The organism is Massilia phyllosphaerae (assembly GCF_034659755.1).
In the GTDB taxonomy this organism is placed as follows: Bacteria; Pseudomonadota; Gammaproteobacteria; order Burkholderiales; family Burkholderiaceae_D; genus Telluria; species Telluria phyllosphaerae.
In genome coordinates this window covers 172,292-229,962 of record NZ_JAXSQX010000005.1, presented here as the reverse complement: position 1 = coordinate 229,962, position 57,671 = coordinate 172,292, and the positions used below count along the sequence as shown (strand labels likewise).

The window sequence follows — 57,671 nt, the reverse complement described above, 5'->3', positions numbered from 1 at the left end:
GCCGCCTGCGACATCCGCGCCCTGGCCCAGCGCGCCGCGCTGGCCGCGCACGAGGCGCGCGAACTGGCCCAGCAATCGGTGGCGACCATCGAAAGCGGCCACGCCTGGGCGCTCGATGCCGGCACCAGCATGGCCGACCTGGCCAGCTCGGTGCAGGAAGTGGGGGATATCGTGAACCGCATCGGCTGCGCCAGTGCCGAACGGGTGCAGGAACTGGCCGGCGTCAACCAGGCCATCGTGCGCATGGACGAGATGACCCAGCAGGGATCGCGCATGGTGGAAGAAGCGGCGCTGGCGGCACGCAGCCTGCAGCAGCAGGCGCTGACGCTGTCGCGCGCGGTGGCGTCGTTCCGGCTGGACGAGGCGGTGCATGGGCCGGACACGCCGGTAAATACGCATGACCTCAGGAACCGGGCCGAGCAGAATGACGCCGGGCCGGCCGGATCGCCGGACCGGCGACCGGGCGGGGCAGGGCATCCTTACCTGCGGCTGGCGGCTAGCCGGGGGCAGAGCCGGTTGATCAGCTAGCCGTACGCCGCGAGCCCTCCGCCATAAAACCGTCGCCCCTGCGAAGGCAGGGGTCCAAGTTGCAAACGCAGTCGAAATGCGTCGAACTTGGACCCCTGCCCACGCAGGGGCGACGTGCTGTTGCTTCGGGCTATATTGAAGCGCGCCTGTCTTGCGCGCGCTTCACTCGCCTTCCTATTCGATTATGCGATTACTCGTAATCGCTGATCGGCGCGCAACCGCAGAACAGGTTACGGTCGCCGTACGCATTGTCGGCGCGGCCGACCGGCGGCCAGTACTTCTTCTTGCGCAGCGACGGCACCGGGAAGGCGGCCACCTCACGGGTGTAGGTGTGCTGCCAGTCGTCGGCGGTGACCACTTCCGCGGTGTGCGGGGCGCCCTTCAGCGGGTTGTCCATGCGGTCGTACTCGCCGCGCTCGACCTTCACGATCTCGGCGTGGATGGTGATCATCGCCTCGATGAAGCGGTCCAGTTCGACCTTGGCTTCGGATTCGGTCGGCTCGATCATCAGCGTGCCCGGCACCGGGAAGCTCATGGTCGGGGCGTGGAAGCCGAAGTCCATCAGGCGCTTGGCCACGTCTTCGTTGCTGATGCCGGTGGCATCCTGCAGCGGACGCAGGTCGATGATGCACTCGTGCGCCACCAGGCCGTCGTGGCCGGTGTACAGCACCGGATAGTGCGGCGCCAGGCGGCGCGCGATGTAGTTGGCGTTCAGGATCGCCGTCTCGGTGGCGGCGGTCAGGCCGTCGGCGCCCATCATCGCGATGTACATCCACGAGATCGGCAGGATCGAGGCCGAGCCGTATGGCGCCGCGCTGACCGCGCCGATGCCCTGTTCGTCACGTTGGTAGCCGGTCGAGGCCTGGTTCGGCAGGAAGGGCACCAGGTGCGCCGCGACCGCGACAGGGCCGACGCCCGGTCCGCCGCCGCCGTGCGGGATGCAGAAGGTCTTGTGCAGGTTCAGGTGGCTGACGTCGCCGCCGAACAGGCCCGGACCGGCGACCCCGACCAGCGCGTTCATGTTGGCGCCATCCACGTACACCTGGCCGCCGTGCGCATGCACGATCTCGCACAGTTCCTTGATGCCTTCCTCGAACACGCCGTGGGTCGACGGGTAGGTGACCATCACGCAGGCCAGGTTGGCGCTGTGCTGCTCGGCCTTCTTCTTCAGGTCCGCGAGATCGACGTTGCCGTTCTCGTCGCAGGCGGTGACCACCACCTGCATGCCGACCATGTTGGCCGATGCCGGGTTGGTGCCGTGCGCCGAGGACGGGATCAGGCAGATGTTGCGGTGGCCTTCGCCGCGCGACTCGTGGTACTTCTTGATGATCAGGAGGCCTGCGTACTCGCCCTGCGAGCCGGCGTTCGGCTGCAGCGACACGCCGGCGTAGCCGGTGACGGCGCACAGCATCGTTTCCAGCTGCGTGATCATCTCGCGGTAGCCGACGGTCTGGTCGTCAGGCGCGAACGGGTGAATATTCGAGAACTCGGGCCAGGTGACCGGAATCATTTCCGAGGTCGAGTTCAGCTTCATCGTGCACGAACCCAGTGGGATCATGGTGCGGTCCAGCGCCAGGTCCTTGTCGGCCAGCGCGCGCAGGTAGCGCAGCATCTCGTGCTCGGCGTGGTAGCGGTGGAAGGTCGGGTGGGTCAGGTAGGCGCTTGTACGCGACAGGGCTGCCGGGTAGGCGTCCTGGACGTCGCTGTCCAGCGAGTCGACATCGATGGCGACTTCTTTGCCGGCGGCGGCGCCGAAGATCTGCGCCAGCAGCACGATGTCCTCACGCGTGGTCGTCTCGTCGAGCGACAAGCCGACCTGGCGCGCGTCGATGCGGCGCAGGTTGACGCCGTTTTCGGTGGCGGCGCGGTGCACGGCATCCGCATTATCGGTGACGATCGTCAGCGTGTCGAAGTAGGTCTCGTTGGCCAGCTGGAAGCCTGCGCCCTGCAGGGCGGTAGCCAGGATGCCGGTGTAGCGGTGCACGCGGCGGGCGATCTGCTCCAGGCCTTTCGGACCGTGGTAGATCGCGTACATCGACGCCATCACGGCCAGCAGCACCTGGGCGGTGCAGATGTTCGAGGTCGCCTTTTCGCGGCGGATGTGCTGTTCGCGCGTCTGCAGCGCCAGGCGGAAGGCCTTGTTGCCCTGGGCGTCGATGGTGACGCCGGCCAGGCGGCCCGCCATGCTGCGCTTGTATTCGTCGCGGGTGGCCAGGTAGCCGGCGTGCGGGCCGCCGAAACCGAGCGGTACGCCGAAGCGCTGGCTGTTGCCGACGACCACGTCGGCGCCCCATTCGCCTGGTGGAGTCAGTACGGTCAGGGCCAGCAGGTCGGCCGCCACGATGACCATGGCGCCGGCCGCATGCAGCTTTTCGACCGCGTGGCGGTAGTCGCGCACGTCGCCGTTCACGCCCGGGTACTGCAGCAGCACGCCGAAGCAGGTCTCGGTCAGGTTCTCGATGTCGGCGGCGGCGATGGTACGCACTTCGACGCCGATCGGCTTGGCGCGCGTCTGCACCACTTCCAGGGTCTGCGGCAGCACGTCGTCGGCGACGTAGAACACTTTGGAAGCCGACTTGCCGACGCGCTGGATCAGCGTCATGGCTTCGGCGGCGGCGGTGCCTTCGTCCAGCATCGAGGCGTTGGCGATGCCCATGCCGGTCAGGTCGATGATGACCTGCTGGAAGTTCAGGATCGCTTCCAGGCGGCCCTGCGAGATCTCCGGCTGGTACGGGGTGTAGGCGGTGTACCAGGCCGGGTTTTCGAAGATGTTGCGCAGGATGACGGGCGGGGTGGTGGTGCCGTAGTAGCCCTGGCCGATCATCGACTTCATGACCTTGTTCTGCGAAGAGATGGCCTTCAGCTTGGCCAGCGCGGCCATTTCCGGCAGCGGCTCGAAGAACTCGCCCAGGTCCAGCTTGTCCTTGCGGCGGATGTTGGCGGGAACGACGGCATCGATCAGCGCGGCGCGCGATGCGTAGCCGAGGACGGACAGCATGGCTGCCTGTTCGGCGTCGGACGGACCGATGTGGCGCGGGATGAAGCCGTCGCGGGCTTCCAGTTGGGTCAGGCTGGTGCGGGTCATGGTGGCGTAGATGAGAAGGCGGTTTGCGTAAGTGTTGACCTAGGCACGTCGCCCCTGCGAAGGCAGGGGCCCAAGTTGCGTGCAGATCGTAAAACTTGGGTCCCTGCCTTCGCAGGGACGACGGTTTTGCGGCACCGGCTTGCGGTGCAGTCGTGCTGATATGAAGGCTAAAGCTGAAACAACAAGCGCACCCTCGGGCGCGCTCGTCGAAACATCACTCCTCGGTCGCCTTGCCGTAGGCAGCCGCGTCCAGCAGGCCATTGATGGCCGCCGGATCCGCCGGCTGCAGCTTGAACAGCCAGGCGCTGTAGGCGTCGGCGTTGATCGAGTCCGGCGCGTCGGCGGTCGGCTGGTTGACGGCGACCACGGTGCCCGAGACCGGAGAGTAGATGTCGCTGGCGGCTTTCACGGATTCGACCACGGCGGCGTCGTCGCCGGCGGTGAAGGTCTTGCCGACTTGCGGCAGCTCGACGAACACGATGTCGCCCAGCGCGTCCTGCGCGTATTCGGTGATGCCGACGGTCAGGGTGCCGTCGGCTTCCTGACGGACCCACTCATGGGATTCGGTGTACTTCAGGTCGGCTGGGATGTTCATGCGTAGCTCCTAATGGGGGATGGTTCAGTCAGTATAGTTTGTTCAGGTGCGGGCGGCGCGCTTACGCGGCCAGCACTTTGCCGTTACGCACGAACGGCAGCTTGACCACCGAGGCGGCCAGCTTCTTGTCGCGGATTTCGACGTGCACCGTGTCGCCCACGGCCACGTCCATCGGCACGCGTGCCAGCGCGATCGCCTGCTGCATCGACGGGCTGAAGGTGCCGCTGGTGATCTCGCCGGCGTTGCCGGACGCGGCGACCACTTTCTGGTGGGCACGCAGGATGCCGCCTTTTTCGCGCAGGATCAGGCCGACGAACTGCTGGTGCTGGCCGCGCTGCAGCGCGTTCTTGCCGACGAAGTCGCGCTCCGACACCAGGTCGACGGTCCAGGCCAGGCCGGCGTCCAGCGGCGACACGGTATCGTCCATGTCCTGGCCGTACAGGTTCATGCCGGCTTCCAGGCGCAGCGTGTCGCGCGCGCCGAGGCCGGCCGGCTTGACGCCCTGTGCCGCCAGCGCGTTCCATAGCGCGTCGACCTGGCCGGCGGCGACGCCGATCTCGAAGCCGTCTTCGCCGGTGTAGCCGGTGCGCGCGACCATCAGTTCGCCGAATGGGGTGTCCTTCACGATGACGGCATTGAACGGTTTCAGGCCTTCCGAGGCTTCGCGCGCGGCCGGCACGGTCTCCCAGAACTTGGCGCGCGCGTTCGGGCCCTGCACGGCGACCAGCGCGATACCGTCGTCGGTGACGTGTTCGTTGATGTCGCTGCGGCGCGGGGTGATCGAGAGGCCCGCGCCCGAGGTCTCGTTGCGCTCGCGGATCCAGGCGATGTCCTTTTCGGCGGTGCCGGCATTGACCACCAGGCGGAACCAGGTCTCGTCGAAGAAGTAGACGATCAGGTCGTCGATGACGCCGCCCTGCGGATTGAGCATGCAGGAGTACAGGGCCTTGCCCGGCGCCTGCAGCTTGTCGACGTTGTTGGCCAGCAGGCCGCGCAGGAAAGCGCGCACATTGTGGCCCTGCAGGTCGACCACGCACATGTGCGAGACGTCGAACATGCCGGCGTCGCTGCGCACGGCATGGTGTTCTTCGATCTGCGAGCCGTAGTTGACGGGCATGTCCCAGCCGCCAAAGTCGACCATCTTGGCACCAGCGGCGCGGTGTACGGAGTTGAGCGGGGTCGCTTTGAGCGTCATGGAGTCCTCGGGCACGTGAAATGGGGTTCGGGCACACGGACGTCGTCCGCATGCCTTGCGCACCCCTCTGTCCTCGGTACCTGAGAGATAGCGGCATTGCCGCCTGCCCCTTCGGTGGGCCGCTCGGGCCGCTCTCCAGAGTTGATCCGCCGCGCATTGCACAGCGTTCCTCGACCGGTCCGGTTGCCTGAGAGTTTTCGGGTGATGCCCCTTCGGCGGCAGCCTGCGCTGCGCTCTCCCGGTCAAGACTGCGAAGGATATGTCAGCGGCCGGGGGAAGTCAATCCGGAGAGCTGGCAGCTTGCTTTCCATGGCAGGGGCGCACACTCTTGCTGGCAGGCCACATGGCGCTAAACCGTGATTTGTTACACTTGTCCCACGAACCTTGTGACAGAAGAGAGGGACTATGAGCGAAGATCAAGCAAATCAGCAAAAGGAGGCGTGGTTCACGCTGTCCGGCGACGTGAACAGCGACATGGTGCATCGCGTCTTCGAAGCCACCTCCCACATGACCGAAGACGGCATCGAGACGGCGCACGTGCTGGTCCAGTCGAACGGCGGCTACGTCAGCGACGGCCTGTGCCTGTACAACTTCATGGCCAATTCACCGGTCAACTTCATCACCTACAACGGCGGCGCGGTGGCGTCGATCGCAGTGATCCTGTTCCTGGCGGGCCGCCAGCGCTATGCCAGCGAGACCGCGCGCTTCATGATCCACAAGTCGCATGCGACGGCTTCGCCGGGTTCGCGCCCGGATGCGCTGAACATCATCGTCGAAGGCTTGCGCGCCGACGACGCGCGCACCGAGTCGATCCTGCGCAAGCACATCGAACTGTCGCCGGAACAGTGGGGCATCCACCAGTACGGCGATCTCCACCTCACCGCACGCGAAGCCAAGGCGGCGGGACTGGTCAGCGAGGTCACCGATTTCGCGCCGCCGCGTGGCGCGCCGCTGCGCAATATCTGATGAGCTAACTGGATCACGAAACCTGGCGCGTCACTGATTCGGAGACGCGCCAGGCGCATGCGACGGTCCATGCTACCGGCACATAAAATAGCAGGGGCCTGATGCGCTTTCGACGCATCAGGCCCTGCTGTCGTATCGGCCGCTAGCGGATCAGCGGATCGGCCGATCAGCGATTGCCGGCATTCTTGTGGCTTTGGCGGCCGGCTTCGGCATGCTGTTCCGGCGAACCGCCGCGGGCGCCGCTGGAACGCGAGCCCGAACCCGAACCCGACGAGGCCGACTGCTTGTTGCCGTCGTTCTTGTGGCTCTGGCGGCCTGCAGCAGCATGCTGCTCCGGCGTGCCGCCCTGGACGCCGCCCGAACGCGAACCCGAATTCGAGCTCGAGCCTGCGGAACCGGATTGCTTGCTGGCGTCGTTCTTGTGGCTTTGCTGGCCGGCCTTCACGTGTTGTTCGTGGGAGCCACCTTGATTGCCGGGACGGGAGTTTTTATTCGTAGTCATGATCATTCCTTTCGATAAAATGGGAAATGTCCTGCTCGCCAAAACGTTGTCTAAACTTTGTTTGTTCAGCAGCGTTTTCGGTAGTGCAATGATGCGAGCCCGGCCGTAGAACGGGTATCGGAGCTTTACTTGAGCTCGTGTAGGACTAGGACTGAGTATCAAAGAATGTTTTTGCTTGAAAGTCGCGTAAATCAAATATGCTTATTTTATCTTTGCCGAGTTTATTGCAGATAATCGAAAGAATCATGGATGAGTTAGCTCATCATTAGAATGGTCATTCTTTTTCATGGCGGCGCATGACGATGCCGGACTGCGGACCGAGTCCACGGCAGCCCAACTATTCTGATTGCTAGCCGGAAATTATGTGCCACAATAAGCAGAGCATTCCACGCCATTCTCCAAACCCATGACCGCAAGCCAAGTCCAGACCCCGGCTGCCCGCAAGGCCGCGTCCTTGCAGGCGACGCTGGACGCGCTCGTCGGCGCCGTCTCGACGCATGTCAAGGATGCGCTCGGCGACATGGCTGCGCGCATGTCGGCGGCGCTGGCCGAGGTCGATGCGCCGGGTCTGGACACGCGCGCGGTCTACCAGCGCATCAAATCGGCGCGCCTGCTCAAGGACAACGGCTACGCCTTCGTGCACCTGGCCGAGGCCGCGATCGGGCAGGTCGTGCGCGCCGAGCTGGAGGCCCTCGACCCGGCGTCGCATGCGCGCCAGCCTGCCGCGGCCGCGGCGTTGAGCCTGGTGCCGCTCGAGGAAATCGACGACAAGCTGGCATTTACGGCGCTGGCGCGCCCGTTCGACATCCAGCATGCCGACGTGCTGGCGACGCTGTCGGTTCGCCTTGGCCTGCTGCTCGAGCGCGGCCTGCTGCGCGCCGACGCCAATCCCTTCCGTCCGGCCATATTCCTGAAGGCGCTCGACCAGGCCTGGCGCGAATTCGAGCCCGACGCCGAAGCCCACGCCTTGATCCAGCCGCTGCTGCGCCCGGAGATCGTGTTCGACCTGGGACCGCTGCTGGAGCGCCTGGTCGAGGTCCTGAAACGCAAGGAAGGCCAGCCCGGCTCGGTCGACGCGCTGCGCATCCAGAAAACCGACGACAGCGCCGCCGCCCGGGCAGCGCGCGCCGGCAGCCGGGCGGCGCTGGCGAAGCAGTTACGTGCGCTGTTCGGCGACGACGGCGGCGAGGATGGGGTGCCGCTGATTCCCGACTTGCCGGCGATGCCGTCCGGCGACGGCGGCTGGCGGCCGAGTGCCGCGGCCGGGTTCCAGGGCGGGACGGGCGCCGATCCCGCTGCCGGCACCGCGCCTGCCGCCGCCACGGCGTCCGCGCCGGCGGCATCTACGCCGCCGGTGCAGCCCGCGGCGGGCTTCGCGGCACCTGCCGGCAGCCCGGCCTTCCAGCCTCTGCAAGGTGTGGTTGCCGGCGTGGTCCCAGGAATGCCGCCGGTCCAGGCGGCCCAGCCCGCCGCGGGTTTCGTTCCTGCGCAGGGCGTGGCCGCGGGCCATGCCGCCTTCCACGTGCCATTACAGCCCGCTGCCGGCGGTGCCGTCGCTGCCGGCGGTGCCGTCGCTGCCGCGGGCGCGGCCGGCACGGGCGAGGGGGCGGCAGCGGGCTTCGCCGTGCAATGGGCCGGCATCCCGGTGCAGGGCCTGGTCGCCGCCGCCAGCGGCGCCGCGCCGCTGCCGCAGCCGGCGCCGGGCGCCGCCATGGTCTCCAGCGCGCCGCTGCTGGAGCTGGTGGCCGGCATCGAGCCGGTGCTGGCCGCCGCCCGTGCCAACGGCGGCGGGCAGGGCGCGGCGGCCGCCCCGCACCAGGTGTTCTACCTGCCGCGCCTGAAGCAGAGCCTGCCCCAGGGCAGCCTGTCGCGCGGCGACGCCAATACGCTCGACCTGCTGTCGCGCGTGTTCGAGACCGTGCTGCTGGACGACAGCATCCCACCGCGGGCGCGCGAACTGCTGCAGTTGCTGCAGGTGCCGGTGCTGAAGGCGGCGCTGCTGGATAAAAGCTTCTTTTTCGAGGAAGCGCATCCGGCGCGGCGCATGGTCGACCTGCTGTCGCGCATGGGTTGGGAGCAGCACAAGGATGGCGACGACCCGGTGTTCCAGGCCATGCAGCGCAGCGTCGACCGGGTGGCGCAGCCGGGCGGCGGCGCGGGCGCCGGCTTCGAGGAAGCGGTGGCCGGCCTCGAGGCCAGCATCGCCCAGGAAGAGCGCGCCGAGGCACAGTCGCTGGCGGCCCCGGTGGCCACCGCGCTCAAGCAGGAAAAGCTGGCGGCGGCCACGCGCGCCGCACGCGACGCGGTGGCGCTGCGCATCGGCGCCGGCAAGGATCAGGATGTCGAAGACGCCGAAGCCGGCCAGATCCTGGATGCGGTCAGCGGCTTCCTCGAGCAGCGCTGGACCACCGTGCTGACCTTCGCCTACACCATCGAGGACGACAAGCCGGGCGCGGTCGGCAACGCCACCCGCGCGATGGATGACCTGATCTGGAGCATCAAGCCGAAGGCGACCCAGGAGCAGCGCAAGACCCTGATCGCGCGCCTGCCGCGGCTGCTGGCCACGCTCAACAAATGGCTGGACGCGATCCGCTGGCAGGATGCCGAGCGCCTGCAGTTCTTTGCCCGCCTGGCCGAATACCACGCCGCCATCGTGCGCGCCCCGATCGAGCTGTCGCCCGAGCGCCAGCTGGAACTGGCGGTGGAAGCGGCCCAGCGCGACGCCCTGCGCCGGGTCGAGCTGGAAAACGCCGCAGCCGTCCAGGAAGCGGCGCGCCAGGATGCGATCTCGCCGCTGGACGGCCTGGAGCGCGGCATGTGGTGCGAATTCCGCAGCGACGACGGCGCCCGTACCAACGCCCGCAAGGTCAGGCTGGCCTGGGTCAGCCCGCTGCGTACCTTGTTCATCTTTTCCGGCAGCGGCCGGCGCGAGGCGTTTTCGATGACGGCCGAGAAGCTGGTCGACGCGCTGCACGCCGGCGCTGCGCGCGTGCTGGCGATGGAAGGCGTGGTCGGCCAGGTGCTGATGGCGGCGCTGGCGGATGAGGCCGGGAACGGCGTGCCCGATCGCCCCATCCCCAAGTTTCACTGACAGCCGGCAACAAATAGTAGGTTATACTCTTTTCAGACAGCCATGCCATGCGTGTGGCCGTGCCTACTTTCTTCGGCCTTTTCCCCTGTCATGCCCTTCGATGTTGCCTCGATCCTTGTTGCGATGACCTTCAGCATGCTGACGATGGCCCTGGCACTGGTGTTCGTGATGGGGAACGTCAACCGGGCCGCCCGGTTTGCCCAGGCCGGCGCCGTGCTGCAGGCGCTCGGCTGGGTATTGCTGCTGCTGTCGAGCCGTGCAGCACCGGGTTCGAGCTTGGATTTTGCGATGTCGACGCTGTCGATGGGCTGCATTTCCGGCGGATTGGCCTGCAACGCCGCCGCCTTCGAACTGTGGTGCGGCCGCGGCGCGCCGAATCGGGTCCCGGCGCTGCTGGCCATTGCGATGACGGCCGGCTATGGCGCGGGCTTCTCCCATTATGCGTTCCGGGTCGGCTGGGCCAACGGCCTGCTGGCGCTGCAGATGGCGCTGATGGTGGTGGGCCTGGCGCGCCGCGCCGTGGTGCCGGTGGGACGCTGGCGCTGGCTGCTGGCCGGCGGTCTTGCGGTGCAGGCCTTGTTCACGGCATGGCGCGGCGTGCTCGGCGCGTTTTTTACCGAACAGTTCCCGACATTCATGACGCCGCACCCGGTCAACCTGGCGTTTGCCATGGTGGCCAACGTGACCACCGTCGCCGGCCTGGTCGGCATCCTGCTGGCGCATCGCGACGAGGCCGCGCGCTCGCTCGAGCGCCTGGCCACCATCGACGGCCTGACCGGCGTGCTGAACCGGCGCGCCTGGCTGCTCCAGGCCGACACCGAACTGGCGAACAGCATTCGCCATGGCAGCCCGCTTGCGGTGCTGATGATCGATATCGACTACTTCAAGCAGATCAACGACAGCCGTGGGCATGAAGCCGGTGACCGCGCCCTGCAATGTTTCGCGGCCGTGCTGAAAAACGCATGCCGCAGCGGCGACATCGTGTGCCGCTACGGCGGCGAGGAGTTTTGCGTGCTGCTGCTGCGGGCCGACGAGGAGGCGGTGCAGGCGTTCGACCGGCGCATCCGCATCCATTTGCAGGATGCCGCGATGCCCGAACTGGGGCATGCGCTCGGCTACAGCGGCGGGATGGCGCTGCGCGCGCCGGATGAGGTGCGCATGGCCGGCCTCCTGCGCCGCGCCGATGCTGCCTTGTACCGGGCCAAGGCGATGGGCCGCGCGCGTACCATCGATGCCGGCCGCGCGCCGGTCGAATTGTCCTGACAGCAAGCAACAGATGGTATGATGCGGGTTTCGTCGACCCCCTTCCTGCGTAGCGAACGTGCGTCTCTCCTCCATTAAATTGTCGGGATTTAAGTCTTTCGTCGATCCCACCAATTTCCAGGTGCCGGGACAGCTCGTGGGCGTCGTCGGCCCCAACGGTTGCGGCAAGTCGAACATCATCGATGCCGTGCGCTGGGTGCTGGGCGAATCCAAGGCATCCGAGCTGCGCGGCGAATCGATGCAGGACGTGATCTTCAACGGCTCGACCCACCGCAAGCCGGCCGGGCGCGCCTCGGTCGAGCTGGTGTTCGATAACAGTGCCGGCAAGGCGGCCGGGCAGTGGGGACAATACGCCGAAATCGCGGTCAAGCGCACCCTCACGCGCGACGGCACCTCGACCTACTACATCAACGGCCAGCCGGTGCGGCGGCGCGACATCCAGGACATCTTCCTCGGCACCGGCCTCGGCCCGCGCGCCTATGCCATCATCGGCCAGGGCATGATCGCGCGCATCATCGAATCGCGCCCGGAAGAGCTGCGCGTGTTCCTGGAAGAAGCCGCCGGCGTCTCCAAGTACAAGGAACGGCGCCGCGAAACCGAAAACCGGCTGGCCGATACCCGCGAAAACCTGATCCGGGTGGAAGACATCCTGCGCGAGCTGAACGCCAACCTGGAAAAGCTGGAAGCGCAGGCGGCGGTGGCCAACCGCTTCAAGCAGTTGCAGTCGGACCAGGAAGAAAAGCAGAAGCTGCTCTGGCTGCTGCGCAAGAACGAAGCCAAGGCCGAGCAGGCGCGCTGGTTCCTCGAGATGGAGCAGGCCCAGACCGGGCTGGAGGCGCAGACCGCGCAGCTGCGCAACCACGAACTGGCGCTGGAACGCCTGCGCCAGGCCCATTTCGCCACCGGCGACAGGCTGCACACGGCCCAGGGTGAGCTGTACCAGACCAATTCCGAGATCGGCAGCCTGGAGGCGCAGATCAAGTTCGTGGTCGAGTCGCGCACGCGGCTGCAGAACCAGATCGGGACGCTCACCGCACAGCGCGAGCAGTGGCAGAACCAGGCCGCCGAGCTGCAGGAACAGATCGAGGAAGGCGAGTTCCGCCTGGAAGAGCTGGCGGCGCGCGTGGAAGGCGCGCAGATCGCGGTGGAAGCCCAGAACGAGCGCCTGCCCGAGCTCGACGCCGCCTGGCGCGCGGCCCAGAACCAGTCGACTGAATCGCGCGCCCGCATCATGCAGGTCCAGCAGCGCATCGAATTGTCCGCGGCGCACGGGCGCAATGCGGCGAGCATCCTGGCCACCCTCGCCACGCGGCGCGAGCGCCTGCAGCAGGAGCGCGCCGGCATCGACCTGCCGGACGCCGGCCACCTCGACAACCTGCGCATGCAGCTGGAAGAAAAGCAGCTGCAGCTGGAAGAGCAGACCCTGATGCTGGAAGAAGCCACCGCGCGCCAGCAGGCGGTCGAGGAAGAGCGGCGCCAGGCCCATGCCGCCGCCCAGGCGGAAGCGGCCGCCAACGCCAAGCTGGAAGCGCGCCTGGCGGCGCTGCGCCAGCTGCAGGAACGGGTGCAGACCCAGGGCAAGGTCCAGCCCTGGCTGCAGAAGCACGAACTCGATAAACTGCCGCGCCTGTGGGAAAAGCTCGACATCGACACCGGCTGGGAGACCGCGCTGGAATCGGTGCTGCGCGAGCGTACCGGGGCGCTGGAAATCTCGAACCTGGACTGGGCGCGCGGCTTCTTCGGCGACGCCCCGCCGGCGCGGATGGCGGTCTACACCCCGGCACCCGGCACGCCGGCGCAGCCGGACCACCACGGCCTGAAGCCGTTCGCGGCGCTGCTCAAGCTGAACGACCCCGGCCTGCGCGGCCTGCTCGACGACTGGCTGTGGGGCGTGTACGCCGCCGACGATCCGGGCACCGCGCTGGCCCAGCGCGCGCGCCTGCCCGAGGGCGGCCTGTTCGTCACCCCGAACGGCCACATCGTCAGCCGTTCCAGCGTGCGCTTCTACGCCGCCGACGCCGAGCAGGACGGGGTGCTGGCGCGCCAGCACGAGATCGACAACATCGGCAAACAGCTGCGTGCGCAGGCGCTGCTGCTGGACGAGGCGCGTACCCGCAGCACGCGTGCCGATGCCGCCGTCGGCGAACTGCAGCGCCGCCTGCAGGACGGGCGCCAGCGCGTGGCCACGCTGCAGCGCGAAACCCATGCGCTGCAGATCGAGGTGGTGAAGCAGGGCGAGGCCGAGGCGCGCCTGAACCAGAGGAGCGGCCAGATCGCGGCCGACCTCGACGAAATCGCCTTTCAAGAAGCCGAGCAGCGCCAGGCGCGCGCGGAAGCCGAATCCGAATTCGAAATGCTCGACATGGAACTGGCCGAGCTGCAGGGTGCGCACGAGGATGGCCAGACGGCCTTCCAGGACAAGGAGCGCGCCTTGACCGAGGCGCGCGAACGCCTGCGCGAGCTGGAACGCGCGGCGCAGGAAGCCGGCTTCGCCGAAAAGACCGGGCGCGCCCGCATCGACGAGCTGCGCCGCACCATCGCCACCGCATCGCAGCAGGCCGCCACCGTCGGCGAGACCATCGCCGCGGCCAGGCTGGAGCTGGAATCGCTCGAATCCGGCGCCGCCGCCGAAGGCCTGCAGGCGCTGCTGGCGCGCCGCACCGAGCAGGAAGCCGCGCTGTCCGACGCCCGCCACGAACTGGACCAGCTGACCCAGCAACTGAGGCAACTGGAAGAAGGGCGCATGAACGCCGAGCGCAGCCTGCAGCCGCAGCGCGAGCGCATCACCGAGATGCAGCTCAAGGAGCAGGCCGCGCGCCTGAACCAGGAGCAGTTCGACGAAGCGCTGCGCGCCACCGGCGCCGATGCCGCCCAACTCGCCGAGCTGGCGCAAAAGCTCGATCCGGAAGTGAAGCCGTCCATCCTGCAGGGCGAGGTGACGCGCCTGACGACTGCCATCAATGCCCTTGGCGCGGTGAACCTGGCGGCGGTGGAAGAACTGGCCCAGGCCACCGAGCGCAAGCGCTTCCTCGATGCGCAGAACAACGACCTGCAGGAAGCCATCGGCACGCTGGAAGGCGCGATCGGGCGCATCGACCGCGAATCGCGCGACCTGCTGCAGGACACCTTCGATCGCGTCAACGGCCATTTCTCGGAACTGTTCCCGATCCTGTTCGGCGGCGGCACGGCAAAGCTGGTGATGACCGGCGACGAGATCCTCGACGCCGGCGTGCAGGTGATGGCCCAGCCGCCCGGCAAGAAGAACGCCACCATCCACCTGCTGTCCGGCGGCGAGAAGGCGCTCACCGCCACGGCCCTGGTGTTTTCGATGTTCCGCCTGAATCCGGCGCCGTTCTGCCTGCTGGACGAGGTCGACGCACCGCTCGACGACGCCAATACCGAGCGTTTCTGCCGCATGGTCAAGCGCATGTCCGACCACACCCAGTTCCTTTTCATCTCGCACAACAAGATCGCGATGGAGATGGCCAACCAGCTGATCGGCGTGACCATGCAGGAGCAGGGCGTGTCGCGCATCGTTGCCGTCGACATGGAAGCGGCGGCCGACCTGGCCGCGGCCTGAGCTCATCCTGTCTCCTGCGGACGGCGCGCGCGGTCACGCTTTACTGAATGCAATTTCAGCTTGCGCCATCCCGGTGCAAGACGTCCTCAATTTAACAAAAAATGAAACACATTTGCACAAATAAAGTGCAAAACTATTGGAGCTATTGAGATTATTAATTTTCCAAATGTAAAGATTGAGATTAGGATAACTATTCCTTTTACAGTTTCAATAGGTAACACATATGGGAAGCTTCAATATTTCTTTCGGCCGCGCCAGCGCGTGCGCATTGACCGTGACCGCCGGCGTACTGGCGCTCGCACAGGGCGTGCAAGCACAGCAGGTGCTGACCAAGGATAACGGTGCGCCGGTCGGCGACAACCAGAATAGCCAGACGGCCGGCCCCAACGGTCCGACCCTGCTGCAGGACGTGCACCTGGTGCAGAAACTGCAGCGCTTCGACCGCGAGCGCATTCCCGAGCGCGTCGTGCACGCCACCGGCACCGGCGCCCACGGCAGCTTCACCACCACCGACGACCTGTCCGACCTGTCCAAGGCCAGGCTGTTCGTCAAGGGCACCGTGACTCCGGTGTTCGTGCGCTTCTCGACCGTGATCCCGAGCCGTTCTGGCGCCGAGACCACGCGCGACCCGCGCGGCTTCGCCACCAAGTTCTATACCCAGGAAGGCAACTGGGACCTGGTCGGCAACAACCTGCCGATCTTCTTCATCCGCGATGCCATCAAGTTCCCGGACATGATCCACGCGCTCAAGCCGGACCCGGTCACCAACGTGCAGGAGCCGGAACGCGTGTTCGACTTCTTCTCGCACATCCCGGAATCGACCCAGATGCTGACCCGCGTCTACTCGAACTACGGTACCCCGGCGAGCTACCGCGAAATGAACGGCAGCAGCGTGCATGCGCTGAAGCTGGTCAATGCCAAGGGCGAGTACGTGTACGCCAAGTTCGCCTGGAAGTCGCAGCAGGGCGAGCGCAACCTGCGCCCGATGGAAGTCGCCGCGGTCCAGGCCAAGAGCACCAGCCATGCCACCACCGACCTGTATGAATCGATCACCAAGGGCGCCTACCCGAAATGGGACCTGGTGGTGCAGATCCTGCGCCCGAAGGAGATGAACAAGTTCGACTTCGACCCGCTGGACGCGACCAAGATCTGGCCGGGCGTCCCGGAGCGCAAGATCGGCACGATGGTGCTGAACAAGGTGCCGGACAACTTCTTCGAAGCCACCGAGCAGGTCGCGATGGCCCCGGGTAACCTGGTGCCGGGCATCGAAGCGTCGGAAGACCGCATGCTGCAGGGCCGCCTGTTCTCGTACATCGACACCCAGCACCACCGCCTGGGCGCGAACTTCCAGTCGCTGCCGATCAATCGTCCGCTGGTGCCGGTGAATAACAACCACCAGGACGGCGCCGCCAACACCTCGGGCCGCACCGGTCACGTGAACTATCAGCCGAGCCGCCTGGAAGGCGCGCTGGTCGAGGATCCGAATGCGCGCAGCAGCCAGCTGCCGCTGACCGGCACCACCCAGCAGCAGCGCATCGCCAAGACGCTGAACTTCAAGCAGGCCGGCGACTTCTACCGCTCGCTGAGCAGCCAGGACCGCGATGACCTGATCGCCAACCTGTCCGGCGACCTGAAGCGCGTGAAGAACCAGGACACCCTGTTCACCATGCTGTCCTTCTTCTGGAAAGCCGATGCGGACTACGGCAAGCGCCTGGCGCAGGCCGTCGGCGTCAGCGGCGACAAGATCGCCCCGCTGGCAGCCGCGTTGAAGGAATAAGGCACCGCCGCGGCACCCGGTTGCCGTGCCGACGGGCGGGTCCCGACCCGCTTGCCGAGCCACCCCGCGGGGTGGCTTTTGTTTTTTTCGACCCGGCTGGTATCATCTTGACTTTATGGACATTTTGGCATGCGGGCCGGGCGCCGGGCATGCAAGGCACATGGCAGCGGCGGTAACGGCCGTTCCTGTACGGCGCTGCTGCGTATATTCTTGCCTTCATGCTACCCTGAGGTCCTTTTCGCGCAGGCAGGCGGCCGGCGCGCCGAACATATTGCATCCGAGGCACAAGCAGCATGACAGATTTACAAATGAGCCTGATCGCAGCCAGCGGCGTCTTCGTCGCCGGCGTCATCGGTTACAACAAGTGGCAGGAGTACAAGGCCCGCAAGAGCGTGGAGCGCGCTTTTTCGTCGGATCATGATGATGTCCTGATGCGCAGCGGCGCGGCGCCGAGCCGCACGCCGGCCGAACCCGACCCGGTGGCCCCGGTCGGTCGCGACCCGATCGAGCGCCACGAGCCGGTGCTCGACGCCGGTCTGGACGCCGCGGTGACGGCGCCGGAACCGCAATTGCATGGCCTGGCGCCGGGCGCCGATGCGCTGGCCGAGCCGGTGGTCCACGTGCCCGATACCGCAGCCGCTGCTGCACCGGCAGCACCGGTGCCTACCCAGGCAGCCACGGCCCCGGGCGCCGGGTCGCCTGCCGCTTCGCCGGAGACCGCCGACACGCTGGCCCCGCTGGCCGGCGCCCCGCTTGCACCGCCATCGCCGCTGCCGCCGCAGCCTGCCGAGACCCTGGTCGATCCGCTGATCGATTGCCTGATTCCCATGACCCCCGAAGGCGCGCTGCGCGGCGAGCGCATCCTGCCGGCGCTGCTCAAGCTGCGCCGCGTCGGCAACAAGCCGGTCCACTACGTCGGCCTGGCTGTCAGCGGCGACTGGGAGCCGATCGTTCATGGCGGCGTGTACACCAAGCTGCAGGCCGGCGTCCAGCTGGCCACCCGCACCACCGCGCTGAACGAACTCGAATACTCGGAAATGGTCACGCGTCTGCGCGCGGTGGCCGACGAGATCGGTGCCGAGCCGGAAGTGCCGGACATGATCGAGGTGATGAGCGAAGCCAGGAACCTGCACCGCTTCGTCGCCGGCCACGATGCCCAGCTGGGCGTGAACCTGGCTTCGAAGGGCGCGCCATGGGCGATGTCGACCCTGATCGGCGCCCTCGAGAACGCCGGCTTCGACGTGCGTCCGGACGGCCGCTTCGTCATGCCCGACGAGGGCAAGAACGTGCTGTTCACGCTGTCGACCAACGTCACCCTGGGCGCCGACACCACCTCGCGCCTGACCCTGTTGCTCGACGTGCCCTGCGTCGCGCCGGCCAAGGACGGCTTCGGCCGCATGGTGGCCTGCGCCAAGACGCTCGAGCTGCGCCTGGATGGCGCCATCGTCGACGATTTCGACCAGCCGCTGCCCGACGCCACCCTGGAAGAAATCGCCGGCCAGGTGCGCGAGTTCTACGAGGAGATGGACGCCGCCGACATCCCGGCCGGTTCCACGCGCGCGCTGCGCCTGTTCAGCTGAGGCCGGTGCATGAGCGAGACCCAAGCTGACGACCTGTCGCGTATGAAGTGGCTGGTCGAGGAACTGAACCGCCATATCTATAATTACCACGTGCTCGACGCGCCGACGATCCCGGACGCCGAGTACGACAAGCTGTTCCGCGAACTGCAGGCGCTGGAAGCGGCGCATCCGGAAGCGGCGTCCGTCGATTCGCCGACCACCCGCGTCGGCGCCGCGCCGATTCCCGAATTCCGCCAGGTGACGCACGCGCTGCCGATGCTGTCGCTGAACAACGGCTTCGCCGACGAGGACATCGACAACTTCGACCGCCGCGTGCGCGAAGGCCTCGACCTGAATCCGGGCGCCCAGGTCGCGTATGCGGCCGAACTGAAATTCGACGGCCTGGCCATCAGCCTGCGCTACGAGAACGGCGTGTTCGTGCAGGCCGCGACCCGCGGCGACGGCTTTACCGGCGAGGACGTCACGGCCAACATCCGCACCGTGCGCGTGATCCCGCTGCGCCTGCATGGCGACCAGATCCCTGCGGTGCTGGAAGTGCGCGGCGAAGTGCTGATGTTCAAGGACGACTTCGAACGCCTGAACGGGCGCCAGCGCGAGGCCGGCCAGAAGGAATTCGCCAACCCGCGCAACGCCGCCGCCGGCAGCCTGCGCCAGCTCGACGCCCGCATCACCTCGCAGCGCAAGCTGCGCTTCTTCGCCTACGGCATCGGCGTGCTGGAAGGCGCCGCCATGCCCGAATCGCATTCGAAGGTGCTGGACTGGTTCGATCGGCTCGGCCTGCCGGTGTCGAAGGAGCGGGCGGTGGTGAGCGGCTGCGAAGGCCTGCTCGGCTACTACCGCGCCGTCGGCAGCAAGCGCAGGGAGCTGCCCTACGAGATCGACGGCGTGGTCTACAAGGTCGACCGCATCGACGACCAGCGCCAGCTCGGCTTCGTGTCGCGCGCGCCGCGCTTCGCGCTGGCCCACAAGTTCCCGGCCGAGGAAGCGCTGACCACGGTACAGGCGATCGACGTCCAGGTCGGCCGCACCGGCGCCATCACGCCGGTGGCGCGCCTGACGCCGGTCTCGGTGGGTGGCGTGACCGTCACCAACGCGACCCTGCACAACGAGGACGAAGTACGGCGCAAGGACGTGCGCGTGGGCGACACGGTCACCGTGCGCCGTGCCGGCGACGTGATCCCGGAAGTGCTGTCGGTGTTGCTGGAACGGCGCCCGACCCCGGCACCGCCGGTGTACACGCTGCCGGCGACCTGCCCGGTCTGTGGGTCGCATGTGGTGCGCGAAGAGGGCGAGGCGGTGGCGCGCTGCTCCGGCGGCCTGACCTGCGCCGCCCAGCGCAAGGAAGCGATCCGCCACTTCGCCGGCCGGCGCATGATGGACATCGAAGGCCTGGGCGACCGCTACATCGACAGCCTGGTCGAATCGAACCTGATCCATGGCGTGGCCGACCTGTACAAGTTGACGCTGGACGACCTGCTCAAGATGAAGCGCCTCGCCGACGAGCGCGACGGCACGACGCCCGAGACGGTCAAGGCCGGCAAGGTGGCGACAAAGTGGGCCGATAACCTGCTGGCCGCGATCGAGGCCAGCAAGCGTCCGCCGCTGGAGCGCCTGCTGTTCGCGCTCGGCATCCGCCACGTCGGCGAAAGCACCGGCAAGACGCTGGCCGACTGGCTCGGCAGCCTGGCGCTGGTGCGCCGCGCGCCGGCCGCGCTGCTGCGCGTGCTGCCCGATATCGGCGGTACCGTGGCCGAAGCGATCGCCGAGTTCTTCGCCGAGCCGAAGAACCAGCAGGCGCTCGATGCGCTGCTGGCGGCCGGCGTGACGCCGCAGGGCGAGCACCCGCCGCGGGCCCAGCTGCGCGACAAACTCGACGAGGTGCAGCTGCTGGCCGCGCTCGGCATTCCCAAGCTGACCGAACCGCGCGCGCGCCAGCTGCTGGAGGGGCGCACGCTGGACGAGCTGGCGCACCTGCGCATCTTCAGCGTGTTCGGCCTGCCGGCGCCGCTGGTGGCTTCGCTCGAGGGATGGATGGGCGAGGCGGCCAACCGCGACACCATCACCGCGCTGGCCGCGCTGCGGCGCGAGCTGCTGGACCTGCTGCCGCAGGACACCGCACAGGAAGCCGCCGGTCCGCTGGCCGGCAAGACTTTTGTCCTGACCGGGACGCTGCCGACGATGTCGCGCGACGCCGCCGGCGCGCTGATCGAACAGGCCGGCGGCAAGGTGTCCGGCTCGGTGTCGAAGAAGACCTCGTACGTGGTCGCCGGCGCGGAAGCGGGCAGCAAACTGGAAAAGGCGGAAAGCCTGGGCGTCACCGTGCTCGACGAAGCCGGGCTGCTCAAACTGCTCGCTGAAGTAAACAATTCATAAACTAGGGATAGAGAATGACCGCAATCAAGAAAGCCGTATTTCCAGTCGCCGGTCTCGGCAGCCGTTTCCTGCCTGCCACCAAGGCACAGCCGAAGGAAATGCTGCCGATCGTCGACAAGCCGTTGATCCAGTACGCGGTCGAGGAAGCGGTCGCCGCCGGCATCACCGAACTGGTGTTCATCACCGGGCGCAACAAGCGCGCCATCGAAGACCATTTCGACACCGCCTATGAACTCGAATCCGAGCTGGAAGCGGCCGGCAAGGCGGCGCTGCTGGAACTGGTGCGCGGCGTGATCCCGAAGCATGTGAACTGCATCTACATCCGCCAGTCGGCGCCGCTGGGCCTGGGCCATGCGGTGCTGTGCGCGCGTCCGGTCGTCGGCAACGACCCGTTCGCCGTGCTGCTGGCCGACGACTTCATGGACAGCGCGCCCGGCCACAAGCCGGTGCTGGCCCAGATGACCGACCTGTACGCCTACGAGAAATGCAGCGTGCTGGCGGTGCAGGACGTGCCGCGCGCGCATACGCGCCAGTACGGCATCGTCAGCGCCAGCGCCTACCGTCCGGACCTGGAGCTGGTGTCGGGCATCGTCGAAAAGCCGCAGCCCGAGGACGCGCCGTCGACGCTGGCCGTGGTCGGCCGCTACGTGCTGTCGGGTTCGATCTTCGACCACCTGGCCACCATCGGCAAGGGCGCCGGCGGCGAAATCCAGCTGACCGACGGCATCGCCGCCCTGATGGCGCGCGAACGCGTGCTGGCCTACCGCTACGCCGGACAGCGCTATGATTGCGGTTCCAAGCTCGGTTACCTGAAAGCCACCGCCGCGATCGGCATGAAGCACCCCGAGACCGCCGAAGGCTATTCCGAGTTCCTGAAGCAGTTGTGCGCCGATACCAACTAAGTGAGGGATTGAGATGGCCATCCGCGACATCCTGAAGATGGGCGACCCGCGCCTGCTGCGCGTCGCCGAACCCGTTACCGAGTTCGACACCCCGGCGCTGCACGCACTGGTCGCCGACATGTTCGAGACCATGCACGCGGTCGACGGCGCCGGCCTGGCCGCGCCGCAGATCGGCGTCAACCTGCAGCTGGTGATCTTCGGCTTCGGCAGGAACCAGCGCTATCCGGACGCGCCGGCGGTGCCGGAAACGGTATTGATCAATCCCGTCCTGACGCCTTTGTCGGACGAGATGGAAGAGAGCTTCGAAGGCTGCCTGTCTGTGCCCGGCCTGCGCGGCAGCGTGCCCCGTCATACGCGTCTGCATTACGAAGGCTTTGATCAGTATGGAAAAGCGATCAGCCGCGACGTCGACGGTTTCCATGCGCGCGTGGTGCAGCACGAGGTCGACCACCTGCTGGGCATCCTGTACCCGATGCGCATCAAGGACTTCTCGCGCTTCGGCTTTACCGAAGTGATGTTCCCGAATCTTGACCCGAAGGCCGACGATTGAAACGTTTATCCCTGACCGCGGCGCTCGTGCTGGCCGCGCTGGCGCCGCTGGCGCATGCCGATAACCTTTTTACCTGGATCGAGGCCGAGCCGAAAAGCGAGCTGTGGATCGACAGCGGCTTCGCCACCTGGCACTTCGACCGTGACAAGGACCTGAACGGCAACAACTACGGCCTGGGTGCGGAATACCGTTTCTCGGGCACGATGGCGGCCACGGCAGGCCGCTTCTACAACAGCGACCGCCAATGGTCCAACTACGCCGGCGTGATCTGGCAGCCCTGGGCCATCGGCCCGGTGCGCGTGGGCGCGGCGCTGGCCGCCTTCGACGGCTACCCGCACATGCGCGACGGCGGCTGGTTCCCGGCGGCGATCCCGACGCTGACCTACGACTACAAGCGGGTCGGGGTCAACGTCGGCATCATTCCGAGCTACAAGGACCGCTTGTATGGCGGGATTTCGGTGCAGCTCAAGATCAAATTGTTCTAGCCAGCCCGGCCTTACCGCTTCACCTTGCCGTACGCCTCGCCCGCCTTCCAGGTGGGCATGGCCGGCGCATTCGCCACCGCATACCCCAGGTTCAGCGTGAACTGCGCCTGCTGCACCATCCCCGACAGGTCCCATGACGGATCGTACTGGTCGCTCACCTGGTGATAATCCTTCGTGAACGCCCGCATCTTCTCGACCGCCCCTTGCGGGTGCTCGAACGCGAAGCTGCCGTCGCCGGAAAACACCGCCGAACCCACGTTGAAGGCCGGTACGCCCGCCTTGGCGAAGCTGAAGTGGTCGGCGCGGAAGTAGGCGCCGCCCAGGTCCGGCGTCGGCGCCGCCAGTCCCAGGCCCATCGACTTGGCCACCTGTGCCGAGGTCGCGGCCAGCGAGCTGCGCTCGGCGCCGGCGACGCCGATATCGCGGGTGCGGCCGACGAAGTTCATGCTGTCCAGGTTGAGGTCGGCCGCCGTCTTCGCCAGCGGCCACAAGGGCGCACGCACCCAGGCCAGGCTGCCCAGCAGACCCTGTTCCTCGGCGCAGGGCCACAGGAAGACCTGGCTACGTTTGGCCGGATGGGCCACCGCGGCCTGGGCCATGGCGAGCAGGGCGGCGGTGCCGGAACCGTTGTCGATGGCGCCGTTCCAGATGTGGTCGGGTTTGCCGTTTTGTTCGTCGATGCCCAGGTGGTCCCAGTGCGCCGAATAGATCACGGCTTCAGCGGCCAGCTTCGGATCGCTGCCCGGCACCATGCCCACCACGTTGTACTCGGTGAGCCGGCGCACCGCGCTTTTCACCGCGGCGCGTGCCTGTACGTCCAGGGCCACCGGCTTGAAGCCGCGCACCTCGGCCGCCGCGCGCAGGCGATCCAGGTCCTGGCCGGCGGCGGCGAACAGGGTGCGCGCGAAGTCTTCGCTGATCCAGCCCTGCAGCGCGTTGCCGGGGCCGTCCAGGTGGAACTGCTCGTGGCCGAAGCTGTTGGCCGGCACGCTCCACGGGTAGGAACTCGACGCCGCCGTGTGGATCAGCAGGATGCCGGCCGCGCCCTGGCGCAGCGCTTCCTCGAACTTGTAGGTCCAGCGTCCGTACCAGGTGAGCGACTGGCCGCCAAAGCGCGCCGGCTCGGCGGCGGTCGGCTGTGGGTCGTTGACCATCGCCACCAGCAGCTTGCCCTTCACGTCGGCGCCGGCGAAATCGTTCCAGTTCTGGTCGGGGGCGTCGATGCCGTAGCCGACGAACAGCACCGGTGCGGCGATGGTGCTGTCGGTGCGGCCATTGGCGTTGGCGTACACGGCGTCCTGGCCGAAGGCGGCGGCCAGCTGTTTGCCGCCGGCGTCGAAGCGCAGGGTACTGCCGGGCAGGGTTTTCTGGCCGACCAGCTCGACCTTCTGGCGGTAGCCCTGGGCCAGCGGTTTCAGGCCCAGCGCCGCGGCCTGGGTTTCGAGATAGCGGACGGTGAGCTGGCCGCCGCGCTGGCCGGTGCCGCGGCCTTCGAGCAGGTCGTCGGCCAGGAAGGAGAGGTGGGCGCGCAGCGGCGCTTCGGCGACGGTCTGGGCGGCTGCGGCGCCGGACAGCAGGGCCGCGCCCAGCAGCGCACGGCAGGCGCGGGAAGAAGGAAGGGGCATGGAGCAGCGTGGACGAGTGATGAACGGTGTGATGTTAGCATCGGGCGCTGCGGTGTGGCGCTACCTGGCGGTAGCGTGGATTTATTAACACTTTTTAAAAAAAATCCACATTTCGGACTCAAGCTATAATGACGCCACGGAAGCCGCCTGCCCGGCGGCATTGCATGGCATAAGAACCCGATCCCGAAATTCCTGAATGGACAAACACGACTACCGCGCGCCGCCGCCTGACGCCGGCATGGCTTCGGACGCGCCGCGCGCCGCGCACGCGTTGCCGCCCGTGCAGACCTGGTCGCGCTTGAGCCGGCAACTCGTTCCGCTAATTGGCGACAACGGTTTCGGCGCCTTGCTCGGCCGCACGCTGCGCCTGGTGGCGCCGGCCTGGCCATGGCTGAGCGTGGACGCGTCGCGCCAGACCGGCGCCGCGCTGCTGGCGGCGCTGGAAAGCGACCTGGCGCGTGCCGATGCGACCGCGGCAAGCGCCGCGCACGAGGTACTGATGGTCACCTTTACCCGTCAGCTCGGTGCCCTGATCGGGCCCGCGCTGACCGTGCGGCTGCTGGCGGAACACACGGTGGGCGACGACCGGCAACAGAATCAACAGGAGCACAAGTAATGAGCGAGAAAGTAACCTTGGGAAAACTCAGCACCGGCGTGCCGGGGCTGGACGTTCTCCTCGGGGGTGGACTGACCGAATTTTCGTTCACGCTGATCGCCGGCGCGCCCGGCAGCGGCAAGACCACGCTGGCCCACCAGATCATGTTCGCGCTCGCCCATCCCGACCGCCGCGCCCTGTTCTTCACGGTGCTGGGCGAACCGCCGCTCAAGATGCTGCGCTACCAGCAGCAGTTCTCGTTCTTCGACATGGACAAGGTCGGCACCAGTATCCGCTACGTCAACCTGGCCGACGATTTGCGCGCCGGCGATTTCAGCGGGGTGCTGGAGCGCATCATGCGCGAAGTCGAGGATTTCTCGCCGGGCCTGGTGTTCGTCGACTCCTTCCGCTCGGTGGTGCAGACCGCGCGCAGCGGCAACAAGGGCTTGTGGGACCTGCAGCACTTCATCCAGGAACTCGGCTCGCGCATGGCGATGTGGCAGGCCACCACCTTCCTGATCGGCGAATACACGCAGAGCGACGTCGAGGCCAATCCGATCATCACGGTAGCCGACGGCATGGTCTCGCTGTCGCACAACCTGCACGAGGACGTGGTGGTGCGCAAGATCCGGGTGATCAAGATGCGTGGCCAGGCCCACATGGCCGGCTCGCACACGATGCGCATCAGCGATGACGGCATCCGCATCTATCCGCGCCTTCTGGGAGCGGTGCAGGGCGCCTACAGCGCGATCGAGCGCGACCCGCACCGCATCCCGACGGGCGTGGCCGGCCTCGACGACCTGCTGCACGGCGGGCTGCCGCAGGGGCATACGCTGATGGCCACCGGCCCCACCGGCATCGGCAAGACCATCCTCGGCACCCACTTCCTGAGCGCCGGCGCCGCGCGCGGCGAGCACGGCATCGCGCTGTACTTCGAAAAGCACACGACGCGCCTGCACAATGCCGCGCTGATCGAGATGACGCGCGCCGGCAAGGTGACCGTGATCGAACCGCGTTCGCTGGCACTCAGCGTGGAAGAGCTGCTCGACGAGCTGACCGAGGCCATCGAGCGTACCGGCGCCACCCGGGTCGTGATCGATTCGCTGTCCGAGATCGGCCTCTACCTGGCGCCGGAATTCCGCCATGACCTGCGCCTGACCGTGTTCCGCACGCTGGCGCTGCTGGCCGGGCGCGGCGTGAGCGTGCTGGTCACGGCCGGCTTCGAGGACAACCAGCCCGACATGCGCTTCAGCTTCGACAACCTGTGCTTCCTGGCCGATGCGGTGCTGACCATGCGCTTTGCCGAAGTCGAAGGCCGGCTGTGCAAGTTCATGACCGTGGTGAAGGTACGCGGCAGCGCCCATAGCAGCGAACTGCGCGCCTACCGCATCACCGACGCCGGGATCGAGGTCGAGGACCGCGCCGTGGCCTACGACCGCATGCTGACCGGCTGGCCGACCCCGCGCCCGCCACGCAAATAAGGACGACGATGGGAACCTACCGGGAACAACAGGGCGCCTCCGAGCAGCGTTCCATCGACGAGACGGGACGCCAGTCCGCGGGCGCCCAGGATGCCTACTTGCTGCATCGCATCCGCGTCCTCGAGGACGAGCTGGCCGCAGCGCGCGAGCAGGCCCGGGTGCAGGCGCGCGAGCGTCAGGCGATGGAAGCAGGCGTCGCGCTGCTGCGCGAAGCCAACGAGCACCTGGTGCTGGCCACCTTCAACGCCGAACACCTGCGCGAGGATGCCGAAGCGGCCAACCGCCGCCAGAACGAATTCCTGGCGATGCTGGCGCATGAGCTGCGCAATCCGCTGTCGCCGATCAGCATGGCGGCCTCGCTGCTGGGCACCGTGCCGAACGCGACGCCCCAGCTGGCCAACCTGGCGCGCGTGATCGGGCGCCAGGTCGACCACATGGCGCGCCTGCTCGACGACCTCCTCGACGCGGCGCGCATCAGCAGCGGCAAGATCACGCTGTCGGTCCAGCCGCTGCCGCTGGCGGAACTGCTGCAGCACGCGGTCGAGACCATCCAGCCGCGCATCCAGGAACGGCGCCAGCAGCTGCAGCTGACCCTGGCGCCGGGCGCCGACGCCGCCGTGGTCGACGGCGACCGGGTGCGCCTGACCCAGGTGTTCACCAACCTGATCGGCAACGCCTCCAAGTACACCGGCGACGGCGGCACGCTGCGGGTGACGGCGTCGCTGGACGCCGGGCAGGCGCTGGTGGTGGTCGAGGACGACGGCATCGGCATGGCGCCCGAGGTGATCCCGCACATCTTCGATTTGTTCACCCAGGGTCCGCGTTCGCTGGCGCGCTCCGAGGGTGGCCTCGGCGTCGGCCTGAACGTGGTGCGCAACCTGCTCGCCATGCACGGCGCGACGGTGCGCGCCGATAGCGCCGGCCTGGGGCAGGGCAGCCGCTTCACGGTGCGCCTGCCGCGTTCCAGCGGCACGGTCGGCGCCCAGCCCCCGGCAAAGGCCGCGGCGCGCCCTACTGCGCTGAATATCCTGCTGATCGAGGACAACGTCGACGCCTGCGACATGCTGGCCGGTTTCCTGGCGTCCGAAGGCCACCAGGTGCGCTGCGCCTACGACGGCCATGCCGGCCTGGCGGCGGCACTGGATGGCGCCTGGGACGTGATCATCTGCGACGTCGGACTGCCCGGCATGGACGGGCTGGACCTGATGCGTGCGGTGCGGGCGGCGGAGGGCGGGACGCATCCGTTCGCGGTGGCCCTGTCGGGGTATGGGCAGGACGACGACCGCACGCGCGGGCTGGCGGCCGGGTTCGACCGTTACCTGGTGAAGCCGGTGGCGGCGGCGAATTTGCGGGATGTGATCGCCGAGCTGGAGGGGTCAGAGCCCGGTGTTGCTTTTTAGGGGCTCTGACCCCGGTGTTCAGCCGCGCAGTCTGCAGCCGGCGCCGGCTTCGAACCGGGGTCAGAGCCCAACCATCAAAACCGGGCTCTGACCCCTAGAGCAGCTTTGCCAAGCGCTCCACCGCCTGCTCGATCCGCTCATACTTGGCGGCATACGAAAACCGCACATGCCGCTTCGGTGCCGCGAAGCCGAAATCGTCGCCCGGCACGATCGCCACTTCGGCATCCTTGAGCACCGTCATCCCGAACGCCGTGCTGTCGCCGGCATCCGGGTGCGCCAGTCCACTGATATCCGCGTAGACATAAAAGGCACCATCCGGCAGCACCGGCACCTGGAAGCCGAGGCCGCGCAGTGCCGGCACCAGGAAGTCGCGGCGGCGCTGGAATTCCAGGCGGCGGCCCTCGAAGATCTCGATCGCTTCCGGCGTGAAGCAGGCCAGCGCCGCGTGCTGGGCGATGGTCGGGGCGCAGATGAACAGGTTCTGGGCCAGTTTCTCGACGGTCGGCACCAGCGCTTCCGGCACCACCAGCCAGCCGAGGCGCCAGCCGGTCATGCTGAAATACTTGGAGAAGCTGTTGACGGTGATGATGTCGTCGCCGAAGGCGAGGGCGCTGGTCGGGCGCTCGCCGTAGGAGAGGCCCTGGTAGATCTCGTCGACGATGGCGAAGCCGCCACGGGCGCGCACGCCGGCCAGCAGCGCTTCGGATTGCGCCGCCGTCATCGCGGTACCGGTCGGGTTCGAGGGCGAGGCGACGATCACGCCGCGCGTGCGCTCGTTCCAGTGGCGCTCGAGGTGGTCCGCGGTGAGCTGGTAGCGCGACTCCGGACCGGAGGGCACCAGCACCGGCTTGCCGCCGAAGCTGGTGACGAAATGGCGGTTGCAGGGGTAGCACGGGTCCGGCATCAGGACTTCGTCGCCGTTGTCGACCAGCGCGGCGCAGGCCAGCAGCAGGCCGGCCGAGGCGCCGGCGGTGATCACGATGCGGCGCGGATCGACGTCCTGGCCCCAATGGCCGGCGTACCAGCCGGAGATCGCTTCGCGCAGCGCCGGCAGGCCGAGCGATTCGGTGTACTGGGTGCTGCCGGCCTGGATCGCCGCCATCGCCGCGCGGGCCACCACGTCGGGGGCGGTGAAATCGGGCTCGCCGACGCTCATGCTGATGACGTCGCGGCCGGCGCGCGTCATCGCAGCCGCGGCCTTGACCATTTCCATCACGCGGAAGGGTTCGATGGCGTCGACGCGGCCGGCGACCTGCAGGGCGCGCGCAAGTTTGTTACCTGGATCGTTGGAAGACATGCTGTTCGGATGGCGCTGGGGCAAATGGCGCCATCTTAGCTCATACCGTCGCCAGCTGCTTGTCCACCAGCATGGCGGCGGCCCCCTGCGCCGGCAGCGGACGGCTGACGTAATAGCCCTGGATCTCGTCGCAATCGTATTTCTCCAGCTCGCGGATCTGTTCGACGTTTTCCACTCCCTCGGCCACCACCTTCAGGTTCAGGCTGTGCGCCAGCCGGATCACGGCCTTGGTGATGAGGGCGTCGTCGCTGTCGTGCGGCAGGTCGCGCACGAAGGTGCGGTCGATCTTCAGCGCGTCCAGCGGGAAGCGCTTCAGGTAGGCCAGGCTCGAATAGCCGGTGCCGAAATCGTCGACCGACAGGCGCATGCCGAGCGCCTTGATGCGCGACAGGGTCTCGACCGCCGCCTCAGGATTCGTCATCAGCATCGACTCGGTCAGCTCGAATTCGAGCAGCGTCGGTTCGACCCCGGCGCCGACCACGATGCGTTCGATCGCGCCGGCCAGGTCGTCCTGCTGCAGCTGGCGCGCCGACAGGTTGATCGCCACCGGCGCCAGCGGCAGGCCGTCGGCTTGCCAGGCCTTGAGCTGGCGGCAGACTTCGCCGATCACCCATTCGCCGACCGGCAGGATCAGGCCCGTGTCTTCCAGGATCGACACGAATTCGAGCGGCGGCACCAGCCCGCGCTGCGGGTGGTTCCAGCGCAGCAGCGCTTCGAAGCCGCTGACGGTCGCGCCGGCCAGGTCCAGCTTGGGCTGGTAATGCAGCATGAATTCGCCGCGCTCGAGTGCCCGCCGCAGCTGGGCCTCGGTCTGCAGGCGTAGTGCCGCGTTCTCGTGCATCGCCCGGGCGAAGAACTGGTAGGTGTTGCGGCCGTCGTTCTTGGCGCCGTACATCGCCGTGTCCGCGCTTTTCAGCAGGATCTCGGCGTTGTCGCCATGTTCCGGATAGCTGGCGATGCCGACGCTGGCCGAAACGAACAGCTGCTGGCCCTGCAGGTAGAAGGGCTGGCCCAGCGACTGGATGATCTCCGCGGCGAGCGCGGCCGTGTCGTCGTCACCGCTGACGTTCGGCAGCACCACCGCGAACTCGTCGCCGCCGAGGCGCGCCACCAGCTCGCCTGCGCGCGCGCAGGCCTGCAGGCGGGCGGCGGCCTGCACCAGCAGCTGGTCGCCGACGCCGTGGCCGAGCATGTCGTTGACGTTCTTGAAGCGGTCGAGGTCGATGAACATCACCGCCGCACGGCGCCCGTGCGCGGCGGCGCGCGCCAGCGCCTGTTCCAGGCCGAGCGCCAGGTGGCGCCGGTTCGGCAGGCTGGTGAGCGAATCGTACTGGGCCAGATAGGTCAGGCGGTTGCGCGCATCGCGGCGTTCGATGGCGGTGGCCAGGATGTTGCCGATCCCGCGCAGGAAGTTGGCGTCGTCGGGGCCGAAATTGCGCAGGCCGTCGTCGTACACGCCGATCAGGCCGAACGGGCTGTCGGCACTGCCGATGCAGGCGTCCAGGCCACGTTCCAGGCCATGCTGCTCGGCCAGCGGCGCCATCCAGGGGCGCAGGGACATGCTGGAAGGCTGCGGCAGCAGCGGACCGGCGGCGTCCACGCGCTGGCCGTGGGCGCCGGCCAGGCGGCCGGCGGCGGCGCGCAGCAGCACGCTGCCGTCGCTGCCGGCCTCGAACAGCGCGGCGCCGGGCGTGCCGAGGCCGCGCGCGGCGGCTTCGGCGGCTTCGGCAAACAGCTCGTCGAGGTCGTTGTCGGCCAGCGCCTTGCGCCCGAGTTCCGCGATCAGGGTCTGGCGCTTGGCGTTTTCCACGATCGCGCGCTCGAATTCCTTGCGCTCGGTGATGTCGATGTCGATACAGATATAGCGCTCGATGCGCTCGCCCTCGAACATCGGCACGATGGTGCGGCGCCACTGGCGCACGCCGTTGCGGCCGGCCAGCGCGACCTCACCGTTCCACACCTGCGGGCCCGGTTGCCAGGCATGGTCGGGATCGGCCGGCCGGCCGACCGCGCCCAGCGGCATCCCGACCAGCTCGGCGCGGGTGAAGCCGCTGTTGGCGACGAACAGCTCGTTGACTTCGGCGATGCGCCCGCCGATATCGACCTCGCACACGATCGCCGCCTGGTCCATCGCGCTCTTGTGCTGCATGAGGGAATTCATCAGCGCGTCGATGCGCTGGCCGAACTGGGCGCGCAGGCTGTCGGCGCTGCGGTTGACGGCCTGGATCGCTTCCTGGATCTCGCTCGGGGCGTCGGCATGCAGCGCGGCCGCGGCCGTGATGCGGCCGGCGGCGACGTCGTTTTCGAAGGAGCGCAGGCGCCCGAGGTTGTCGAGCCAGCGCCGCAGCAGTGTCCGCATCAGCGCCAGGCTGATCACGAACACGATCAGCGCCAGGGCCGAGGTTTCCGCCACCATGGTCCACATCTGGGCCGCCAGCTTGCGCTCGTCGAAGGACAGGCGCACCACGCCGTAATCCTTGCCGCCGACGTTGGCGACGCGGTTGACGTCGTACAGCTTTTCGGCGACCAGGTCGCGCATCCAGTCGGGGGCCGCGTGCGACGGCGGCAGCGGCGGCGCTTCGAGGCGGATGCTGCCGCCGGCGACGTCGAGGAAGGCGGCGCTCTTGAACGGCGACTGCACCAGCATCTTGCTGAGCGTGCGCCTGACGGTGTCGTAGTCGCCGATCACCGCGCTGTCCTCGATGGTCTGGGCCGCCACTTCGACCAGGGTCATGGCGCTGTCCTGGGTTTCCTCGATGTGCTGCAGGAACTGGTAGCGGTAGAACAGGGCCAGGCCGCCGGCCAGGAAGACCAGCATGGTCAGGCTGAAGACGGCGAAGATCCTCCCCATCAGGGAGCGTGGCAGCAGGTGCGGCAAGCGCGTCATCGGTCTCGGCTCAGCGCAGGTTGGCCGGGGCGTCCGCGTAGAACGCGCGGTAGCTGGCGTAGTCGGCGTCGCTGGCGGCGACGAAGGAAATCGGTTCCGGCGCATGCACCAGCTCGGAGCTGGCGGCCAGGATCTGGCGGCCTTCCGGGTCCAGGTGCATGGTCAGGAAGGCACGGGCGACGGCGCGCACCTCGTCGGCCGGCACGCGCGGGGACGCCATCAGCGCCAGCTCGTTGAACGGGGCCGAACTCCACAGCACGCGGAAGGCATTGCCTTCGCGCGCGCTCCAGTTGGCCACCAGCTGCGAGTTGGCGCCGACCGCCTTGACCTTGCCGGCCAGGAGCTGGGTGAAGGCGGCGTCGTGGTTGCCGGTGAATACGGGCGTCACCGGGATGTGCTTGCGCAGCAGCTGCGCGTAGGTGGTCTTGTAGGCGACCAGCGCTTCGGGGCCGGGGAAGGCGACGGCACTGCCGGCCAGGTCGCGGATGTCGCGGATCGGCGAATCGGCCGGCACCACCAGCTGGCCCTGCACCGGCGGCGCGTTGCGGCGGCCGAACACGGTCCAGCCCATCTTCTGGCGATCTGGGCTGAACAGGTGGTTGGTGAAGGCGAAGTCGACTTCGCGCGCCAGCACGTAGCTGGTGGTATCGGCCGAGGTGCGGCCCAGTTTCAGGTTCAGGTGCACGCCGCTGCGCGCGGACACGTAGCGGATGATCGGATTCCAGTAACTGGCCGAGACCTGCAGGTTCCACTGGTTGACGGGCGAAAAATTATAGGTGTGCGAACCGGCCGCCTGGGGCGGGGCGGCGCTGGCCGGGATGGCGGCGACCGTGCAGGCGATGCAGAGCAGGGCGCGGACCCGGCTGGCGTAATGGAAGATGGTCATGATCTGGTTGCGTAAGGCCGGGCCGGCACAGGCGTGGGCCGGATAAGAGGAACCAATATAGCATATTTCTACAATGCAATAAGTTTCGCCCTGGAGAAATTGACGAATTTATCGAAACCCCGGGCCTTGGCGACATCCATACAACACTTCCTGGCCCCGGAAACATATGAATAGGGCATGACCGGAAAGAACGGACGTGCTAAAGTCGCAGGCGATCCAGGACAACGACAAGACAGGGAGCAGGGATGGGGATCGATGACGGTGCCGGCGAGGCGGATAGCGACGGGTCAGGCACGGCCCTGCATTTCCTGGCGGCCCCGGGTGCGCTCGGAGGGCTGATCCTTCGTTTCGACTGGTCGGCCACGCCGCTCGGTCCGCTCGCATCCTGGCCGCAAAGCCTGCGCACCGCTGTCAGCCTGATCCTGAATGCGCGCCACCCGATGTGGATCGGCTGGGGACCGGAAGCCACCTTCCTGTACAACGACGCCTATATCGAGGTGCTCGGCGCCGCCAAGCACCCGTGGGCGCTGGGGCGCCCGGCGGCCGAGGTCTGGAGCGAGATCTGGGACGTGTGCGGCCCGCTGGCCGACAAGGTGTTTCAGCGCGCCGAATCGACCTTCGTCGACGCGGTGCAGTTGTTCATGCTGCGCGGCGATTTCCTCGAAGAGACCTGGTACTCGTTCTCGTACAGCCCGATCGTCGACGAGGCCGGCCGCGTCGGCGGCCTGTTCTGCCCCTCGTCCGAACTCAGCGCCAGCACCCTGAATGCGCGCCGCCTGTCCACGCTGTCGCGCCTGTCCGCGGATGCGCTGCGCCAGCAGACCGTGTTGGCGGCCGCCGCCACCGCGATTGCCACGCTGGCCGACAACCCGGCCGACCTGCCGTTCGCCCTGCTGTACCTGACCGATGCCGCCGACAACGAGGGAGCGGGGCCGGTGCGCCTGGCGCGGCTGGCGCAGGCGGCCGGCCTGGAGGCCGGGCTGGCCCCGGCGGCGGTCGCTTTCGAAGCCGGCGACGACCGTTTCGGCGTAGCGCAGGCGCTTGCGCTGGGGCGGCCGGTGCCGGTGGCGCTGGACGGGATCGAAGGCATCCCGCCGGGCCTGGCCGGGAAACCGGTGCGGCAGGCGCTGGCACTGCCGCTGGCGGCCCAGGGTGGAGCGGGCCCGCTCGGGGTGCTGGTGCTGGCGGTGAGCCCGGTGCGCCGGCTCGACGCCGACTACCGCAGCTTCTTCGACATGGTCGCGGCCCAGGTGACGGCGGCGCTGCAGAACGCCGGCGCCAGCGAGGCGCAGCGCCGGCGCGCCGACATGCTGGCCGAACTGGACCGCGCCAAGACCGATTTCTTCAGCAACGTCAGCCACGAGTTCCGCACCCCGCTCACGCTGATGCTGGGGCCGATCGAGGACGGCCTGGTGGACGCCGCCCAGCCGTTGCCGGCGCCCCAGCGCGCCCGCTTCGAACTGGTGCAGCGCAATGCGCTGCGCCTGGAAAAGCTGGTCAATACGCTGCTCGACTTCTCGCGCGTGCAGGCCGGGCGGATGGAAGCCGACGTGGTCGCCGTCGACCTGGCGGCCCTCACCGCCGACCTGGCGAGCGGTTTCCGCTCGGTGGTCGAAAGCGCCGGCCTGGCCTTCGAGGTGCGTTGCGCGCCCCTGGCGCCGCCGGCCCGCGTCGACGTCGCGATGTGGGAAAAGATCGTGCTCAACCTGGTCTCGAACGCCTTCAAGTTCACCTTCGAGGGCGGCATCCGGGTGACGCTGGAACAGCACGGCATGCAGGCGCGCCTGGTGGTGGCGGACAGCGGCATCGGCATCGAGGCGGCCCACCTGGACAAGGTGTTCGAACGCTTCCAGCGCGTCGCCGGCGCGCGTTCGCGGTCCTACGAAGGCTCAGGCATCGGGCTGGCGCTGGTGCGCGACCTGGTCGAGCTGCAGGGCGGCAGCATCGCCGTCGCCAGCACGCCGGGGCAGGGCACGGCATTTACCGTGACGCTGCCGCTGGCGCAGGATGCCCAGCCGGCGCCGCCGGAGGTGGCGCCGGCGGCGCCGAGTGCGCGCATGCTGGCCAGCTTCACGGGCGAGGCCGGGCGCTGGCTGCCGGACGCCCTGCAGGGCGCTGGCGGGCCGGCGGCGCCTGTTGCCGGCGCCGTGCCTTCGCTGCCGGCCGGGGTGGCGCCGGCGCGCGTGCTGGTCGCCGACGACAATGCCGACATGCGCGACTACCTGGCGCGCCTGCTAGGCCAGCACTGGCAGGTCCTGTTCGCGGCCACCGGCATCGAGGCGCTCGAGATCGCGCGCCGCGAACGTCCCGACGTCATCGTCTCGGACGTCATGATGCCGGACCTGGACGGCTTCGGCCTGATCGCGCGCCTGCGCGCCGACCCCGCCCTGGCCGAGACGCCGGTGCTGCTGGTGTCGGCGCGTGCCGGCGAGGAAGCCCGCATCGAAGGGCTGGAAGCGGGCGCCGACGATTACCTGGTCAAGCCCTTCGCCGCGCGCGAGCTGCTCACCCGCATCGATTCGCAGCTGATGCGGGCACGCATGCGTGCCATCGAGCGCGCCTCGGCCAGCCGCATGGCGGCGATCTTCCGCCAGGTGCCGGCCGCGATCGCGATCCTGCGCGGGCCCGAGCACGTGTACGAACTGGCGAACGACAGCTACCAGGCGCTGGTGGGACCGCGTCCGCTGGTTGGCTTGCCGGTGCGCGCTGCGCTGCCCGAGCTGGCCGGACAGGGCGACTTCGAACGGCTGGACCATGTGCACGCCAGCGGGGAACCGTACGTCGGCCGCTCGCAGCGCAGCGACCTGGTGCGTGACGGGGTGCTGCAGGAATGCTATTTCGACTTTGTCCACCAGCCGCTGCTCGACGCCGAAGGCAAGGTCGAGGCCATTGCGGTGGTCGCCTTCGAAGTCACGGAACTGGCGCGCGCACGGCGCGATGCCGAGGTGGCCAACGTCGCCAAGGACGAGTTCCTGGCGATGCTCGGCCACGAGCTGCGCAATCCGCTGTCGCCGATCCTGATCGCGCTCGAGCTGATCCGCATGCGCCGGCTGCCCGGCGCCGAGCGCGAACTGGCGATCATCGAACGCCAGGCCCAGCACCTGGTGCGCCTGGTCGACGACCTGCTGGACGTGGCACGCATCGCACGCGGCAAGCTGGAACTGCGGCTGGAACCGGTGGAACTGGCGCGCCTGGTGGCGCTGGCGGCCGAAGCCAGCGCGCCGCTGGTGGCCGAACGCTGCCACCAGCTGTCGATCGAGGTGCCGGCGCACGGCCTGCCGCTGAACGGCGATCCGGTCCGCCTGACCCAGGTCATCGCCAACCTGATCACCAATGCCGCCAAGTACACCAACAACGGCGGCCACATCCGGGTACAGGCGCGCGCCGAGGATGGCGAGGCGGTGCTGGCGGTGGAAGACGACGGCATCGGCATTGCCGCCGACATGCTGGCGCGCTTGTTCGACCGCTTCGTGCAGGAAAAGCAGGCGCTGGACCGTTCGCGCGGCGGACTCGGTCTGGGGCTGGCGATCGTCAAGGACATCGTGGCGCTGCATGGGGGCAGCGTGAGCGTGACCAGCGCCGGCGTCGGCCACGGCAGCCGGTTCGAGGTGCGCCTGCCGCTGGCCGAGCGGGACGTCGCCGTCGCCGCATCCGGCCTCGCGCCTCGGGCTGCGTCGTCGCCATCCCTCGGCTGCAGCGTGCTGCTGGTGGACGACAACCCCGATGTGCTGGAATCGACCGCTGCGCTGCTGCGCATGGCTGGCCATACGGTCACCACGCTGGCCGACCCGCAGGCGGCGCTGGCGCTGGGCGACCGTCTCGACGCGGCCGCCGCGGCGGGGCCGCAGGTGGCGCTGCTCGACATCGGCCTGCCCGGGCTGAACGGCTACGCGCTGGCGGCCGAACTGCGCCGCCGCGCGGCGTTCCGCGATACCGATTTCGTGGCGATCAGCGGCTACGGCCAGCCGGAAGACCGGGCGCGCTCGCAGGCGGCCGGGTTCGCGGCGCACCTGGTGAAGCCGCCTGCTTCCGGCGAGCTGGCGGTCCTGCTGGAGACGCTGATGCAGCGGCGGCTGGCGATGTCCGGTAACGAGTGACACGGACACGCAATCTGATCGTCATTCCCGCTTTAGCGGGAATGACGGCTTCGGGTCCAGTCTGCGCGATCAAGCTGGTGCACCGCCACGTCCTCGCCGCCCCAGTTCTGCAGCCCGGCATACCGCATCCCCAGCTTGTCCATCACCCGCGCCGAGCCCACATTGTCCGGATGCCGGATCGCGCACAGCAGCGGCACCCGCAGGCCCTCGAAGCCGTGCCGCACCAGTTCGCGCGCCGCCTCCGACGCCAGGCCCATGCCCCAGCGGTCGCGTCGCAGGCGCCAGCCGATTTCATGCGGGTTGGCCGGGTCGTGCCCGAGGTGCTGGATGCAGCCGGCGCCCACCAGTTCGCCGCTGTCGCGCTCGCTGCCGTCATGCTCGATCAGAGCCCACCAGCTGTAGCCCAGCGTGGCCCAGCGCGCCTTGACGCGGCCGATCGAGGCCAGGGTTTCCTCGGGCGTCTCGGGCCGTCCCAGCAGGTAGCGCTGGACCTCTGGATCGCGGTTCATGGCCTGCAGGCCGTCCAGGTGGCGCTCGTCGAAAGGCTCGAAGCGCAGGCGTTCGGTGGTCAGTATCGTCATCGTGGCGCTCCATGCATGAAAAAAGGCGCGTCCGCGGACGCGCCTTCGATCATAGCAAACGTTCAAGCTGTCATTGATGGGCGTGGTGGGCCGCGGTCAGGCGCTTCACCAGCGGCAGCACTGCCAGCGCGAGCACCGTGCAGGCCAGCGCACCGATCCCGAGCTTGTTGAACAGGCTGGTGTAGATCGGCAGGGTCTGCACCGGGTCGGTGACGTCGCTCGGCACGCTGGCCAGGTTGGCGACCACGCCGCCCAGGTATTGCGAGATGCCGACCGCAACATAATATGCACCCATCATGAAGCCGCCCATGCTCGCCGGCACGTAGCGTGCGATCATCGCCAGGCCCAGGCCCGACACCAGCAGTTCGCCCAGCGAGTACAGGCCGTAGCCGATGATCATGATCCAGGACGAGGTCAGGCCGTTCACGGCAAAGGCGCCGGCCACGCCGTAGGCGAAGAAGCCCAGGGCCACCGAGAAGAAGCCGAGCGCGAACTTGGCGGCGATCGACAGGTCCTTGCCCGAGCGGCCGGCGGCGGAATAGGCCCAGGCCAGCACCGGCGACAGCACCATGATCCAGATCGCGTTCAGGGCCTGGAACTGGGCCGGCGACCAGGTCCAGAGGTGGGCGCCGAACACGCTGAAGTCGAGGTCGACGTTACGCAGCGCGAACAGCGACAGCGAGGTCGACATCTGCTGGTAGAAGATGAAGAAGAACACGATCTGCGCGGTCAGCACCAGCGCCGCGGAGAGGCCGGCGCGCTCGCTCGGCGCGCTCTTGCGGATCAGGTGGATGAAGATGCCCAGCAGGACCACGCCGGCGGCGTACACGAAGGCGCGCGCCAGTGACTGGTATTCCAGGATCACGGCGGCCGCCGCGGCCAGCACCACGCCGCCGGCCAGCACCGCCAGCAGCTTGCCGGCGTCGACCGGGCGCTCGTCGGGTATGGACCCGATGTGGGCGATGGTGGCACGCATCAGCATCACGTTCAGCAGGCCGACCACCAGGCCGATCGCGCACACGGCGAAGGCCGCGTGCCAGCCGAGCTGGTTGCCGTAGGCGGCGTTCACGGCATCCTTGATCCAGGGCGTGGCCAGCATCGAGACGGTGGAACCGACGTTGACCGCCATGTAGTACAGGGTGAAGGCGCTGTCGATCTTGGAATCGTCGCCTTCGTAGATCTTGCGCACCAGGTTGCCAGCATTGGGCTTGAACAGGCCGTTGCCGACCACCACCACGCCGAGGGCGCCGAACATGAACCAGGTGTTCTCGGACGGTACCGCCATCAGCGCGTAGCCGAGCGCCAGGATCACGGCGCCGATGTAGGTGCTGCGGCGCGTGCCCAGCACCTTGTCGCCGATCCAGCCGCCGATCGCCGGCGCCACGTAGATCAGGGCGGCGGCGGCGCTCCACACCATGTTGGCGCGGCTGTCTTCGAAGCCGAGGCGCTGCACCATGTAGTAGACGATCAGCGCCTGCATGCCGTAGTAGCCGAAGCGTTCCCACAATTCGATCAGGGCGACGGTCAGGAAGGAGCGGGTCTGGGTGTAGGGGAGGGCGGGGGACAGCGGGGGGATTTCGTTTTTCATGGGACTCCAGGACGGTGGCCGGCGGCCTCGTGAGCGCGGCAATGCCCGGATGCTACGCGAGAGCCGGCGTTCGCGCAATGGCCCCCGCCGGGACGGGGCGCCTGTACTGACAGGCGTTATGTGGTTTCGATTTTTGTCGACGGGCGCGCGTTGTCGACTATAGAATGCGAAGCTAGCCTGTTCAATATGCCGACCCGCCATGAGAGTGCGTACCCACCTGACCTTGCTGGCCGCCGCCGTGTTCCTGCCCTTGATCCTGGGTTCGGCGATCGCCATCTCGCTGGTGCTCGACGCCGAACGCCACGCGGTGCAGCGCAGCATGCAGGAGCTGGCGCGCGCCACGGTGCTGGCGATGGACCAGGAACTCACCGCGGCGATCGCCAGCGGGCGGGCGCTGGCGACCTCGGTGGCGCTGCACCGCGGCGACTTGCCGACCTTTTACGACCAGGCGCGCGCGGCTAACGCCGGCAGTCCGCGCCATACGGCGCTGCTGCGGCCCGACGCCCAGCAGCTGTTCAATACGGTGCTGCCCTACGGCGAATCGATCCGCGCGCCGACCGCCGCCTCGCGCCGGCGCGTGCGCGCCGTGCTGGAGCGCGACCGTCCGGTCATCTCGGACCTGGTGATCGGCAGCGCCACGGGCCGCCACGTGGTGTCGGTGGAGCTGCCGGTGCGCCTGGCCGACGGCAGCCGCATGCTGCTCGACCAGTGGGTCGAGGCGAGCCACCTGAACGCCCTGCTGCCGAAGGAAGTGCAGCCGTCCTGGATGGTGACGGTGTTCGACCGCGACGCCAGCATCATCGCCCGCAACCGCGAGTGGAGCACCCACGTCGCCACCCAGCCGCAGGCCGACCTGCGCCGAGCCATCGTGTCTGGGCAGGACACGGTGACCACCGAAGGCCGCGACGGCGAGCAGCTGGTGCGTGTGCTGGCGCGCTCGGCGCTGTCCGGCTGGACCGCCTCGGTGGCGGTGCCGGCGGCCGAACTGGAGGCCACCGCGGGACACGCGGTCAGCCTGATCGCCGCCACCCTGCTGTGCGCGGTCGGCCTGGCCTGCGTGGGCGCCTTCTTGTTCAGCCGGCGCCTGCTGGCCGCCACCGAATATCTCAGCGCGGCTACCGAGGGCATGGGCGAGGGCTGGCTGCCGCCGTCGGCCAACCTGCGCATCACCGAGTTGAACAAGCTGCAGGCGGTGATGCAGGCGGTCTCCACGCGCCTGATCCGGACCGAGACCTCGCGTCGGCGCCACTTGGCCGAGGTGCAGGCGGCGCGCAGCAGCGCCGAAGCCCAGAACCGCGCCAAGGACGAATTCCTGGCCATGCTCGGTCACGAACTGCGCAATCCGCTGGGCGCGATCAGCGCGGCGATCGCGCTGATCCAGATGGGTGTCAAGGGCGAGCAGGCCGACCGCGCGCACCAGATCATCGGGCGCCAGAGCCGCCACCTGGCGCACCTGGTCGACGACCTGCTGGACGCCAACCGCGTCCTGAGCGGGCGCGTGACGCTGGCGCCGGTGGCGCTCGACCTGGCGGTCGCCGTGCGCGACGCCGCCATGACGCTGCAGGGTGCAACGGCCGAACACTGGGTCGAGCTGGCGTTGGCGCCGGTACGGGTGCTGGCGGACCCGACCCGGCTGGCCCAGATCGTCGGCAACCTGGTCGAGAATGCGGCCAAGTACACGCCGGCCGGCGGCCAGATCCGCGTCACCACGCGTAGTGCCGGCGGCATGGGCGAGCTCGAAGTGCTGGACGACGGCAAGGGCATCGATGCCGACCTGCTGCCGCGTATCTGGGACGTGTTCGTGCAAGGGAAGGTGGTGAGCCGCGCCCAGGGCGGCCTCGGCATCGGGCTGGCGGTGGTCAAGTCGCTGGTCGAACAGCAGGGCGGCAGCGTCGAGGCGCACAGCGCCGGCGCGCAATGCGGCAGCCGCTTCACGGTGCGCCTGCCGCTGGCGCCCGCTGAAGCCTCCGCCCAGCCCGGCACCACGGCGCCGGGATCCGATGCCGGCACGGCGCTGCGCGGCCTGCGGGTGCTGGTGGTCGAGGACAACGGCGACCTGCGCGACATGATGTGCGCGCTGCTGCAGTCGCGCGGCAGCACCGTGCTCGGTGCGGCGGACGGCCGCAGCGCGATCGCGCTGGCCGCGCAGCAGCGGCCGGTACTGGCCTTCGTCGACATCGACCTGCCCGACATGTCCGGCTACGAGGTGGCGCGCGCTGCAGGCCCAGGGCGGCATCCGGCTGGTGGCGGTGACCGGCTACGGCCAGGCCGGCGACGTCCAGCGTGCGCTGGAAGCCGGCTTCGCGCGTCACCTGAAGAAGCCGGTGCGGCTGGAAGAACTGGAGCAGGCCGCTTTCGAGACGGGCGCGGCGGGCCGGATTGATACACTCTGATACAAATAGAGGGCATGACCCTGCTTGCATTTGAGGCTTCCGTGCGCCAGCTAACGTCTAAGGCTCAGCGGGCACGCTAGACTGGAATCAAATCAAGAGAAGATGGGAGGCAATCATGACGTGGCTTACTGACATGGTGAGGTATGTGGACATGCTGGGCGATCCCCAGCTGACACCTAACACGATCGACGGCCTGCCGCCGTTCGCGCTGCGGCAGGCAGTGGACAGCCTTTTACACGATGGCTGGATCAAGACCTTCGAGTACGACAAGGATGACGTCTGGGTCGATTACGCGCGCATCGACTTGCGCAAGGGACGCTCCAAGCTGCGCCTGGAGTGGGACCCGGAAAGCGGCGGCAGCGTCGAGGGTCCGCGCGCGGCGCTCGACGACCTGCACGTGCTGGATCCGTGGACCCGGATCCGTCACCTGCATTGATCCAGGGTGGACGGGAAACCCGTCCACCCTACCGGAAGCACGGTCAGAAACCTTCGTCGGGGCCGAGATAGCGCCATTGCCCCGGCGGCAAATCCCCCAGCTTGACGCGCCCGATGCGGACGCGCTTCAAGCCCACCACCTTCAATCCCACCATGTCGCACATGCGCCGGATCTGGCGCTTGCGGCCTTCCTTCAGCGTAAAACTCAACTGGTCGTCGTTCTGCCAGCGCACCTTGGCCGGCAGCAGCGGCTTGCCGTCCATCCACAGGCCGTGGTTCAGCTTGCGCAAGTCCTCGTCCGGCAGCCGGCCCGGCTTGGTGTACTGCACGCGCACCAGGTATTCCTTTTCGATGGACGTGTCCTGGCCGATCAGCTGCTTGGCGATGCGGCCGTCCTGGGTCAGCACCAGCAGCCCGGTGGAGTCGATGTCGAGGCGGCCGGCCGGCACCAGCGAGCGCAGCTGGGTCGGATGGAACTGCTCGGGCGAGGGGTCATCAAGCCAGCGCGCTTCCGGCTTGACCAGCACCACGGCCGGCTTGTAGCCATCCTCGGCCTGGCCGCTGACGTAGCCGACCGGCTTGTGGATCAGGACCGTGACGCGCTTGGACTGTTCTGCCGCGGCCTGGCGCACCACGGTGATCTTCTGGTGTGGCAGCACCTTGCTGCCCAGCTCGGAGACCACCTTGCCGTCGACGCGGACCCAGCCCTTGGAAATCCAGTCGTCGGCTTCGCGGCGGGAGGAGAGTCCGAGTTCGGACATGCGTTTGGAGAGGCGTACTGGTTCGGTCATGGTCTACTTCGAGAAAAACGGAAAACTCAAACAACATCGTTCCCGCGAAGGCGGGAACCCAAGTTGGTTGCGTTACGGCGGCGCATGCAAACTTGGATCCCCGCCTGCGCGGGGATGACGGTCTCAAGGATAACTACATCGTCAGGTTAGTGTCAGGTGCTGAGTCAGATTTTAAGCGCCTCGAATAACTCGGTCTCCAGCTGCACCTGCACCCGCTGGTTGTGCAAGGCCTGCCCGTCGACCAGGAACACGTCCTCGACCCGCTCGCCCAGGGTCATGATCTTGGCCGTGTGCAGGTTGATGCGGTAGCGCGCCAGCACGCTGGCGATCGAGTACAGCAGGCCGTTGCGGTCGTTGGCGGCGATCGAGAGCAGCCAGAACTGGCCGCGTTCGTCCGGGCGCAGGTCGATTGTCGGCGTGATCGGGAAGGTGCGCGACATGCGCGACAGGCGGCCGCGCAGCGGCGGGCACAAGGGCTCCTGGCGCATCAGCACCTCGCACAGCTCGTGCTCGATCAGGTTGATGATGTCGCGGTAGCTGTTGGCGAAATGCTCGTCGGTGATCAGGAAGGTGTCGAGCGCGTAGCCGTCGCGCGTGGTGTGGATCTTGGCGTCCAGGATCGAGAAGTTCTTGCGGTCGAAGTAGCTGCAGATGCGCGCGAACAGGTCGGGCTGGTCCTTCACGTACACCGTCACCTGCAGGCCTTCGCCGATCGGCGCCAGGCGCGATTTCACCACCGGCTTGTCGAGGCCGAGGCGGCCGTACAGGCTGCGCGTCTGCCAGGCGATGTCGGAGGCGTCGTGGCGCAGGAAGTAGGCGACATCGAGCTGCTTCCACAGCGCCTCGTGGGCATCCGGGGGCAGGCCGAACAGGCGCAGCGTGGCCAGCGCTTCCTGCTGGCGCGCGCGCAGTTCGCGATCGGCCGAGGGCGGCTCGCCGCCCAGCACGCGCAGGGTGACCTTGTACAGGTCTTCCAGCAGCTTGGCCTTCCAGGCGTTCCAGACCTTGGGGCTGGTGCCGCGGATGTCGGCCACCGTCAGCAGGTACAGCGCGGTCAGGTGGCGCTCGTCCTTCACCAGCCGGGCAAAGGCCTGGATCACGTCGGGGTCCGACAGGTCCTGCTTCTGCGCCACCTGAGACATGGTCAGGTGCTGTTCGACCAGGAACACCAGCAGCTCGGTGTCGTCGGCCGCGATCGCATGGTCGCGGCAGAATTCGAGCACGTCCTGCTTGCCGAGTTCCGAGTGGTCGCCGCCGCGGCCCTTGGCGATATCGTGGAACAGCGCAGCCACGTACAGCAGCCAGCGGTCGCGGAAGTTGGCGATCAGCTGGCTGCAGAACGGGTATTCGTGCGCGTGCTCGGTCATGGTGAAGCGCCGCATGTTACGCACCACCATCATGATGTGCTGGTCCACCGTGTAGACGTGGAACAGGTCGTGCTGCATCTGGCCGATGATGCGCCGGAAGTTGGGCAGGTAGCGGCCCAGGATGCCCATGTCGTTCATGCGGCGCAGCGCGTGCACCAGGCCGGACGGCGCCTGCAGCACGCGCAGGAACAGCGCGCGGTTGGCCGGCTCGGCGCGGAAGGCGTCGTCGATCAGCGTGCGCGCATGCCACAGCGCGCGCATGGTGCGCGCCGTCATGCCCTTGATGTCGGGCCGCTCGGTCATCACCACGAAGATCTCGAGCACCGCCGACGGGTAGGACTCGAAGGTGTCGTCGTGGGCGATGTCGATGAAGCCGCCGACCTCGTTGAAGCGCGGGTTGACCGGCACCGGGATCAGAGGCGTCGGGAACAGCTGGGCTTCGATGTTCTGCAGCAGGATCGTGTTCAGCTGGGTGACCGTCTTGGCAGCCCAGTAGTAGCGCTGCATCAGGTATTCGCTGGCGCGGCGCGCCTCCAGGCCTTCGCCGGTCGAGCTCAGGCCGAAGGTCTCGGCGATCGCGGTTTGGACATCGAACACCAGGCGGTCTTCGCGGCGCCGGGTCTGCAGGTGCAGGCGCACGCGGATGTCCTTGAACGCGTATTCCTTTTCCATCAGCTGGCGCGCTTCCTCGCGCGTGATCAGGCCGCGCATCGCCAGCTGGCCCCAGGAGCTGGCCAGGCCGGCCGCCTTGGCTACCCACAGGATCACCTGCAGGTCGCGCAGGGCGCCCGGGCTTTCCTTGACGTTCGGCTCCAGGCTGAAGGGCGTGAATTCGTACTTGGCGTGGCGCAGCCGCATCTCGGCGGTCTTGGCGTGGAAGAAGGCTTGCGGGTCCATCGCGGCGTCGTAGTGGCGCTGCAGTTCCTCGAACAGGGGCTCGCTGCCGCATACCAGGCGCGCTTCCAGCAGGCTGGTCTGCACGGTGATGTCGGCCTTCGATTCCGTCATGCACTCGTCGACGGTGCGGATGCTGTGGCCGATTTCCAGGCCGAGGTCCCACAGCAGCTGCACGAACTGCTCGAGCCGGGCCTGGGTGATGGCGTCGGCCGGCTGGCCGAGCAGGATCAGGAGGTCGACGTCGGAATAGGGAAACAATTCGCCGCGGCCGTAGCCGCCGACGCCGACCAGCGCCGTGTTGGCCGGCAGGCCGGCCGCGTTCCAGGCGTCGGCCAGCACGCCGTCGACGCTCTGGCGCAGCGCGCGCAGCAGCTTTTCGGGCTTGCCGTCTTCCTGGAAGGCGGCGATGACGAGCTGGCGCTCGGATTTCAGGCGCCCCTTCAGCTGGAGCGGGAGTTGCTGGACGCTGGCGTCGGCGGTGGAGGGGCTGGACATGGATGCGTGCCGGGTACTCAGGCCGGAACGGCGTCTTGCGGACGCACGATGGCCGGCGGCGGCGGCGTGCCGGCAGAAGTGGTCAGCACTTCATAGCCGGTCTCGGTGACCAGGATCATGTGCTCCCACTGGGCCGACAGGCTGCGGTCCTTGGTCTTGATGGTCCAGCCGTCCGGCATTTCGCGGATCTCGCGGCGGCCGGCGTTGATCATCGGCTCGATCGTGAAGATCATGCCGGCCTGGATCTCCTCGCCGGTGCCGGGGCGGCCGTAATGCAGGACCTGCGGCTCTTCGTGGAACACCTTGCCGATGCCATGGCCGCAGAACTCGCGCACCACGCTGTAGCCGGCGGCTTCGGCATGCTTCTGGATCGCGTAGCCGATGTCGCCCAGGTGCGCGCCCGGCTTCACCTTGTCGATGCCGATCCACATGCATTCGTAGGTGATCTCGGACAGGCGGCGCGCCAGCTTGGACGGTTCGCCGACGAAGAACATGCGGCTGTTGTCGCCGTGGTAGCCGTCCTTGGTGATGACGGTGACGTCGATGTTCAGCACGTCGCCGTTCTTGAGCACCTTGTCGCCCGGGATGCCGTGGCAGATCACGTCGTTGACCGAGGTGCAGACCGCTTTCGGGAACGGGGTGTAGCCAGGCGGCGCATAGTTCAGCGGGGCCGGGATCGTGCCCTGCACGTTCACCATGTATTCGTGGCACAGGCGGTCGAGTTCGCCCGTGGTGACGCCCGGCTTGACGAACGGCGTGATGTAGTCGAGCACTTCGGCGCCAAGGCGGCCGGCAACGCGCATGCCTTCGATGTCTTCCGGGGTCTTGATGGAGATGGTCATGATGGTCTTTCTTGTCCTGCAATCGTCGATGGGGGCCATTATATATGATGCGACTGGGCCGGTCGCCGGGGCGGCCGGTCGCTTTCGGGAGAGATTGCAGGCGCGGCGCGCTTGATATCGGGCACGAATCCCGCTAGAATCTCGGGTTGCTCGTATCCACATCGGGCAATGTTGTAAAAACAGTCTTTTTACAGCCTTTTATTTATTGAATCGCGAATGCGGCCGACAAGGGTGCCTGTCACAGGTGTACCGGCCGTTATTCAAGACTTAACCCTGGAGAATCATATGTCCGTTACTATGCGCGAAATGCTGGAAGCCGGTGTTCACTTCGGCCACCAGACCCGTTTCTGGAACCCGAAAATGGCACCGTTCATCTTCGGTCATCGCAACAAGATCCACATCATCAACCTGGAAAAAACCATGGCGATGTACCAGGATGCGATGAAGACCATCAAGCAGATCGCTGCGAACCGCGGCACCATCCTGCTGGTCGGTACCAAGCGTCAAGCGCGCGACATCATCGCCGCTGAAGCCGCACGCGCAGGCGTGCCGTACGTCGACCAGCGCTGGCTGGGCGGCATGCTGACCAACTTCAAGACCATCAAGACCTCGATCAAGCGCCTGAAGGACATGGAAGCCCAGATCGAAGACGGTTCGGTCGAGAAGATGTCGAAAAAAGAAGCGCTGATGTTCTCGCGCGAACTGGAAAAGCTGCAGAAGTCGATCGGCGGCATCAAGGACCTGCAAGGCGTGCCGGACGCGATCTTCGTCGTCGACGTCGGCTACCACAAGGGCGCCATCACCGAAGCCGGCAAGCTGGGCATCCCGGTCATCGGCGTGGTCGACACCAACCACTCGCCGGAAGGCGTGACCCACGTGATCCCGGGTAACGACGACTCGTCGAAAGCGATCACCCTGTACGCACGCGGCGTCGCCGATGCGATCCTGGAAGGCCGTGCCAACGCCACCAACGAAGTCGCCGAGATGGTCAAGTCGGCTGACGACTTCGTCGAAGTGTCCGAGCAGGCGTAATAAACATAAGTAAGACCACTGTTGTTCCCATGTGCGGCAAGCCGACCATGGGAGCAACAGACTAAGGGGGCGCCAAGCGCCCCTTTTTTTAAGCAGAATACGCGGTGGTGAAGCAAACGCACCCCGCATCCGTATCTAGAACGTCAATATTAGGAGAAACAACATGGCAGCGATTACTGCAGCGATGGTTGGCGAACTGCGCGCCAAGACCGACGCCCCGATGATGGAATGCAAGAAGGCACTGACCGAAGCCGAAGGCGACATGGCGCGTGCCGAAGAGATCCTGCGCGTCAAGCTGGGCGGCAAGGCATCGAAAGCCGCTGCCCGCGTGACCGCCGAAGGCGTCGTGGCCGCCTACGTGGCCGGCAACGTCGGCGCGCTGGTCGAAGTGAACAGCGAAACCGACTTCGTCGCCAAGAACCACGACTTCCTGGCCCTGTGCAACCTGGCTGCCAAGCTGGTCGCCGAGAACAACCCGGCCGACGTCGCCGCCCTGGCCGCACTGCCGGTCGACGGCAAGACCTTCGACGACGTGCGTACGGCACTGATCGGCAAAATCGGCGAGAATATGACCGTGCGCCGCTTCCAGCGCTTTGAAACCACCGGCAAGCTGGCCTCGTACCTGCACGGCACCCGTATCGGCGTGATCGTCGACTACGAAGGCGCCGACGAGCAAGTCGGTAAAGACGTCGCGATGCACATCGCCGCAATGAAGCCGGTTTCGCTGTCGTCGGAGCAAGTGCCGGCCGAACTGATCGAAAAAGAGCGTTCGGTTGCTCAGCTGAAAGCCCAGGAAGACGCGGATGCCGCGACTGCCGCCGGCAAGCAGCCGCAATCGGCCGAGATCGTCGCCAAGCGTATTGACGGTTCGGTGCAGAAGTACCTGAAGGAAGTGTCGCTGTTGAACCAGGCGTTCGTGAAGAACGACAAGCAAAGCGTCGAAGCCATGCTGAAGGCCGCCAACACCTCGATCAAGTCGTTCACCATGTATGTGGTCGGCGAAGGCATCGAGAAGAAGGTCGACGACTTCGCAGCAGAAGTCGCAGCCCAGATGGCTGCAGTAAAACAGTAATAAAAAGTAAGACACGACGGGCCGAAAGGCCCGTTTTTGTAACATGACGCGTTTGTAATGTAGCCGCACCCTCCGCATGGGTGACCCTCGTGCGCGCAATACCGAATTCGAAATATCTTTCTCTAGGAGCCCCATTCATGACAAAACCAGCCTACCAACGAGTCCTCCTCAAACTGTCTGGCGAAGCGCTGATGGGCGACGACCAGTTCGGTATCAACCGCGCCACCATCGAACGCATGGTCGCCGACGTGGCCGAAGTGCAGAAACTGGGCGTGGAGCTGGCGGTAGTGATTGGCGGCGGTAACATCTTCCGTGGCGTGGCCCCGGGTGCGCAGGGCATGGACCGCGCGACCGCGGACTACATGGGCATGCTGGCCACCGTCATGAATGCGCTGGCCCTGGCCGACGCCATGCGCCAGCAGGGCATTACCGCGCGCGTGATGTCGGCGATCGGCATCGAGCAGGTGGTCGAGCCCTACGTGCGCCCGAAGGCCCTGCAGTACCTCGAGGAAGGCAAGGTCGTGGTGTTCGCGGCCGGTACCGGCAACCCGTTCTTCACCACCGATACCGCCGCTGCGCTGCGCGGCTCCGAGATCTCGGCCGAGATCGTGCTGAAGGCAACCAAGGTCGACGGCGTATATACTGCCGATCCGAAGAAGGACGCCAACGCGACCCGCTACGAGTCGATCTCCTTCGACGAGGCGATCACCAAGCAGCTGCAGGTGATGGACGCGACCGCGTTCGCCCTGTGCCGCGACCAGAAGCTCCCGATCAAGGTGTTTTCGATCGTCAAGCCCGGCGCGCTCAAGCGCGTGATCATGGGCGAAGACGAGGGTACACTGGTACACGTTTAAAAATAATATTGTTATTGCATCAAGGAGAGCAGCATGTCCGTCGCTGACGTAAAGAAAACCGCCCAGGACAAGATGGCGAAGTCCATCGATACCCTCAAGGCCGACCTGGCCAAGGTCCGCACCGGCCGCGCCCACACCGGCATCCTCGACCACGTGACGGTCGACTACTACGGTTCGCCGACCGCGCTGCCGATGGTGGCCAACCTGACCCTGATCGATGCCCGTACCATCGGCGTCACGCCCTACGAGAAGAAAATGCTGAACGCCATCGAAAAGGCGATCCGCGACTCCGACCTGGGCCTGAATCCGTCGACCTTCGGCGAAATGGTCCGCGTACCGACCCCGGCCCTGACCGAAGAGCGCCGCAAGGAAATGGTCAAGCTGGTCAAGTCGGAAGCCGAAGACGGCAAGATCGCCGTGCGCAACGTGCGCCGCGATGCCAACGAGCAGCTCAAGAAGCTGGTCAAGGACAAGGCCATCTCGGAAGACGACGAGCGCCGCGCGTCGGAAGACGTCCAGAAGCTGACCGACAAGGCCATCGCCGATATCGACAAGATGGTTGTCGAGAAAGAAAAAGAGATCATGACGGTGTAAGATGACGGGTGAGGGCGCTTGCGCCCTCCCTGTCGCGAGGCGGACCGGCCAGGATAGCCTGGTCGGTCCGTTCCCTATTGGGGCCGTTCCTTCTGTTTTGCTTGCAGCCCATTTTTATCGCCGTGTTCCCTGATTTATGATTTTCAAAAGTTCGACCACCGCAGTACCTGAAGCGCCGACGGTGCCGCGCCATATCGCCATCATCATGGATGGTAATGGCCGCTGGGCAACGAAACGGCTGCTGCCGCGTGTCGCCGGCCACGTCAAGGGCGTGGATGCCGTGCGCAAGATCGTCGAAAGCTGCGTGGATCGCGGCGTCGAATACCTGACGCTGTTTGCATTTTCCTCGGAAAACTGGCGCCGTCCGGCCGACGAGGTGTCTTACCTGATGGGCCTGTTCGTCAGCGCGCTCGAGCGCGAAGTGTCCAAGATGCACGCGAATAACATCCGCCTGAAAGTGGTGGGCGACCTGTCGCGCTTCGATACCAAGCTGCAGGACATGATCGCGAACGCCGAGCGCCGCACCGCCGGCAACACCCGCCTGACCGTCAGCATCTGCGCCAACTATGGCGGCCGCTGGGACATCATGCAGGCCACCAGCAAGATGATTGCCGCCAATCCGGGCGTGACCGAATTCACCGAAGAGATGCTGGCGCCGCACCTGGCCATGGCCTACGCACCCGAGCCGGACCTGTTCATCCGCACCGGCGGCGAAGAGCGCATCTCGAACTTCCTGCTGTGGCAGCTGGCCTATTCCGAGCTGTACTTCACAGACGCCTTCTGGCCCGATTTCTCGCCCGCGTCGCTGGATACCGCGATCGCTTCCTACCAGAGCCGCGAACGCCGCTTCGGCCGCACCGGCGAGCAAGTTTCCAACAACGCCAAGACAAGCTGATGCTGAAAACCCGCGTCGTCACCGCCGTCGTCCTGCTGGCCATTTTGTTGCCAGTACTCTATTTCAACAACTTCACGGCGTTCGCGCTGGTGGCGACCGTGTTCTTCGGCGCCGCGATCTGGGAATGTTTCCGCCTGTTTAATCCGGGCACCCAGAACGCCCACATCATCGCTGTGATCTGGACCGTAGCCTTCGGCATCGCGCTGCAGTTCGGCAAGCTCAACACGGCCGTGTGGGCGGCGCTCAGCCTGGCGCTGTGGATCGCGCGCTTCGTGCCGTCGCTGAAGACCGGGCTGCCCGCGTTGGGCACGCCCGCCAACACGCTGCTGAGCCTGGTTTACGGCTTCGCCGTGGTCGGCTGCTTCGCGTCCATCGTCGACCTGTTCTCGCATTCGCCGTGGTACCTGCTGTCGGTGATGGCGATCGTCTGGGTGGCCGACATCGGCGCCTATTTCGCCGGCAAGGCCTTCGGCAAGCGCAAGCTGGCGCCGACCATCTCCCCGGGCAAGTCGTGGGAAGGCGCGATCGGCGGCGGCATCGCGGTCCTGGCGATCGCGTCGCTGACGGTCGCCTTCGGCGGTCCGGCGTTCGCCGACACCTTCGCGGTGCGCGTCCAGCACGCCTTCGGCTGGCCGGCCCTGATCGCGATCCTGGTGCTGATGACGGCCGCCAGCGTGGTCGGCGACCTGTTCGAATCCCAGCTCAAGCGCCGCGCCCAGATGAAGGACAGCAGCAACCTGCTGCCCGGCCACGGCGGCGTGCTCGACCGTATCGACGCCCTGATCCCGGTCTTGCCCCTCGCTGCCCTGATCGGCTCGCGACTGTAATCGTCCGCTTCGACATGGACGCGGCATCAAGGCGGCTTCAGGTTTTTGCAACTTCGGTGCAAAATTCGTGTCTTCGCTGCTGCGTCCTCTAATGGAAATCCCCATGCAACGCATCACCATCCTAGGCGCCACCGGCTCGATCGGCGTCTCGACCCTCGACGTGCTGGCGCGTCATCCTGAAACCTACCGCGTGGTCGCCCTCAGCGCCCATGGCCGCGTCGACGAACTGGCGGCCCAGTGCCGCCGCTTCCGTCCGCAGCGCGCGGTGGTCGGCTCGGCGCAGGCGGCGGCGCGCCTGCGCGAACTGCTGGCCGACCTCGCCATCGACGTCGATTATGGCGAGGCCGCGCTGTGCGAAATCGCGTCCAGTGCCGACACCGACACCGTGATGGCCGCCATCGTCGGCGCCGCCGGCCTGGCGCCGACCCTGGCCGCCGCGCGCGCCGGCAAGAAGGTCCTGCTGGCCAACAAGGAAGCGCTGGTGATGTCCGGCCAGCTGTTCATGGACGCGGTGCGCGAGCACAAGGCGACCCTGCTGCCGATCGACAGCGAGCACAATGCGATCTTCCAGTCGCTGCCCGCCCACTATGCGCGCGATCTCGACGCGGCCGGCGTCTCGAAGATCCTGCTGACCGCATCCGGCGGCCCCTTCTTGCAGCGCGCGGTCGAGACGCTGGAGGATGTCACGCCGGAAGAGGCGTGCAAGCACCCGAACTGGTCGATGGGACGCAAGATCTCGGTCGACTCGGCCACCATGATGAACAAGGGCCTGGAAGTGATCGAGGCCCACTGGCTGTTCGGCGCCCCAGCCGACCGCATCGAGGTGCTGATCCATCCGCAGAGCGTGATCCACTCGATGGTGTCGTATGCCGACGGTTCGGTGCTGGCGCAGCTGGGCAACCCCGACATGCGCACCCCGATCGCGCACGCGCTGGCCTATCCGCAGCGCATCGTGTCCGGCGTGGCGCCGCTCGACCTCACCGCCTGGTCGGCGCTGCAGTTCCACCAGCCCGATTTCGCGCGCTTCCCCTGCCTGGCACTGGCTTTCGACGCCTTGCGCGCCGGCGGCACCGCGCCGGCCCTGCTGAACGCGGCGAACGAGGTGGCGGTGCAGGCTTTCCTGGACCGCCGCATCGGCTTCCGCGACATCGACCGCGTGGTGCGCCGCGTGATGGACGATAATCCGCACGGCGCCGCCTCCAGCATCGAGGCCGTGATGGCCCAGGATGCGCGCGCGCGCGCGGCCGCCGAGGCGATCGTTGGCGCGCATTGATACGCGTCTTGATTCATTTGAGGGAGTAGGGCAATGAATGTCATTCAGATGGCGCTGGCCTTCGTGCTGGCGCTCGGCCCCCTGGTCATCTTCCATGAGCTGGGCCACTACGCAGTGGCGCGCCTGTGCGGGGTCAAGGTGCTGCGCTTCTCGATCGGCATGGGCCGCGTCGTGTGGTCGCGCCGCTTCGGGCCGGATCAGACGGAATGGGCGGTGTCGGCGCTGCCGATCGGTGGCTACGTCAAGATGCTCGACAGGCGCGACCCGACCACGGGGCCGATCCTTGACGCCGACCGGGCGCGCGAGTTCACCGGCCAGAACGTGTGGAAGCGCATCGCCATCGTCGCCGCCGGCCCGCTCGCCAACTTCCTGCTGGCGATCGTCGTCATCGCCGGCCTGTACATGCATGGCAAGGACGAACCGGGCACGCGCCTGGGCGCGATGGCGACCGACAGCGTGGCCTACCAGGCCGGTATCCGTGGCGGCGACGCCGTCACCGCCGTCAACGGCCGGCCCGTCAATGCCTGGACAGAACTGCGCTGGGAAATCATCCGCGCCGCCATGGACAAGCGCGAAGCCGACCTGACGCTGCGCGGCGCCCGCGGCGACAGCTACCGCGCGGTGCTGCCGGCCGCGCGCGTCGCCGCGCTCGACGTCGACAGCGACGTCATGACGACCCTGGGCATGCCGATGTGGCGCCCGCGTCCGTCGATCGACCAGGTACTGCCCGACGGTCCCGGCGCGCGCGCCGGCCTGCGCAAGGGCGACGTGCTGGTGGCGGTCGACGGCAAGCCGCTGGCCGACTTCGTCGACTTCAAGCGCGCCATCGGCGCCGCCCCCGGCCGCGCCGTGCAGCTCGACGTCGAGCGTGGCGGCCAGCCGCTGCGCGTGGTCTTGAGCCCGGAGCGCGACGCGCGCAGCGGCGAAGGCCTGGCGCGCGTGATGCTGGCCCAGTCGCCCGAGATGGTGACCGTGCGCGCCGGCCTGTTCGACGCGCTGGGACGCGGCGTGCAGCGCACCTGGGAGACCGCGACGCTGACGCTCAAGATGATTGGCAAGATGATTGTCGGGGAAGCGTCCTTAAAGAATGTAACAGGCCCGATCACCATCGCCAAGGTCGCGAACCAGGCCGCAAGCTACGGCGTAGAGCCATTTCTGGAGTTTATTGCCTTTGTCAGTATCAGTCTTGGCATAATGAATCTGTTACCAATTCCCATTCTGGATGGTGGCCATTTGCTGTATTATTCGCTGGAAGTTTTGACCGGACGCCCCTTGTCCGAGCGCTTCGCCGAGATGGCGCAGCGGGTTGGGGCGGGCCTGCTGTTCATGCTGATGGCGCTTGCCGTCTTCAACGACCTGGTGCGGCCGCTTTGAAACGGGACATCGATACGGATTCCCTGCCTCGAGGCGGCATAAGCGCGGGCGCAGAACATGTACCTTGTCCAACCGGGCACCCTGGAAAACCGTCGCGCAGGCGGTTTTACTCGTGCCCTTGACTGACCCATTGATTTTGCCAATGAAATTACATCCTGATCGTCTTGTCTTGCCTTTCACCCGTCGACTGATCGGCGCCGCCGTGCTGGCCTTCTGTTCCGGCCATGCCCTGGCCGTGGCGCCATTCGTCGTCAAGGACATCCGGGTCGAAGGCATCCAGCGGACCGAGGCAGGCACGGTGTTCAGCTACCTGCCGGTGCGCGTGGGGGAGACCTTCGACGACGACAAGGGCACCGCGGCGATCAAGGCCCTGTACGCGACCGGCTTCTTCAAGGACGTGCGCCTCGAGGAAGAGAACGGCGTGCTGGTGGTGCTGGTCGAGGAACGTCCGGCCATCAATACCGTCGACTTCACCGGCACGAAGGAATTCGAGAAGGACATGCTGGTCAAGGCGCTGAAGGACATCGGCGTCGGCGAGACCAAGATCTTCGACAAGGCCTCGGTCGACCGCGCCGAGCAGGAGCTCAAGCGCCAGTACCTGTCGCACGGCCTGTACGGCGTCAAGATCACCACCACCGTGACCCCGATCGAGCGCAACCGCGTGAACGTCATGTTCAACGTGGACGAGGGCGACGTCGCCAAGATCAAGGGCATCAACATCGTCGGCAACAAGGCCTTCAGCGACAAGGAACTGCGCCGGGTGCTGCAGCTGTCGACCTCGGGCTGGCTGACCTGGTACTCCAAGGCCGACCAGTACTCGAAGCAGAAGCTGACCGGCGACCTGGAAAACATCAAGTCCTTCTACCTGAACCGCGGCTACCTCGAGGTGGCGGTCGATTCGACCCAGGTCGCGATCACGCCGGACAAGAAGGACATCTATCTCACCATCAACATCACCGAAGGCGAGAAGTACACCGTCAAGGGCATCAAGATGGATGGCGAGATGTTCGGCCGCGAGCAGGAACTGCGCAACCTGATCCTGCTGCAGCCGGGTGCGACCTTCTCGGGCGAACTGCTGGAAGCCTCGAACAAGCGTATTTCCGACCGCCTGGCGAGCTTCGGCTACGCCTTCGCCAACGTCACCGGCAACCCGGAAATCGACCAGGCCAAGCGCGAAGTTACCTTCACCTTCTTCGTCGATCCGGGCAAGCGCGCCTACGTGCGCCACATGACGATCTCGGGCAACACCGTCACCCGCGACGAAGTGATCCGCCGCGAATTCCGCCAGTTCGAGAGCTCGTGGTACGACCCGAACCGCGTGAAGATGTCGCGCGACCGCGTCGACCGTCTCGGCTACTTCAAGGACGTGACGGTGGAGACCCCGGAATCGCAGGGCACCACCGACCAGGTCGACGTCAACATCGCCGTCACCGAACGCCCGACCGGCAACTTCATGGTCGGCGGCGCGTTCTCGCAGGCCGAAAAGTTCACCTTCACGGCGTCGATCACGCAGGCCAACTTCGCCGGCAGCGGCAACACGATCGGCCTCGAGCTGAATACCGGTAAATACAACCGCACGATCTCGGTCGCGCAGACCAACCCGTACTTCACCGACGAGGGCATCTCGCGCGCGTTCCAGGTCTACCTGCGCACCTCGCGTCCGCCGGCACTGAACATCGGTTCGTACACGGTGCGCCAGCAGGGCGCCAACATGACCTTCGGCGTGCCGTTCTCGGAAAACGACACGGTTTTCTTCGGCGCCGGCGTCGAGCGCACCAAGCTCGAAACCGACACCAGCTCGCCGACCCTGTACAAGACCTTCGTGGCGCAGAACGGCGGTCCGTCGAGCGGTATCGGCACCGCGACCACCAATGCGATCCCGCTGACGGTGGCGTGGGGCCGCGACTCGCGCGACAGCACGGTGACCCCGACCCGTGGCCGCTACCAGCGCGCCAACCTCGAGGTCGACCTGTTCGGCGATGCCAAGTACTACCGCGCGATCTACGAACACCAGTGGTACCGTCCGATCACGCGCTGGATGACGCTGGCGCTGAAGGGCGAGCTCGACTACGGTTCGGGCATCGGCAGCCACGCCTACCCGGTCTTCAAGAACTTCTACGGCGGCGGTATCGGTTCGGTGCGCGGCTACGAGAGTTCGTCGCTGGGTATCGTCGACCCGTACACGCTGGACGCGCTGGGCGGCGCCAAGCGCCTCATCGGCAACGCCGAGCTGCAGTTCCCGTTCCCGGGCAGCGGCACCGACCGCAGCCTGCGCTGGTTCACCTTCGCCGACGGCGGCCAGGTGTACCAGGAAGGCCAGAAGATGCGCGCCTCGGAGCTGCGCTACTCGGCAGGTATCGGCCTGTCGTGGATTTCCCCGGTGGGACCGCTCAAGTTGAGTTATGCTAAGCCCTTGAATGCCAAGCCGGGCGACCGCCTGGAACGCTTCCAGTTCCAGATGGGTACCGGCTTCTGACCGGGAGTGTTATGTTTAAGATCGTGAAAGCCCCTCTGCCGCAGCGCCTGATAATGACGATGATCGCCGTCTCCGCCTTGGCGGTGGCTGGCGCCCACGCGCAGGCGCAAACGGCTCAGGGCCGCATCGGTTTCGTCTACACCGAAAGGCTGATGACGGAATCGAAGCTGGCCAAGGCGGCCGACGCCAAGATGCAGGCCGAGTTCTCGAAGCGCCAGAAACAGGTCGACGACATGGCGCAGCGCTTCAAGAGCGCGCGCGAGAAGTTCGACGAAGAGGCGCCGAAGCTCACCGATCTCGATCGCACCCGACGTACGCGCGAGCTGCTCGACATGGAAAAAGACATGCAGCGCATGCAGCGCGAGTACAATGAGGACCTGTTCCAGCGCAAGAACGAAGAGCGCGCCGCGATCGCGCAAAAGGCGTTCAAGTTGATCGAGCAGGTCGCGGAACAGGAACACCTCGACGTGGTGCTGCAGGAAGCCGTCTGGACCAGCCCGCGCATCGACATCACTGACAAGATTCTCAAGCTGCTCGACAAATAACTGGAAGGCGGCGTGCCGGTACCCTGGTCGGAACAGCATTGGGCTCCGATCTCGGGCCGGCATTATTTTTTTCAAAGAAGGAACGACCACATGGGCACTCGCCTGGGTGATTTGGTCGAACGCTTCGGCGGTCAGCTGGTAGGCGACCCGAACCTCGAGGTTCAGGGCATCGCACCGCTCGACAGCGCCGGCGCTTCGCACATCAGTTTTCTCAGCAACAGCAAATTGCGTGCACTGGCCGCGCAGAGCGGGGCGGCCGCGCTGATCGTCGCGCCGCTCGACGACCAGACCGTGGCCGCGACCTACGAAGGCGCGCGCATCGTCACCACCAATCCCTACGCCTACTTCGCGCGCGTTGCCCAGTACTTCGCGGACCTCGACGCGATCGTGCCGGCGCCCGGCATCCACCCCAGCGCCGTGGTGCACGAGAGCGCACAGGTGGACCCGAGCGCCCACGTCGGCCCCAACGCCGTGATCGAAGCCGGCGCCATCGTCGGGGCCGGCGTGGTGATCGGCGCCGGCTGCTTCGTCGGCCGCGACGCCGAGATCGGCGCAGGCACCGAACTGTTTGCCAACGTGACCTTCCATGCCGGTTGCAAG

41 protein-coding genes and 2 riboswitches (2 of these 43 running past the window's edge) are annotated in these 57,671 nt (G+C 67.0%); of the genes, 28 read left to right on the top strand and 13 right to left on the bottom strand.

Going from position 1 to position 57,671, the window contains the following annotated elements; translation table 11 throughout:
* A protein-coding gene (locus tag U1H99_RS19875; protein WP_323143446.1) for a methyl-accepting chemotaxis protein crosses the window boundary here: on the top strand, positions 1 to 528 show its 3' end. Its footprint begins 1,185 nt before the window's first position; only the last 528 of its 1,713 coding nucleotides appear in the window; its start codon lies off the left edge, out of view; it ends in the stop codon at positions 526 to 528.
* Positions 529 to 718: 190 nt separating this feature from the next.
* Here the strand turns inward: U1H99_RS19875 and gcvP are convergent, their stop codons facing one another.
* The 3 genes from gcvP to gcvT form a co-directional block, all read right to left on the bottom strand.
* Positions 719 to 3,613, bottom strand: a complete 2,895-nt coding sequence (gcvP, locus tag U1H99_RS19870; protein WP_323143445.1) for an aminomethyl-transferring glycine dehydrogenase — start codon at positions 3,611 to 3,613, stop codon at positions 719 to 721.
* 214 nt (positions 3,614 to 3,827) lie between these two features.
* Complete coding sequence (gene gcvH / locus U1H99_RS19865; protein ID WP_323143444.1) at positions 3,828 to 4,208, bottom strand: glycine cleavage system protein GcvH; 381 nt, start codon at positions 4,206 to 4,208, stop codon at positions 3,828 to 3,830.
* A gap of 61 nt (positions 4,209 to 4,269) precedes the next feature.
* The gene (gene gcvT / locus U1H99_RS19860) at positions 4,270 to 5,403 is read right to left on the bottom strand and encodes a glycine cleavage system aminomethyltransferase GcvT (RefSeq protein ID WP_323143443.1); all 1,134 of its coding nucleotides are present in this window, start codon (positions 5,401 to 5,403) and stop codon (positions 4,270 to 4,272) included.
* A gap of 57 nt (positions 5,404 to 5,460) precedes the next feature.
* Positions 5,461 to 5,552, bottom strand: a riboswitch (glycine riboswitch).
* 16 nt (positions 5,553 to 5,568) lie between these two features.
* Positions 5,569 to 5,654, bottom strand: a riboswitch (glycine riboswitch).
* 154 nt (positions 5,655 to 5,808) lie between these two features.
* On the opposite strand from gcvT, the gene U1H99_RS19855 reads away from it, so the two are divergent.
* Positions 5,809 to 6,369 carry an ATP-dependent Clp protease proteolytic subunit gene (locus U1H99_RS19855; RefSeq protein WP_323143442.1) on the top strand — a complete coding sequence of 187 codons (561 nt, stop codon included), beginning with the start codon at positions 5,809 to 5,811 and terminating at the stop codon, positions 6,367 to 6,369.
* A gap of 166 nt (positions 6,370 to 6,535) precedes the next feature.
* Here the strand turns inward: U1H99_RS19855 and U1H99_RS19850 are convergent, their stop codons facing one another.
* Positions 6,536 to 6,871 (bottom strand): hypothetical protein, encoded by a 336-nt coding sequence (locus U1H99_RS19850; protein WP_323143441.1) that lies wholly within the window; start codon positions 6,869 to 6,871, stop codon positions 6,536 to 6,538.
* A 406-nt stretch (positions 6,872 to 7,277) separates the two neighbouring features.
* On the opposite strand from U1H99_RS19850, the gene U1H99_RS19845 reads away from it, so the two are divergent.
* The 9 genes from U1H99_RS19845 to U1H99_RS19805 all read left to right on the top strand — a co-directional run bounded on the left by U1H99_RS19845 (position 7,278) and on the right by U1H99_RS19805 (position 22,472).
* Positions 7,278 to 9,962, top strand: coding sequence for a DUF1631 family protein (locus U1H99_RS19845; RefSeq protein WP_323143440.1), 2,685 nt, complete (start codon positions 7,278 to 7,280; stop codon positions 9,960 to 9,962).
* A gap of 135 nt (positions 9,963 to 10,097) precedes the next feature.
* Complete coding sequence (locus U1H99_RS19840; protein ID WP_323143439.1) at positions 10,098 to 11,225, top strand: GGDEF domain-containing protein; 1,128 nt, start codon at positions 10,098 to 10,100, stop codon at positions 11,223 to 11,225.
* Between the two features lie 58 nt (positions 11,226 to 11,283).
* Positions 11,284 to 14,805, top strand: coding sequence for a chromosome segregation protein SMC (gene smc / locus U1H99_RS19835; RefSeq protein ID WP_323143438.1), 3,522 nt, complete (start codon positions 11,284 to 11,286; stop codon positions 14,803 to 14,805).
* A gap of 223 nt (positions 14,806 to 15,028) precedes the next feature.
* Positions 15,029 to 16,582 (top strand): catalase, encoded by a 1,554-nt coding sequence (locus U1H99_RS19830; RefSeq protein ID WP_323143437.1) that lies wholly within the window; start codon positions 15,029 to 15,031, stop codon positions 16,580 to 16,582.
* A 308-nt stretch (positions 16,583 to 16,890) separates the two neighbouring features.
* On the top strand, positions 16,891 to 18,162 hold the full coding sequence (locus tag U1H99_RS19825; RefSeq protein ID WP_375341632.1) for a cell division protein ZipA C-terminal FtsZ-binding domain-containing protein: 1,272 nt from the start codon (positions 16,891 to 16,893) through the stop codon (positions 18,160 to 18,162).
* Between the two features lie 9 nt (positions 18,163 to 18,171).
* Positions 18,172 to 20,535, top strand: coding sequence for an NAD-dependent DNA ligase LigA (ligA, locus tag U1H99_RS19820; protein ID WP_323143435.1), 2,364 nt, complete (start codon positions 18,172 to 18,174; stop codon positions 20,533 to 20,535).
* Between the two features lie 14 nt (positions 20,536 to 20,549).
* Positions 20,550 to 21,437: a UTP--glucose-1-phosphate uridylyltransferase GalU gene (gene galU, locus U1H99_RS19815; protein WP_323143434.1), complete on the top strand. Its 888-nt coding sequence runs from the start codon at positions 20,550 to 20,552 to the stop codon at positions 21,435 to 21,437.
* A 13-nt stretch (positions 21,438 to 21,450) separates the two neighbouring features.
* Entirely contained in the window at positions 21,451 to 21,987 is a 537-nt protein-coding gene (gene def / locus U1H99_RS19810) for a peptide deformylase (RefSeq protein WP_323143433.1), read from the top strand.
* Positions 21,984 to 22,472, top strand: a complete 489-nt coding sequence (locus tag U1H99_RS19805) for a hypothetical protein (RefSeq protein ID WP_323143432.1) — start codon at positions 21,984 to 21,986, stop codon at positions 22,470 to 22,472. The genes def and U1H99_RS19805 overlap by 4 nt, the downstream gene beginning before the upstream one ends.
* Before the next feature lie 11 nt (positions 22,473 to 22,483).
* Here U1H99_RS19805 and U1H99_RS19800 read toward each other — a convergent pair whose 3' ends face one another.
* A complete protein-coding gene (locus tag U1H99_RS19800; protein ID WP_323143431.1) occupies positions 22,484 to 24,097 on the bottom strand; it encodes a M28 family peptidase in 1,614 nt (537 codons plus the stop codon).
* 196 nt (positions 24,098 to 24,293) lie between these two features.
* Between U1H99_RS19800 and U1H99_RS19795 the strand changes: the two genes are divergently transcribed.
* From U1H99_RS19795 to U1H99_RS19785, 3 genes are read left to right on the top strand one after another with little or no spacing between them, the layout of a single operon-like run.
* Positions 24,294 to 24,713, top strand: coding sequence for a hypothetical protein (locus tag U1H99_RS19795; RefSeq protein ID WP_323143430.1), 420 nt, complete (start codon positions 24,294 to 24,296; stop codon positions 24,711 to 24,713).
* Complete coding sequence (locus U1H99_RS19790) at positions 24,713 to 26,173, top strand: ATPase domain-containing protein (protein ID WP_323143429.1); 1,461 nt, start codon at positions 24,713 to 24,715, stop codon at positions 26,171 to 26,173. The genes U1H99_RS19795 and U1H99_RS19790 overlap by 1 nt, the downstream gene beginning before the upstream one ends.
* A gap of 8 nt (positions 26,174 to 26,181) precedes the next feature.
* The gene (locus tag U1H99_RS19785) at positions 26,182 to 27,573 is read left to right on the top strand and encodes a hybrid sensor histidine kinase/response regulator (RefSeq protein WP_323143428.1); all 1,392 of its coding nucleotides are present in this window, start codon (positions 26,182 to 26,184) and stop codon (positions 27,571 to 27,573) included.
* Between the two features lie 94 nt (positions 27,574 to 27,667).
* On the opposite strand, the gene U1H99_RS19780 is transcribed toward U1H99_RS19785, so the two are convergent.
* From U1H99_RS19780 to U1H99_RS19770, 3 genes are read right to left on the bottom strand one after another with little or no spacing between them, the layout of a single operon-like run.
* Positions 27,668 to 28,870 carry a pyridoxal phosphate-dependent aminotransferase gene (locus U1H99_RS19780; RefSeq protein WP_323143427.1) on the bottom strand — a complete coding sequence of 401 codons (1,203 nt, stop codon included), beginning with the start codon at positions 28,868 to 28,870 and terminating at the stop codon, positions 27,668 to 27,670.
* 40 nt (positions 28,871 to 28,910) lie between these two features.
* Positions 28,911 to 31,757, bottom strand: a complete 2,847-nt coding sequence (locus U1H99_RS19775) for an EAL domain-containing protein (protein WP_323143426.1) — start codon at positions 31,755 to 31,757, stop codon at positions 28,911 to 28,913.
* Between the two features lie 10 nt (positions 31,758 to 31,767).
* Positions 31,768 to 32,643, bottom strand: coding sequence for a phosphate/phosphite/phosphonate ABC transporter substrate-binding protein (locus U1H99_RS19770; RefSeq protein ID WP_323143425.1), 876 nt, complete (start codon positions 32,641 to 32,643; stop codon positions 31,768 to 31,770).
* A 245-nt stretch (positions 32,644 to 32,888) separates the two neighbouring features.
* Between U1H99_RS19770 and U1H99_RS19765 the strand changes: the two genes are divergently transcribed.
* The gene (locus tag U1H99_RS19765) at positions 32,889 to 36,740 is read left to right on the top strand and encodes an ATP-binding protein (protein ID WP_323143424.1); all 3,852 of its coding nucleotides are present in this window, start codon (positions 32,889 to 32,891) and stop codon (positions 36,738 to 36,740) included.
* Positions 36,741 to 36,772: 32 nt separating this feature from the next.
* Here the strand turns inward: U1H99_RS19765 and U1H99_RS19760 are convergent, their stop codons facing one another.
* Positions 36,773 to 37,321 (bottom strand): GNAT family N-acetyltransferase, encoded by a 549-nt coding sequence (locus U1H99_RS19760; protein WP_323143423.1) that lies wholly within the window; start codon positions 37,319 to 37,321, stop codon positions 36,773 to 36,775.
* Between the two features lie 70 nt (positions 37,322 to 37,391).
* Positions 37,392 to 38,909 (bottom strand): peptide MFS transporter, encoded by a 1,518-nt coding sequence (locus U1H99_RS19755; protein ID WP_323143422.1) that lies wholly within the window; start codon positions 38,907 to 38,909, stop codon positions 37,392 to 37,394.
* A gap of 199 nt (positions 38,910 to 39,108) precedes the next feature.
* Between U1H99_RS19755 and U1H99_RS19750 the strand changes: the two genes are divergently transcribed.
* Entirely contained in the window at positions 39,109 to 41,292 is a 2,184-nt protein-coding gene (locus tag U1H99_RS19750; RefSeq protein WP_323143421.1) for a hybrid sensor histidine kinase/response regulator, read from the top strand.
* A 125-nt stretch (positions 41,293 to 41,417) separates the two neighbouring features.
* Entirely contained in the window at positions 41,418 to 41,738 is a 321-nt protein-coding gene (locus tag U1H99_RS19745) for a hypothetical protein (RefSeq protein ID WP_323143420.1), read from the top strand.
* A gap of 43 nt (positions 41,739 to 41,781) precedes the next feature.
* Here U1H99_RS19745 and U1H99_RS19740 read toward each other — a convergent pair whose 3' ends face one another.
* The 3 genes from U1H99_RS19740 to map all read right to left on the bottom strand — a co-directional run bounded on the left by U1H99_RS19740 (position 41,782) and on the right by map (position 46,132).
* Positions 41,782 to 42,528 carry a pseudouridine synthase gene (locus U1H99_RS19740; RefSeq protein WP_323143419.1) on the bottom strand — a complete coding sequence of 249 codons (747 nt, stop codon included), beginning with the start codon at positions 42,526 to 42,528 and terminating at the stop codon, positions 41,782 to 41,784.
* Between the two features lie 164 nt (positions 42,529 to 42,692).
* Positions 42,693 to 45,287 carry a [protein-PII] uridylyltransferase gene (locus U1H99_RS19735; RefSeq protein WP_323143418.1) on the bottom strand — a complete coding sequence of 865 codons (2,595 nt, stop codon included), beginning with the start codon at positions 45,285 to 45,287 and terminating at the stop codon, positions 42,693 to 42,695.
* A gap of 17 nt (positions 45,288 to 45,304) precedes the next feature.
* Complete coding sequence (gene map, locus U1H99_RS19730; protein WP_323143719.1) at positions 45,305 to 46,132, bottom strand: type I methionyl aminopeptidase; 828 nt, start codon at positions 46,130 to 46,132, stop codon at positions 45,305 to 45,307.
* Positions 46,133 to 46,414: 282 nt separating this feature from the next.
* Between map and rpsB the strand changes: the two genes are divergently transcribed.
* The 11 genes from rpsB to lpxD form a co-directional block, all read left to right on the top strand.
* A complete protein-coding gene (gene rpsB, locus U1H99_RS19725) occupies positions 46,415 to 47,161 on the top strand; it encodes a 30S ribosomal protein S2 (RefSeq protein WP_323143417.1) in 747 nt (248 codons plus the stop codon).
* Between the two features lie 163 nt (positions 47,162 to 47,324).
* Positions 47,325 to 48,233 carry a translation elongation factor Ts gene (gene tsf, locus U1H99_RS19720; protein WP_323143416.1) on the top strand — a complete coding sequence of 303 codons (909 nt, stop codon included), beginning with the start codon at positions 47,325 to 47,327 and terminating at the stop codon, positions 48,231 to 48,233.
* Between the two features lie 137 nt (positions 48,234 to 48,370).
* Complete coding sequence (gene pyrH, locus U1H99_RS19715; protein WP_141837619.1) at positions 48,371 to 49,087, top strand: UMP kinase; 717 nt, start codon at positions 48,371 to 48,373, stop codon at positions 49,085 to 49,087.
* A gap of 33 nt (positions 49,088 to 49,120) precedes the next feature.
* The gene (gene frr / locus U1H99_RS19710) at positions 49,121 to 49,681 is read left to right on the top strand and encodes a ribosome recycling factor (RefSeq protein ID WP_323143415.1); all 561 of its coding nucleotides are present in this window, start codon (positions 49,121 to 49,123) and stop codon (positions 49,679 to 49,681) included.
* Positions 49,682 to 49,817: 136 nt separating this feature from the next.
* Positions 49,818 to 50,576 carry a polyprenyl diphosphate synthase gene (gene uppS / locus U1H99_RS19705; RefSeq protein ID WP_323143414.1) on the top strand — a complete coding sequence of 253 codons (759 nt, stop codon included), beginning with the start codon at positions 49,818 to 49,820 and terminating at the stop codon, positions 50,574 to 50,576.
* Complete coding sequence (locus U1H99_RS19700; RefSeq protein WP_323143413.1) at positions 50,576 to 51,403, top strand: phosphatidate cytidylyltransferase; 828 nt, start codon at positions 50,576 to 50,578, stop codon at positions 51,401 to 51,403. The genes uppS and U1H99_RS19700 overlap by 1 nt, the downstream gene beginning before the upstream one ends.
* Positions 51,404 to 51,506: 103 nt before the next feature.
* On the top strand, positions 51,507 to 52,676 hold the full coding sequence (gene ispC / locus U1H99_RS19695) for a 1-deoxy-D-xylulose-5-phosphate reductoisomerase (protein WP_323143412.1): 1,170 nt from the start codon (positions 51,507 to 51,509) through the stop codon (positions 52,674 to 52,676).
* Between the two features lie 33 nt (positions 52,677 to 52,709).
* Complete coding sequence (gene rseP / locus U1H99_RS19690) at positions 52,710 to 54,050, top strand: RIP metalloprotease RseP (protein ID WP_323143411.1); 1,341 nt, start codon at positions 52,710 to 52,712, stop codon at positions 54,048 to 54,050.
* A gap of 142 nt (positions 54,051 to 54,192) precedes the next feature.
* Positions 54,193 to 56,526, top strand: coding sequence for an outer membrane protein assembly factor BamA (bamA, locus tag U1H99_RS19685; protein ID WP_323143410.1), 2,334 nt, complete (start codon positions 54,193 to 54,195; stop codon positions 56,524 to 56,526).
* A gap of 53 nt (positions 56,527 to 56,579) precedes the next feature.
* Entirely contained in the window at positions 56,580 to 57,071 is a 492-nt protein-coding gene (locus U1H99_RS19680; RefSeq protein ID WP_323143409.1) for an OmpH/Skp family outer membrane protein, read from the top strand.
* 90 nt (positions 57,072 to 57,161) lie between these two features.
* A protein-coding gene (gene lpxD / locus U1H99_RS19675; RefSeq protein ID WP_323143408.1) for a UDP-3-O-(3-hydroxymyristoyl)glucosamine N-acyltransferase crosses the window boundary here: on the top strand, positions 57,162 to 57,671 show its beginning. 549 nt of this gene lie beyond the right edge of the window; 510 of the gene's 1,059 nt are visible here — the first part of the coding sequence; it begins with the start codon at positions 57,162 to 57,164; the stop codon falls past the right edge of the window.

Bases quoted from the DNA above. Each gene is read 5' to 3' on its own strand.
- U1H99_RS19760 (WP_323143423.1), bottom strand. From the start codon at position 37,321: ATGACGATACTGACCACCGAACGCCTGCGCTTCGAGCCTTTCGACGAG.
- U1H99_RS19825 (WP_375341632.1), top strand. From the start codon at position 16,891: ATGAGCCTGATCGCAGCCAGCGGCGTCTTCGTCGCCGGCGTCATCGGT.
- def (WP_323143433.1), top strand. From the start codon at position 21,451: ATGGCCATCCGCGACATCCTGAAGATGGGCGACCCGCGCCTGCTGCGC.
- U1H99_RS19750 (WP_323143421.1), top strand. From the start codon at position 39,109: ATGAGAGTGCGTACCCACCTGACCTTGCTGGCCGCCGCCGTGTTCCTG.
- gcvH (WP_323143444.1), bottom strand. From the start codon at position 4,208: ATGAACATCCCAGCCGACCTGAAGTACACCGAATCCCATGAGTGGGTC.
- U1H99_RS19845 (WP_323143440.1), top strand. From the start codon at position 7,278: ATGACCGCAAGCCAAGTCCAGACCCCGGCTGCCCGCAAGGCCGCGTCC.
- U1H99_RS19855 (WP_323143442.1), top strand. From the start codon at position 5,809: ATGAGCGAAGATCAAGCAAATCAGCAAAAGGAGGCGTGGTTCACGCTG.
- U1H99_RS19765 (WP_323143424.1), top strand. From the start codon at position 32,889: ATGGGGATCGATGACGGTGCCGGCGAGGCGGATAGCGACGGGTCAGGC.
- bamA (WP_323143410.1), top strand. From the start codon at position 54,193: ATGAAATTACATCCTGATCGTCTTGTCTTGCCTTTCACCCGTCGACTG.
- U1H99_RS19700 (WP_323143413.1), top strand. From the start codon at position 50,576: ATGCTGAAAACCCGCGTCGTCACCGCCGTCGTCCTGCTGGCCATTTTG.
- U1H99_RS19800 (WP_323143431.1), bottom strand. From the start codon at position 24,097: ATGCCCCTTCCTTCTTCCCGCGCCTGCCGTGCGCTGCTGGGCGCGGCC.
- U1H99_RS19680 (WP_323143409.1), top strand. From the start codon at position 56,580: ATGACGATGATCGCCGTCTCCGCCTTGGCGGTGGCTGGCGCCCACGCG.
- U1H99_RS19850 (WP_323143441.1), bottom strand. From the start codon at position 6,871: ATGACTACGAATAAAAACTCCCGTCCCGGCAATCAAGGTGGCTCCCAC.
- U1H99_RS19790 (WP_323143429.1), top strand. From the start codon at position 24,713: ATGAGCGAGAAAGTAACCTTGGGAAAACTCAGCACCGGCGTGCCGGGG.
- rpsB (WP_323143417.1), top strand. From the start codon at position 46,415: ATGTCCGTTACTATGCGCGAAATGCTGGAAGCCGGTGTTCACTTCGGC.
- U1H99_RS19840 (WP_323143439.1), top strand. From the start codon at position 10,098: ATGCTGACGATGGCCCTGGCACTGGTGTTCGTGATGGGGAACGTCAAC.
- U1H99_RS19830 (WP_323143437.1), top strand. From the start codon at position 15,029: ATGGGAAGCTTCAATATTTCTTTCGGCCGCGCCAGCGCGTGCGCATTG.
- U1H99_RS19775 (WP_323143426.1), bottom strand. From the start codon at position 31,757: ATGACGCGCTTGCCGCACCTGCTGCCACGCTCCCTGATGGGGAGGATC.
- galU (WP_323143434.1), top strand. From the start codon at position 20,550: ATGACCGCAATCAAGAAAGCCGTATTTCCAGTCGCCGGTCTCGGCAGC.
- U1H99_RS19755 (WP_323143422.1), bottom strand. From the start codon at position 38,909: ATGAAAAACGAAATCCCCCCGCTGTCCCCCGCCCTCCCCTACACCCAG.
- ligA (WP_323143435.1), top strand. From the start codon at position 18,172: ATGAGCGAGACCCAAGCTGACGACCTGTCGCGTATGAAGTGGCTGGTC.
- rseP (WP_323143411.1), top strand. From the start codon at position 52,710: ATGAATGTCATTCAGATGGCGCTGGCCTTCGTGCTGGCGCTCGGCCCC.
- U1H99_RS19745 (WP_323143420.1), top strand. From the start codon at position 41,418: ATGACGTGGCTTACTGACATGGTGAGGTATGTGGACATGCTGGGCGAT.
- gcvT (WP_323143443.1), bottom strand. From the start codon at position 5,403: ATGACGCTCAAAGCGACCCCGCTCAACTCCGTACACCGCGCCGCTGGT.
- gcvP (WP_323143445.1), bottom strand. From the start codon at position 3,613: ATGACCCGCACCAGCCTGACCCAACTGGAAGCCCGCGACGGCTTCATC.
- U1H99_RS19770 (WP_323143425.1), bottom strand. From the start codon at position 32,643: ATGACCATCTTCCATTACGCCAGCCGGGTCCGCGCCCTGCTCTGCATC.
- frr (WP_323143415.1), top strand. From the start codon at position 49,121: ATGTCCGTCGCTGACGTAAAGAAAACCGCCCAGGACAAGATGGCGAAG.
- uppS (WP_323143414.1), top strand. From the start codon at position 49,818: ATGATTTTCAAAAGTTCGACCACCGCAGTACCTGAAGCGCCGACGGTG.
- pyrH (WP_141837619.1), top strand. From the start codon at position 48,371: ATGACAAAACCAGCCTACCAACGAGTCCTCCTCAAACTGTCTGGCGAA.
- U1H99_RS19740 (WP_323143419.1), bottom strand. From the start codon at position 42,528: ATGACCGAACCAGTACGCCTCTCCAAACGCATGTCCGAACTCGGACTC.
- U1H99_RS19735 (WP_323143418.1), bottom strand. From the start codon at position 45,287: ATGTCCAGCCCCTCCACCGCCGACGCCAGCGTCCAGCAACTCCCGCTC.
- tsf (WP_323143416.1), top strand. From the start codon at position 47,325: ATGGCAGCGATTACTGCAGCGATGGTTGGCGAACTGCGCGCCAAGACC.
- U1H99_RS19785 (WP_323143428.1), top strand. From the start codon at position 26,182: ATGGGAACCTACCGGGAACAACAGGGCGCCTCCGAGCAGCGTTCCATC.
- U1H99_RS19795 (WP_323143430.1), top strand. From the start codon at position 24,294: ATGGACAAACACGACTACCGCGCGCCGCCGCCTGACGCCGGCATGGCT.
- U1H99_RS19780 (WP_323143427.1), bottom strand. From the start codon at position 28,870: ATGTCTTCCAACGATCCAGGTAACAAACTTGCGCGCGCCCTGCAGGTC.
- ispC (WP_323143412.1), top strand. From the start codon at position 51,507: ATGCAACGCATCACCATCCTAGGCGCCACCGGCTCGATCGGCGTCTCG.